General features: G+C 59.1%; 55 protein-coding genes (2 of these 55 only partly in view). 5 read left to right on the top strand and 50 right to left on the bottom strand.

Annotated elements, in window-relative coordinates:
* The 11 genes from ACM6IR_RS01620 to flhA all read right to left on the bottom strand — a co-directional run.
* A protein-coding gene (locus tag ACM6IR_RS01620) for a ParA family protein (protein WP_414906077.1) crosses the window boundary here: on the bottom strand, nt 1-561 show its 5' portion. The gene continues 228 nt to the left of window position 1, outside the view; only the first 561 of its 789 coding nucleotides appear in the window; it begins with the start codon at nt 559-561; its stop codon lies beyond the left edge, outside the window.
* Nucleotides 562-604: 43 nt separating this feature from the next.
* Nucleotides 605-1498, bottom strand: a complete 894-nt coding sequence (gene motD / locus ACM6IR_RS01625; protein WP_414906078.1) for a flagellar motor protein MotD — start codon at nt 1496-1498, stop codon at nt 605-607.
* Nucleotides 1499-1513: 15 nt separating this feature from the next.
* Nucleotides 1514-2254: a flagellar motor protein gene (locus tag ACM6IR_RS01630; RefSeq protein ID WP_414906079.1), complete on the bottom strand. Its 741-nt coding sequence runs from the start codon at nt 2252-2254 to the stop codon at nt 1514-1516.
* On the bottom strand, nt 2254-3387 hold the full coding sequence (locus ACM6IR_RS01635) for a protein-glutamate methylesterase/protein-glutamine glutaminase (RefSeq protein WP_414906080.1): 1134 nt from the start codon (nt 3385-3387) through the stop codon (nt 2254-2256). The genes ACM6IR_RS01630 and ACM6IR_RS01635 overlap by 1 nt, the downstream gene beginning before the upstream one ends.
* 49 nt (nt 3388-3436) lie before the next feature.
* The gene (locus ACM6IR_RS01640) at nt 3437-5695 is read right to left on the bottom strand and encodes a chemotaxis protein CheA (RefSeq protein ID WP_414906081.1); all 2259 of its coding nucleotides are present in this window, start codon (nt 5693-5695) and stop codon (nt 3437-3439) included.
* Between the two features lie 30 nt (nt 5696-5725).
* Complete coding sequence (locus ACM6IR_RS01645; RefSeq protein WP_414906082.1) at nt 5726-6514, bottom strand: protein phosphatase CheZ; 789 nt, start codon at nt 6512-6514, stop codon at nt 5726-5728.
* 22 nt (nt 6515-6536) lie between these two features.
* Nucleotides 6537-6908, bottom strand: a complete 372-nt coding sequence (locus ACM6IR_RS01650) for a chemotaxis response regulator CheY (protein ID WP_003183998.1) — start codon at nt 6906-6908, stop codon at nt 6537-6539.
* 167 nt (nt 6909-7075) lie between these two features.
* Nucleotides 7076-7816, bottom strand: a complete 741-nt coding sequence (gene fliA / locus ACM6IR_RS01655; protein ID WP_414906083.1) for an RNA polymerase sigma factor FliA — start codon at nt 7814-7816, stop codon at nt 7076-7078.
* Nucleotides 7813-8643, bottom strand: a complete 831-nt coding sequence (fleN, locus tag ACM6IR_RS01660) for a flagellar synthesis regulator FleN (RefSeq protein WP_007975361.1) — start codon at nt 8641-8643, stop codon at nt 7813-7815. The genes fliA and fleN overlap by 4 nt, the downstream gene beginning before the upstream one ends.
* Nucleotides 8644-8759: 116 nt before the next feature.
* Nucleotides 8760-10088, bottom strand: coding sequence for a flagellar biosynthesis protein FlhF (flhF, locus tag ACM6IR_RS01665; RefSeq protein ID WP_414906084.1), 1329 nt, complete (start codon nt 10086-10088; stop codon nt 8760-8762).
* A gap of 11 nt (nt 10089-10099) precedes the next feature.
* Complete coding sequence (gene flhA, locus ACM6IR_RS01670) at nt 10100-12229, bottom strand: flagellar biosynthesis protein FlhA (RefSeq protein ID WP_414906085.1); 2130 nt, start codon at nt 12227-12229, stop codon at nt 10100-10102.
* A gap of 398 nt (nt 12230-12627) precedes the next feature.
* Between flhA and ACM6IR_RS01675 the strand changes: the two genes are divergently transcribed.
* Together ACM6IR_RS01675 and ACM6IR_RS01680 are read left to right on the top strand one after the other, a co-directional pair.
* Complete coding sequence (locus tag ACM6IR_RS01675) at nt 12628-13695, top strand: RHS repeat-associated core domain-containing protein (RefSeq protein WP_414906086.1); 1068 nt, start codon at nt 12628-12630, stop codon at nt 13693-13695.
* Nucleotides 13696-14251: 556 nt separating this feature from the next.
* Nucleotides 14252-14611 (top strand): DUF6124 family protein, encoded by a 360-nt coding sequence (locus ACM6IR_RS01680; protein WP_414906087.1) that lies wholly within the window; start codon nt 14252-14254, stop codon nt 14609-14611.
* A gap of 125 nt (nt 14612-14736) precedes the next feature.
* Here ACM6IR_RS01680 and flhB read toward each other — a convergent pair whose 3' ends face one another.
* The 18 genes from flhB to fliE all read right to left on the bottom strand — a co-directional run bounded on the left by flhB (nt 14737) and on the right by fliE (nt 30147).
* Nucleotides 14737-15876 carry a flagellar biosynthesis protein FlhB gene (gene flhB / locus ACM6IR_RS01685; protein WP_414906088.1) on the bottom strand — a complete coding sequence of 380 codons (1140 nt, stop codon included), beginning with the start codon at nt 15874-15876 and terminating at the stop codon, nt 14737-14739.
* A gap of 3 nt (nt 15877-15879) precedes the next feature.
* A complete protein-coding gene (gene fliR, locus ACM6IR_RS01690) occupies nt 15880-16656 on the bottom strand; it encodes a flagellar biosynthetic protein FliR (RefSeq protein WP_414906141.1) in 777 nt (258 codons plus the stop codon).
* A gap of 9 nt (nt 16657-16665) precedes the next feature.
* On the bottom strand, nt 16666-16935 hold the full coding sequence (gene fliQ / locus ACM6IR_RS01695; RefSeq protein ID WP_007948918.1) for a flagellar biosynthesis protein FliQ: 270 nt from the start codon (nt 16933-16935) through the stop codon (nt 16666-16668).
* Entirely contained in the window at nt 16932-17690 is a 759-nt protein-coding gene (gene fliP / locus ACM6IR_RS01700) for a flagellar type III secretion system pore protein FliP (RefSeq protein WP_414906089.1), read from the bottom strand. The genes fliQ and fliP overlap by 4 nt, the downstream gene beginning before the upstream one ends.
* Nucleotides 17690-18151 carry a flagellar biosynthetic protein FliO gene (gene fliO, locus ACM6IR_RS01705; protein WP_414906090.1) on the bottom strand — a complete coding sequence of 154 codons (462 nt, stop codon included), beginning with the start codon at nt 18149-18151 and terminating at the stop codon, nt 17690-17692. The genes fliP and fliO overlap by 1 nt, the downstream gene beginning before the upstream one ends.
* Entirely contained in the window at nt 18152-18610 is a 459-nt protein-coding gene (gene fliN, locus ACM6IR_RS01710; RefSeq protein ID WP_414906091.1) for a flagellar motor switch protein FliN, read from the bottom strand.
* 65 nt (nt 18611-18675) lie between these two features.
* Nucleotides 18676-19644 carry a flagellar motor switch protein FliM gene (gene fliM, locus ACM6IR_RS01715; RefSeq protein ID WP_414906092.1) on the bottom strand — a complete coding sequence of 323 codons (969 nt, stop codon included), beginning with the start codon at nt 19642-19644 and terminating at the stop codon, nt 18676-18678.
* Nucleotides 19645-19653: 9 nt separating this feature from the next.
* The gene (gene fliL / locus ACM6IR_RS01720) at nt 19654-20154 is read right to left on the bottom strand and encodes a flagellar basal body-associated protein FliL (RefSeq protein ID WP_414906093.1); all 501 of its coding nucleotides are present in this window, start codon (nt 20152-20154) and stop codon (nt 19654-19656) included.
* A gap of 177 nt (nt 20155-20331) precedes the next feature.
* Nucleotides 20332-21702, bottom strand: coding sequence for a flagellar hook-length control protein FliK (locus tag ACM6IR_RS01725; RefSeq protein WP_414906094.1), 1371 nt, complete (start codon nt 21700-21702; stop codon nt 20332-20334).
* Between the two features lie 83 nt (nt 21703-21785).
* Complete coding sequence (locus ACM6IR_RS01730; protein ID WP_414906095.1) at nt 21786-22154, bottom strand: Hpt domain-containing protein; 369 nt, start codon at nt 22152-22154, stop codon at nt 21786-21788.
* Between the two features lie 30 nt (nt 22155-22184).
* Nucleotides 22185-23891: an ATP-binding SpoIIE family protein phosphatase gene (locus ACM6IR_RS01735; RefSeq protein WP_414906096.1), complete on the bottom strand. Its 1707-nt coding sequence runs from the start codon at nt 23889-23891 to the stop codon at nt 22185-22187.
* Between the two features lie 5 nt (nt 23892-23896).
* Complete coding sequence (locus ACM6IR_RS01740) at nt 23897-24202, bottom strand: STAS domain-containing protein (RefSeq protein WP_414906097.1); 306 nt, start codon at nt 24200-24202, stop codon at nt 23897-23899.
* Nucleotides 24203-24390: 188 nt separating this feature from the next.
* A complete protein-coding gene (gene fliJ / locus ACM6IR_RS01745) occupies nt 24391-24840 on the bottom strand; it encodes a flagellar export protein FliJ (protein WP_414906098.1) in 450 nt (149 codons plus the stop codon).
* Between the two features lie 6 nt (nt 24841-24846).
* Nucleotides 24847-26205: a flagellar protein export ATPase FliI gene (gene fliI / locus ACM6IR_RS01750; RefSeq protein ID WP_414906099.1), complete on the bottom strand. Its 1359-nt coding sequence runs from the start codon at nt 26203-26205 to the stop codon at nt 24847-24849.
* Nucleotides 26195-26995: a flagellar assembly protein FliH gene (fliH, locus tag ACM6IR_RS01755; RefSeq protein ID WP_414906100.1), complete on the bottom strand. Its 801-nt coding sequence runs from the start codon at nt 26993-26995 to the stop codon at nt 26195-26197. The genes fliI and fliH overlap by 11 nt, the downstream gene beginning before the upstream one ends.
* A 7-nt stretch (nt 26996-27002) precedes the next feature.
* The gene (fliG, locus tag ACM6IR_RS01760) at nt 27003-28022 is read right to left on the bottom strand and encodes a flagellar motor switch protein FliG (RefSeq protein ID WP_201118868.1); all 1020 of its coding nucleotides are present in this window, start codon (nt 28020-28022) and stop codon (nt 27003-27005) included.
* Nucleotides 28015-29802, bottom strand: a complete 1788-nt coding sequence (gene fliF / locus ACM6IR_RS01765) for a flagellar basal-body MS-ring/collar protein FliF (protein WP_414906101.1) — start codon at nt 29800-29802, stop codon at nt 28015-28017. The genes fliG and fliF overlap by 8 nt, the downstream gene beginning before the upstream one ends.
* Nucleotides 29803-29817: 15 nt before the next feature.
* Entirely contained in the window at nt 29818-30147 is a 330-nt protein-coding gene (gene fliE / locus ACM6IR_RS01770) for a flagellar hook-basal body complex protein FliE (RefSeq protein ID WP_140670752.1), read from the bottom strand.
* An 82-nt stretch (nt 30148-30229) separates the two neighbouring features.
* On the opposite strand from fliE, the gene ACM6IR_RS01775 reads away from it, so the two are divergent.
* On the top strand, nt 30230-30454 hold the full coding sequence (locus ACM6IR_RS01775) for a hypothetical protein (protein WP_414906102.1): 225 nt from the start codon (nt 30230-30232) through the stop codon (nt 30452-30454).
* Here ACM6IR_RS01775 and ACM6IR_RS01780 read toward each other — a convergent pair.
* Both ACM6IR_RS01780 and ACM6IR_RS01785 read right to left on the bottom strand, forming a co-directional pair.
* Nucleotides 30436-31812 (bottom strand): sigma-54-dependent transcriptional regulator, encoded by a 1377-nt coding sequence (locus tag ACM6IR_RS01780; RefSeq protein ID WP_414906103.1) that lies wholly within the window; start codon nt 31810-31812, stop codon nt 30436-30438. The genes ACM6IR_RS01775 and ACM6IR_RS01780 overlap by 19 nt on opposite strands.
* Before the next feature lie 5 nt (nt 31813-31817).
* A complete protein-coding gene (locus tag ACM6IR_RS01785) occupies nt 31818-33041 on the bottom strand; it encodes a sensor histidine kinase (RefSeq protein WP_414906104.1) in 1224 nt (407 codons plus the stop codon).
* Between the two features lie 222 nt (nt 33042-33263).
* On the opposite strand from ACM6IR_RS01785, the gene ACM6IR_RS01790 reads away from it, so the two are divergent.
* Together ACM6IR_RS01790 and ACM6IR_RS01795 are read left to right on the top strand one after the other, a co-directional pair.
* Complete coding sequence (locus ACM6IR_RS01790; protein WP_414906105.1) at nt 33264-33752, top strand: hypothetical protein; 489 nt, start codon at nt 33264-33266, stop codon at nt 33750-33752.
* Nucleotides 33753-33754: 2 nt separating this feature from the next.
* On the top strand, nt 33755-37252 hold the full coding sequence (locus ACM6IR_RS01795; protein ID WP_414906106.1) for a rhamnan synthesis F family protein: 3498 nt from the start codon (nt 33755-33757) through the stop codon (nt 37250-37252).
* 334 nt (nt 37253-37586) lie between these two features.
* Here the strand turns inward: ACM6IR_RS01795 and ACM6IR_RS01800 are convergent, their stop codons facing one another.
* The 19 genes from ACM6IR_RS01800 to ACM6IR_RS01890 form a co-directional block, all read right to left on the bottom strand.
* A complete protein-coding gene (locus tag ACM6IR_RS01800; RefSeq protein ID WP_414906107.1) occupies nt 37587-39062 on the bottom strand; it encodes a sigma-54 dependent transcriptional regulator in 1476 nt (491 codons plus the stop codon).
* 168 nt (nt 39063-39230) lie between these two features.
* Nucleotides 39231-39527, bottom strand: a complete 297-nt coding sequence (locus ACM6IR_RS01805; RefSeq protein ID WP_414906108.1) for a flagellar protein FliT — start codon at nt 39525-39527, stop codon at nt 39231-39233.
* 10 nt (nt 39528-39537) lie between these two features.
* The gene (gene fliS / locus ACM6IR_RS01810; protein ID WP_414906109.1) at nt 39538-39933 is read right to left on the bottom strand and encodes a flagellar export chaperone FliS; all 396 of its coding nucleotides are present in this window, start codon (nt 39931-39933) and stop codon (nt 39538-39540) included.
* 128 nt (nt 39934-40061) lie between these two features.
* Complete coding sequence (gene fliD / locus ACM6IR_RS01815) at nt 40062-41471, bottom strand: flagellar filament capping protein FliD (protein ID WP_414906110.1); 1410 nt, start codon at nt 41469-41471, stop codon at nt 40062-40064.
* Nucleotides 41472-41553: 82 nt separating this feature from the next.
* Nucleotides 41554-41904, bottom strand: coding sequence for a flagellar protein FlaG (locus ACM6IR_RS01820; RefSeq protein WP_414906111.1), 351 nt, complete (start codon nt 41902-41904; stop codon nt 41554-41556).
* Nucleotides 41905-41974: 70 nt separating this feature from the next.
* Nucleotides 41975-42838 carry a flagellin domain-containing protein gene (locus ACM6IR_RS01825; RefSeq protein WP_414906112.1) on the bottom strand — a complete coding sequence of 288 codons (864 nt, stop codon included), beginning with the start codon at nt 42836-42838 and terminating at the stop codon, nt 41975-41977.
* A 245-nt stretch (nt 42839-43083) separates the two neighbouring features.
* A complete protein-coding gene (locus ACM6IR_RS01830; protein WP_414906113.1) occupies nt 43084-43350 on the bottom strand; it encodes a hypothetical protein in 267 nt (88 codons plus the stop codon).
* Nucleotides 43347-44636, bottom strand: a complete 1290-nt coding sequence (locus ACM6IR_RS01835) for a motility associated factor glycosyltransferase family protein (RefSeq protein ID WP_414906114.1) — start codon at nt 44634-44636, stop codon at nt 43347-43349. Before ACM6IR_RS01835 ends, ACM6IR_RS01830 begins: the two co-directional genes overlap by 4 nt.
* Nucleotides 44637-44753: 117 nt before the next feature.
* The gene (locus ACM6IR_RS01840) at nt 44754-45680 is read right to left on the bottom strand and encodes a ketoacyl-ACP synthase III (protein ID WP_414906115.1); all 927 of its coding nucleotides are present in this window, start codon (nt 45678-45680) and stop codon (nt 44754-44756) included.
* A 229-nt stretch (nt 45681-45909) separates the two neighbouring features.
* Nucleotides 45910-46962 (bottom strand): pseudaminic acid synthase, encoded by a 1053-nt coding sequence (gene pseI / locus ACM6IR_RS01845; RefSeq protein ID WP_414906116.1) that lies wholly within the window; start codon nt 46960-46962, stop codon nt 45910-45912.
* Nucleotides 46955-48460 carry a UDP-2,4-diacetamido-2,4,6-trideoxy-beta-L-altropyranose hydrolase gene (gene pseG, locus ACM6IR_RS01850; RefSeq protein WP_414906117.1) on the bottom strand — a complete coding sequence of 502 codons (1506 nt, stop codon included), beginning with the start codon at nt 48458-48460 and terminating at the stop codon, nt 46955-46957. Before pseG ends, pseI begins: the two co-directional genes overlap by 8 nt.
* Nucleotides 48457-49164 (bottom strand): pseudaminic acid cytidylyltransferase, encoded by a 708-nt coding sequence (gene pseF / locus ACM6IR_RS01855; protein WP_414906118.1) that lies wholly within the window; start codon nt 49162-49164, stop codon nt 48457-48459. Before pseF ends, pseG begins: the two co-directional genes overlap by 4 nt.
* Nucleotides 49161-49781: a pseudaminic acid biosynthesis-associated methylase gene (locus tag ACM6IR_RS01860; protein WP_414906119.1), complete on the bottom strand. Its 621-nt coding sequence runs from the start codon at nt 49779-49781 to the stop codon at nt 49161-49163. Before ACM6IR_RS01860 ends, pseF begins: the two co-directional genes overlap by 4 nt.
* Nucleotides 49782-49866: 85 nt before the next feature.
* Nucleotides 49867-51024, bottom strand: coding sequence for a UDP-4-amino-4,6-dideoxy-N-acetyl-beta-L-altrosamine transaminase (pseC, locus tag ACM6IR_RS01865; RefSeq protein ID WP_414906120.1), 1158 nt, complete (start codon nt 51022-51024; stop codon nt 49867-49869).
* A complete protein-coding gene (pseB, locus tag ACM6IR_RS01870) occupies nt 51021-52022 on the bottom strand; it encodes a UDP-N-acetylglucosamine 4,6-dehydratase (inverting) (RefSeq protein WP_414906121.1) in 1002 nt (333 codons plus the stop codon). The genes pseC and pseB overlap by 4 nt, the downstream gene beginning before the upstream one ends.
* 30 nt (nt 52023-52052) lie before the next feature.
* Nucleotides 52053-54971 carry a glycosyltransferase family 2 protein gene (locus ACM6IR_RS01875; protein ID WP_414906122.1) on the bottom strand — a complete coding sequence of 973 codons (2919 nt, stop codon included), beginning with the start codon at nt 54969-54971 and terminating at the stop codon, nt 52053-52055.
* Nucleotides 54972-55027: 56 nt separating this feature from the next.
* On the bottom strand, nt 55028-55765 hold the full coding sequence (locus ACM6IR_RS01880; protein WP_414906123.1) for a cephalosporin hydroxylase family protein: 738 nt from the start codon (nt 55763-55765) through the stop codon (nt 55028-55030).
* Between the two features lie 17 nt (nt 55766-55782).
* Nucleotides 55783-56853: a class I SAM-dependent methyltransferase gene (locus ACM6IR_RS01885; protein WP_414906124.1), complete on the bottom strand. Its 1071-nt coding sequence runs from the start codon at nt 56851-56853 to the stop codon at nt 55783-55785.
* Nucleotides 56843-57392, bottom strand: the 3' portion of a protein-coding gene (locus tag ACM6IR_RS01890) for an NAD-dependent epimerase/dehydratase family protein (RefSeq protein ID WP_414906125.1). 308 nt of this gene lie beyond the right edge of the window; the window shows 550 of its 858 coding nt (coding positions 309-858); its start codon lies beyond the right edge, outside the window — the gene reads right to left on this strand; the stop codon is at nt 56843-56845. The genes ACM6IR_RS01885 and ACM6IR_RS01890 overlap by 11 nt, the downstream gene beginning before the upstream one ends.

Here is a 57392-nt window from a genome sequence, read left to right on the forward strand (position 1 = left end):
GGTCGGCACGATACTGAAGGGCAGCGCCTGTTTGCGTGAGCGATTGATCATCGCCAGCGTATTGACCATCCGTTCCAGGCCTTTGACTGCCAGGTGTTCGGTCTGCACCGGGATCACCAATTGCTGGCTCGCCGCCAAGGCATTGACCATCAGCACGCCGAGCAACGGTGGGCTGTCGATAACGGCGTAATCGAAGTCCTGCCACAATTGCGCCAGGCTCTTGGCAATCACCAGGCCCAAACCGCTTTGGCCTGGCGACTGGCGTTCAAGGGTCGCCAGCGCGGTGCTCGACGGCAACAACGAAATACTGTCGTGACTGGTGGGCAACAACAACTGACCCGGCAAACCTTGCGGCACGCTGCCCTTGTGCAGAAACAGGTCGTAGCTGCTGTGTTCCAGGCTGTCGGGGTCGTAGCCGAAGTAGCTGGTCATGGAGCCGTGGGGGTCGAGATCGACTATGACCACGCGCTTGCCCGCCTCGGCCAGTAAACCGGCTAAAGCGATAGAGGAAGTGGTTTTACCGACACCACCCTTTTGATTGGCGACTGCCCAGACTCTCATTCAGATTGGTCCTCCCGGTCGAAATGGTCGACCGAGAAATAGCTCAGCGTTTTAATACGGGTGACGGAGAATTGACGGCACTCTCTCGTCCCGGCGACTTGACCGGGGTCGGTGCAGTTTGTGTGCCAGCACGCTTTAATGCCGCATCCGGTTTCGCATTCGCGGTGCCAGTACCGGTGAGGCTGCGACGGACATCCAGATTTCGTGACACCACCAGCACGACGCGACGGTTGCGCGCCCGGCCTTCGGCGGTGGCGTTGTTGGCCACAGGCTGGAATTCACCGTAACCCACCGACGCCAGACGACCCGGGTTCACACCCTGCATCGCCAGCATGCGCACGATACTGGCCGAACGGGCCGACGACAGCTCCCAGTTGGTGGGGTATTGCGAGGTCCGGATCGGTTGGTCGTCGGTGAAACCTTCGACGTGAATCGGGTTGTCGAACGGCTTCAGAATCCCGGCGACCTTGTCGATGATGTTGAACGCGATGTCGCTGGGCATGGCGTCACCGCTGCCGAACAACAGGCTGGAATTGAGTTCGATCTCGACCCACAGTTCGTTACCGCGCACCGTCATCTGGTTGGAGCTGATCAAGTCGCCGAACGCCGCGCTGATGTCATCGGCGATGCTTTTGAGCGGGTCATTGGCGGCCTGGGCGATGCCGGCATCGATCTGCTCGCTGTCCTTGACCAACGGCTTGGCCGGGGTCACGGTTTTCGGACGCTCGTCACCAATCGGGATCGGCTTGAGCGCATGGTCGGAGTCGGTAAAGACCCCGATCAATGCTTCCGAGATAACTTTGTACTTGCCTTCGTTGATCGAAGAGATCGAGTACATCACCACGAAAAAAGCGAACAGCAAGGTGATGAAGTCGGCGTAGGACACCAGCCAGCGCTCGTGGTTGACGTGTTCTTCAGGTTGACGACGGCGAGCCATAATCCATTACCCCCATCAATCCATGAAGCCCTGAAGCTTCAACTCAATAGAGCGAGGGTTTTCACCTTCGGCGATCGACAGGATGCCTTCAAGCAACATTTCGCGATAACGCGACTGGCGCAACGCTATGGACTTGAGTTTGGCGGCAATCGGCAGCAGCACCAGGTTGGCGCTGGCCACGCCGTAGATGGTGGCGACGAAGGCGACAGCGATGCCGTTGCCCAGTTGCGATGGATCACCCAGGTTGCCCATGACATGGATCAGGCCCATCACCGCACCGATAATACCGATGGTCGGCGCGTAGCCGCCCATGCTTTCGAAGACTTTGGCAGCTTCGATGTCGCGGCTTTCCTGAGTGTAGAAATCCACTTCCAGAATGCTGCGAATCGCTTCCGGCTCAGCCCCGTCCACCAGCAGTTGCAAGCCTTTGCGCGAGTAGCTGTCGGGTTCGGTATCGGCCATCCCTTCCAGGCCGAGCAAACCTTCCTTGCGCGCCGTCAGACTCCAGTTCACGACACGATCGATACCACCGGCCAGATCCACGCGAGGCGGAAACAGGATCCAGGCCAGTATCTGCATGGCGCGTTTGAAAGCGCTCATCGGTGATTGCAGCAGCGCTGCACCGATGGTCCCGCCAAGCACGATCAACGCCGCCGGGCCGTTGGCCAGCGCGCCGAGGTGCCCGCCCTCAAGGTAGTTGCCGCCAATAATGGCGACGAACGCCATGATGATCCCGATAAGGCTTAGAACATCCATCAGACACATGCCTCGACCAAGTGCTTGCCAATGTCGTCAAGGCTGTACACCGCATCGGCGAGTTCAGCTTTGACGATCGCCATCGGCATGCCGTAGATCACGCAACTGGCTTCGTCCTGAGCCCAGATCGAACTGCCGCCCTGCTTGAGCATACGCGCGCCTTCGCGACCGTCGGCGCCCATGCCGGTCAGCACCACCGCCAGAACTTTGTCACCGTAGGACTTGGCCGCCGAACCGAAGGTTATGTCCACGCACGGTTTGTAATTCAGGCGCTCGTCGCCCGGGAGGATTTTCACCGCACCACGGCCGTCGATCATCATTTGCTTGCCACCGGGTGCCAACAACGCCAGGCCCGGACGCAGGATGTCACCATCCTCGGCTTCCTTGACACTGATACGGCACAGCTTGTCCAGACGTTCGGCGAACGCCTTGGTGAAGGCGGCCGGCATGTGCTGGACCAATACGATCGGCGCCGGGAAATTGGCCGGCAACTGGGTCAGTACCCGCTGCAGCGCCACCGGGCCGCCGGTGGAGGTGCCAATGGCAACCAATTTGTAGGCTTTGCGTTTCGGCGCTGGCGACAACGGACCGGTTGATCCAGATGCGTGCGTACGCACAGGGATCGGTACCGGTGCCGGACGCGCCGGTACGCTGCGGCCATAACTGCTGACGCTCGAAGGCGTCGGTGTCGGTGTAGCGACGGGAGCCGGAGCGCTGTAGGTGCTGGCACGACGGTTACTGCGCGAGATGCTGAGAATCTTCTCGCACAGCAGTTGTTTGACCTTCTCGGGATTGCGCGAGATGTCTTCGAAATTTTTCGGCAGAAAATCCACCGCGCCAGCGTCCAGTGCGTCCAGAGTGACCCGGGCGCCTTCGTGCGTCAGCGAGGAAAACATCAATACGGGTGTCGGGCAGCGCTGCATGATGTGCCGCACTGCCGTGATGCCATCCATCATCGGCATCTCGTAGTCCATGGTGATCACATCGGGCTTGAGCGCCAGTGCCTGATCGATCGCCTCTTTTCCGTTGGTCGCCGTGCCGACGACCTGGATATTCGGATCCGCTGAAAGAATTTCCGAGACGCGGCGGCGGAAAAACCCCGAATCGTCCACCACCAGGACCTTGACTGCCATAAACACTCCGTTAGACGGAGCGAGGCTCAGTCGCCCCGCCCCACCAGAATCAAATACGCCGTGCGGCGTAACGCTTGAGCATGCTCGGAACATCGAGAATCAGAGCAATGCGGCCGTCACCGGTAATGGTGGCGCCGGACATGCCCGGAGTTCCCTGAAGCATTTTGCCCAATGGCTTGATGACCACTTCTTCCTGGCCCACCAACTGATCGACAACAAAGCCGATTCGCTGGGTGCCCACCGAAAGGATCACCACATGGCCTTCGCGCTGCTCTTCGTGAGCGGCGGAGCTGACCAGCCAGCGCTTGAGGTAAAACAGAGGCAGCGCCTTGTCCCGCACGATCACCACTTCCTGGCCGTCCACCACGTTGGTGCGCGACAGGTCGAGGTGGAAAATCTCGTTGACGTTTACCAGCGGGAACGCAAACGCCTGGTTGCCGAGCATGACCATCAGCGTCGGCATGATCGCCAGGGTCAACGGGACCTTGATGACGATCTTCGAGCCCTGCCCCTTGGCCGAGAAGATATTGATCGAACCGTTGAGCTGGGAAATCTTGGTTTTCACCACGTCCATGCCGACGCCACGGCCCGACACGTCGGAGATCTCGGTCTTGGTCGAGAACCCTGGCGCGAAAATCAGGTTGTAGCACTCGGTATCGCTCAAGCGATCGGCCGCGTCCTTGTCCATCACTCCGCGTTTTACCGCGATGGAACGCAAGACGTTCGGGTCCATGCCTTTGCCGTCATCGGAGATCGACAGCAGGATGTGGTCGCCTTCCTGCTCCGCCGCAAGGATCACCTTGCCACCGCGGGACTTGCCCGAGGCTTCGCGTTCTTCCGGCGACTCGATGCCGTGGTCGACCGCGTTGCGCACCAAGTGGACCAGTGGATCGGCCAGCGCCTCGACAAGGTTTTTGTCGAGGTCGGTTTCTTCGCCGACCAGTTCCAGGTTGATCTCTTTCTTGAGCTGGCGAGCCAGGTCGCGAACCAGACGCGGGAAGCGTCCGAAGACCTTCTTGATCGGTTGCATCCGGGTCTTCATGACCGCGGTTTGCAGGTCAGCCGTGACCACGTCGAGGTTCGACACGGCCTTGGACATGGCCTCATCGGCGCTGTTGGCGCCCAGGCGAACCAGACGGTTTCGCACCAGTACCAATTCGCCGACCATGTTCATGATTTCGTCGAGACGCGCCGTATCGACCCGAACCGTGGTCTCGGCTTCGCTGGCCGGCTTTTCGGCGGGCGGCGCGGACGCTGCACGGGCCGGAGCCGCTGCAGCAGGTTTCGCTGTTTCGGCTTGAGGCTCGGGCGCCTTGGCCACCGGTTTCGGTGCAGCCTTGGCAACAGAAGCCGGCACTGAAGCAACAACGGAGGCAGTCGCCGAAGCGGTACCGACTTCAGTGAACTTGCCTTTGCCATGCAATTCGTCGAGCAACGATTCGAACTCGTGATCGGAGATCAGATCGCCGCCCGCAGCGGCTGCGGCTGGCGCTGCCGGGGTCGGCACCGCGGCAATGGCCGACTCCAGCGCGTCGACTGCAAAGTTGCCCTTGCCGTGCAACTGGTCGAGCAGTGCCTCGAATTCGTCGTCGGTAATCTCGGAGCTGTCACCTGCCGCTTTCGGAGCCGCCGCGGGTGCGGCAGGTGCGGCTATCGCATCGACGGCGAACTGGCCTTTGCCGTGCAATTGATCGAGCAACGACTCGAACTCGGCATCGGTAATTTCGTCGCTGGCTGCTGCAGTGCCGGCAGGCAGCGAAGCAGGCTGCGCACCCACCACGGGAGCTTCGGCTTGTGCCTTGACGGCATTCAGCGAGTCCAACAGTTGTTCGAATTCGTTATCGGTGATGTCGCCCGACTCGCTTTCAGCGACAGGCGCTTGGAGCACCTCGGCAACCGGGGCCGACTCATCAGCGGTTTGCGGCTCGGCCAGACGGGCCAGAGCAGCAAGCAATTCAGGCGTTGCAGCCGTGATCGGGCTGCGTTCGCGGACTTCGGTAAACATGCTGTTCACCGCGTCCAGCGCTTCGAGAACCACGTCCATCAGTTCCGAGTCGACGCGACGCTCACCCTTGCGCAGGATGTCAAACACGTTCTCGGCGATGTGACAGCACTCCACCAGCTCGTTGAGCTGGAGGAAGCCGGCGCCCCCTTTTACAGTGTGAAAACCGCGAAAAATTGCATTGAGCAAGTCCGCATCATCAGGTCGACTTTCAAGCTCGACCAGCTGTTCGGACAGTTGCTCTAGAATCTCGCCGGCCTCAACCAGAAAATCCTGAAGGATCTCTTCATCGGCGCCGAAGCTCATGTATGGGGTGCTCCTAACAGGTCTAAAAACCTAAAATCCAAGACTGGATAGCAAATCGTCCACATCGTCCTGACCGGACACAACGTCTTCTCTTTTATCGGCATGAATCTGCGGACCTTCACCCTGAGAGAGATGTTTTTGTGGATCTTTTTCTGCAAGTATCGCTTCACGGTCATGTTCGATGCCCGCAAAGCGATCTACCTGACTGGCCATAAGCACGAGCTTGAGCAGGTTGCTTTCAACTTCGGTGACCAATTGGGTCACACGCTTGATCACCTGCCCGGTGAGGTCCTGGTAATCCTGGGCGAGCAGAATGTCGTTGAGGTTGCTCGACACAACGCGATTGTCTTCACGGCTGCGCGTCAGGAAACCGTCGACGCGCCGGGCCAGTTCGCGGAACTCTTGCGCCCCGACTTCGCGACGCATGAACCGCCCCCAGTCCGTGCTCAAGGCCTGGGCTTCTTCGCTCAGGCTGTTGACCAGCGGCGTAGAGTTTTCCACCAGATCCATGGTGCGGTTGGCCGCTGCCTCGGTCAGCTTGACCACGTAGCCCAGACGCTCCGTGGCATCGGTGATCTGCGAGACTTCCTCGGCTTGCGGCATGATCGGGTCAATCTGGAAATTGACGATCGCGCTATGCAGCTCCCGGGTGAGCTTGCCCACTTCCTGATACAGGCCGCGGTCACGGGTCTGATTGAGCTCATGGATCAATTGCACAGCGTCGCCGAATCTGCCTTTTTCAAGGCTCTCGACCAATTCGACCGCGTGTTTTTTCAGGGTCGATTCAAAATCGCCCTGTGAAAATTCTTTATGCTCCATAGCTCCCCCGTGGCGCAGTCCATCAACCGATGCGTTCGAAAATCTTCTCGATTTTTTCTTTCAACGCCTGGGCCGTGAAGGGTTTGACCACATAGCCGTTAACGCCGGCCTGGGCCGCTTCGATGATCTGCTCGCGCTTGGCTTCAGCGGTGACCATCAGCACCGGCAGGTGCTTGAGCTTTTCATCGGCGCGCACGTGACGCAGCAGATCGATACCGGTCATGCCAGGCATGTTCCAGTCCGTTACCAGAAAGTCGATGCTCCCGCTGTTGAGAACCGGAATGGCAGTGGTGCCATCGTCGGCCTCGACCGTGTTGGTGAACCCAAGGTCACGCAACAGGTTTTTTATGATCCGCCGCATCGTTGAGAAGTCATCAACGATGAGGATTTTCATGTTCTTGTCCAATTCGACCTCCAAGCAGTCTTAAACGCGCCCAGCACCTGGACGCGCCATTTCAATCAATCTGGCAAAGCACTCAATGACTGTCTGGAGCACAACAGATCGAGACCGGCGCAGTTCAACACCACACCAGCCACGTTCGCAGCGTCCCCACACTGCCTTCAGCGCGCTCGCCACTCCCCCAAACGCCCCCGCAAGCGGGCCGCGCACTGGCTATGTAACTGGCTGACCCGCGATTCACTGACCCCCAGGACCTCACCGATTTCCTTCAGGTTCAGCTCTTCGTCGTAGTACAGCGCCAACACCAGTCGCTCACGCTCCGGCAAATTGGCAATCGCGTCCGCCAGCGCCGCCTGGAAGCGTTCATCTTCCAGATCGCGTGACGGCTCGAGATGAGCACTTGCGCCATCCTCGTGCAGCCCTTCGTGTTCGCCGTCCTGCAACAGATCATCGAAACTGAATAAGCGGCTACCCAGGGTGTCGTTCAAAATCCCGTAATAATCGTCGAGACTCAATTGGAGTTCGGCCGCAACCTCGTGATCTTTAGCGTCACGACCGGTTTTAGCTTCAATCGAGCGAATTGCGTCGCTGACCATCCGGGTATTGCGGTGGACCGAACGTGGCGCCCAGTCCCCCTTGCGGACTTCATCGAGCATTGCGCCGCGGATTCGAATGCCCGCGTACGTCTCGAAACTCGCGCCTTTGCTGGCGTCGTATTTGTTCGATACTTCCAGCAGACCGATCATCCCGGCCTGGATCAGGTCTTCGACCTGGACACTGGCCGGCAGACGGGCCAACAAGTGGTAAGCAATGCGTTTAACCAGTGGCGCGTAACGCTCGATCAGCTCGTACTGCGCGTCACGTGCCGACTTCTTGTAGAAGTTGTAGCCACTGGCTGTCATAGAACCGGTCCTGCCGTTTGTTGCACGAGGCGCTCGACGAAAAACTCCAGGTGCCCACGGGGGTTGGCAGGCAGCGGCCAGGTATCGACCTTCTGCGCAATGGCCTTGAACGCCAGAGAGCACTTGGAACGCGGGAACGCTTCATAGACCGCACGTTGCTTCTGTACGGCCTTGCGCACGCTTTCGTCGTATGGCACCGCACCGACGTATTGTAAGGCGACGTCGAGGAAGCGATCCGTGACCTTGGTCAACTTGGCGAACAGGTTGCGACCTTCCTGCGGGCTCTGGGCCATGTTGGCCAGGACGCGAAAGCGGTTCATGCCGTAATCGCGGTTAAGCAATTTGATCAGTGCGTAAGCGTCCGTGATCGAGGTCGGTTCATCGCACACCACCAGCAGGACTTCCTGCGCGGCGCGGACGAAACTGACCACCGATTCACCAATGCCCGCGGCGGTGTCGATCACCAATACGTCGAGGTTGTCGCCGATATCGCTGAACGCCTGGATCAGGCCGGCGTGTTGAGCCGGGCTCAGATGAACCATGCTCTGGGTGCCGGACGCGGCCGGGACGATGCGGATGCCGCCAGGGCCCTGCAACAGAACGTCGCGCAGCTCACATCGGCCTTCGATCACGTCGGCCAGGGTGCGTTTGGGTGTCAGTCCCAGCAGGACGTCGACGTTCGCCAAACCCAGGTCGGCGTCCAACAGCATGACGCGACGGCCGAGTTCAGCCAGGGCCAGTGACAAATTCACTGACACGTTAGTCTTGCCGACGCCACCTTTGCCGCCGGTCACCGCGATCACCTGTACGGGATGCATGCTGCCCATGTTATTTCTTTACCTTGTCTTGCATAGACGGAGGCCACATTACTGGCTGCGCGTTCACAGATGGAACAATGCATGGCAGACCATCGATGTAGGTATAAAAACTGTTCATTACTACCTCAGCCGACCTGCTTGGTCGGGCTGTGGTAAATATCAGCGAACATGTCAGCCATGGCTTCTTCGCTGGGTTCTTCCTGCATTTGCACACTCACGGCGCGACTGACCAACTGATGACGGCGCGGCAGATGCAAATCATCCGGGATCCGCGGGCCATCGGTCAGGTACGCCACTGGCAATTCATGACTGATGGCCAGGCTCAACACCTCGCCCAGACTTGCCGTTTCATCCAGTTTAGTCAGGATGCACCCGGCCAGCCCGCAGCGCTTGTAACTGTGATAAGCGGCCGTTAGAACCTGTTTCTGGCTAGTGGTTGCCAGAACCAGGTAATTTTTCGATTTGATGCCACGACCCGCGAGGCTTTCCAGCTGCATGCGCAGTGCCGGATCGCTGGCCTGAAGGCCGGCGGTATCGATCAGGACCACGCGCTTGCGCAGCAATGGATCCAGCGCCTGAACCAGCGATTGGCCCGGGTCGACGTGTGTCACCGACACATTGAGGATCCGGCCGAGGGTCTTGAGCTGTTCCTGAGCACCGATACGGTAGCTGTCCATGCTCACCAGCGCGATGTTTTGCGCGCCGTACTTGAGCACGTAGCGGGCGGCCAGTTTGGCCAGGGTGGTGGTCTTGCCCATGCCGGCAGGACCGACCATGGCAATCACACCGCCCTCTTCCAGCGGCTCGATCTCCGGTGTGAGGATCATTCGCGCCAGGTACGCAAGCAACATGCGCCAGGCCTGACGGGGTTCTTCAATGTCGGTAATCATCGCCAGCAAATCGCGCGACAACGGGCCGGACAGGCCGATGCGTTGCAGACGACGCCAGAGGTTAGCCTGGGCCGGACGACTGCCTTGCAGCTGATTCCACGCCAAGGAGCCAAGCTGTACTTCCATCAATTCGCGCAGGCTGTTGAGCTCGAAACGCATCGAGTCGAACGCCCGAGGATCCACACCGGTCGAGGCCGCTGCAGGGGCTTGCGCAGGACGCCGGGGTTCGGTGTACGTCGGTTCGATCAATGGCTCGGCAGCGGTCAGCGGCAGGCCGGCGAACAACTGGCGGTTGGTGCTCTTGTCGCTCTCGCCGTCGCCTCGCAGGCTCAGTTCGGCCTGGGCGGTCACGATCCGCGACTGGGTCTTGCGCAGCTCGTCTTCGAGTTCCATGTTCGGAACACGTGGTGCCAGCGCCGACAACTTGTAATCCAGGGCAGCCGTCAACTCGACACCACCGGCGATCCGGCGGTTGCCAATGATAGCGGCGTCAGCGCCCAGCTCATCACGAACCAGTTTCATGGCCTGGCGCATATCGGCGGCGAAAAAACGCTTAACTTGCATAAACCACTACCTCAGCCGTTGGGCCCTACTGTCGCAACGATGGTCACTTGCTTGTTGTCAGGAATTTCCTGGTAAGCCAACACATGCAAACCCGGGACTGCCAATCGGCCGAATCGCGAAAGCATTGCGCGAACCGGACCGGCTACCAGCAGAATCACCGGTTGACCTTGCATTTCCTGACGCTGTGCCGCATCGATCAACGAGCGTTGCAGCTTCTCAGCCATGCTTGGTTCCAGCAGAACGCCTTCTTCCGAGCCTTGTCCTGCCTTCTGAAGACTATTGAGCAATATCTGTTCCAACCTTGGTTCCAAGGTGATAACTGGCAGCTCCGACTCAGTCCCTACAATGCTTTGGACGATAGCGCGCGAGACGCCAACGCGCACCGCGGCCACCAATGCGGCAGTATCTTGACTCTTGGCGGCGTTGTTCGCGATTGCTTCGGCAATGCTGCGAATGTCGCGTACCGGCACTTGCTCCGCCAACAGCGCTTGCAACACCTTGAGCAATTGCGACAGCGAAACCACGCCCGGCACCAGTTCTTCCGCCAGTTTCGGCGAGTTTTTCGCCAGCAACTGCATCAGTTGCTGCACTTCTTCGTGACCGATCAGCTCGCTGGAGTGCTTGTACAGAATCTGGTTCAAGTGCGTGGCCACCACCGTACTGGCATCGACCACCGTATAACCGAGGGATTGCGCCTGGGAACGCTGACTGACCTCGATCCAGACCGCCTCCAGGCCAAAAGCCGGATCTTTGGCGGTGATGCCATTGAGCGAACCGTAGACTTGCCCAGGGTTGATCGCCAGTTCACGATCCGGGTAAATCTCCGCTTCGGCCAGGATCACCCCCATCAGTGTCAGGCGATAAGCACTCGGCGCCAGGTCGAGGTTGTCCCGGATGTGCACGGTCGGCATCAGGAAGCCCAGATCCTGGGAAAGCTTCTTGCGCACGCCTTTGATCCGCGCCAGCAACTGGCCACCTTGGTTGCGGTCCACCAGAGGAATCAGGCGATAGCCGACTTCCAGGCCAATCATGTCGATCGGGGTGACGTCGTCCCAGCCAAGTTCCTTGGTTTCCTGAGCACGGGCCGGCGAAGGCAACAGTTCCTGCTGACGCTTGACCTCTTGCAGCGCTTGAACCTTGACAATGTTCTGCTTCTTCCAGAACAGGTACGCACCACCGGCCGCCAGGGCTGCCATGCTGAGGAAGGAGAAGTGCGGCATGCCGGGCACCAGGCCCATGACCGCCATCAAGCCAGCAGCCACTGCCAGCGCTTTGGGCGAGGCGAACATCTGGCGATTGATTTGCTTGCCCATGTCTTCCGAACCGGAAGCACGCGTCACCATGATCGCTGCAGCTGTCGATAAAAGCAGTGATGGCAATTGCGCCACCAAACCGTCACCGATGGTCAGCAGCGCGTAAACCTTGCCGGCATCGGCGAAGCCCATGCCGTGCTGGAAGATACCGACCGCCATGCCGCCGATCAGGTTGATAAACAGAATCAGCAGGCCGGCAATGGCGTCACCGCGCACGAATTTGCTGGCACCGTCCATGGAACCGTAGAACTCGGCTTCCTGAGCCACTTCCATCCGGCGCAATTTGGCCTGGTTCTGATCGATCAGGCCGGCGTTCAAGTCGGCGTCGATCGCCATTTGTTTGCCGGGCATCGCATCGAGGGTGAATCGTGCGCTCACCTCGGAAATCCGCCCGGCACCCTTGGTCACCACGACGAAGTTGATGATCATCAAAATCGCGAAGACCACGATACCGACCACGTAGTTACCGCCGATCACCACCTCGCCGAAGGCCTGAATCACCTTGCCGGCGGCGGCATGGCCGTCCTGCCCGTGCAGCATCACCACCCGCGTGGAGGCCACGTTCAGCGCCAGTCGCAACAGCGTTGCAATCAGCAGGATGGTCGGGAACACCGCGAAATCCAGCGGCCGCAAGGCGTAGACGCAGACCAGCAACACGACAATCGACAAGGCAATGTTGAACGTGAAAAACACGTCGAGCAGGAACGGCGGCACCGGCAACATCATCATCGCCAGCATGACCAGCAGCAACAACGGCACGCCCAGATTGCCTCGACTTAAGTCGGCAATGTTTGTGCGGGCACTGTTGAGTAACTGAGAGCGATCCACCGGTTTTCCCCGTTCCTTTAAAGCAATCTTTTGACGCCACAAGCAGGCGCAGAGCGGCTACTGCAAGAAGCTTTCCAACTTTAGGCGGGGTTTGAAATAGAGCTTTATCGGGGAAGGGGCGACGCTTGTAGCAGCTGTCGAGCTTGCGAGGCTGCGTCCGGCTGCGCAGCAGTCGTGAAATCCGGCGAGGACTTTGTCCTCGAACGCAGCCTCGCGGGCTCGGCAGCTGCTACAGGCGTCAGCTCGGGAATCGCGGCGTGTGTTCCATGGGTCACGTTCAGTGGAGATGTCATTCACACGGGCTAATACCGAGCTACCTATCAGTTCTGCTAGTACCCGATCTTTGCGAAACCGCCAATACTGGGTGCCAGTCCTTCGGACCTTTGGAGCACTCAATCATGCAATCGCTGCGCGAAACCTTGCACTGCCATTACCGCTACGACGCCCTTGACCGGCTGATTGCCAATGAGCGGCCAAGTGAGCCCGAGCGGCAGCGTTTTTATTGCAAAAGCCGGCTGGCCACCGAAATCCAGGGCGCGAACCGGTATTCGATGTTTCAGCACGGTGACCAGCTGCTGGCGCAACAGCAGAGAGAGGGCGATGTACTCGATGCCACGCTGCTGGCTACCGATCAACAGCGGTCGGTGTTGCATGCGCTCAAGGGCAATCATCCACGACGATCCATTGCGCATTCGCCCTATGGCCACCGTCCCGCTGAAAACGGGTTACTCAGTTTGCTCGGGTTTAACGGCGAACGACCGGACTCGGTGACTGGGCATTGTTTATTGGGGAATGGGTATCGGGCGTTTAATCCGGTATTGATGCGGTTTAATAGTCCGGATAGCTGGAGTCCGTTTGGAAAAGGTGGGTTGAATCCATATGCGTATTGCCTGAATGATCCAGTAAATCGAAGAGACCCCAACGCTCATGTTTCTTTCAAGGCAGTAGGAATACTGCTAAGAAGCATCTATCGCATGAAAAGACAAACAGCATCCCTCAAACGCACAATCACATCCAAAGCGGCGGATAGCTCTGTCTACCATGGAAGTAGGAATAATGGATTTTCGACGATCCGCTACAGTTCTGAACCTCCAAAAGAAACAATAAACTCCCCCACACTCCAACAATTAAGTTTTAGTGCTGCTACGGGAAAAGAACTACAAACACTCGCCAACAAAAGCATAGGCCACTCCCAGCTGATCAAAGACTTAGACCTCTCGATCGGCGATATTAATCTCGATAATTTTACTTGGAAAACCTACCGTAGAAATTTTGAGAAAAGCTCCGAAAATTTAAGCTCAAGGACAGAAAAAATAACGAACAGCTTTAACGCCATAAATTCCGCCTTAGCTGGAGAAATACCGGGAATACTTCCGTCAAGAGCAAAACTTCGGGAGATAAGAGACTTTAGTGACGACCCAGAAATACCTATTTTCAAGACAACCAATGAAAGAAGATACCTATAAAAGGTAAAAACAAGAAAAAGGGAACACCCATTAGCCGGTCTCAAGCCAAGGCTAATGGGCGCCCCCCCTTTCCCCCAATAAAAGGAGACTAAAAAGGGTTGGCGCTTCAAGACCAAAAGATCGCAGCCTTAGGCAGCTACGGGGTGTATGCAATCTGTGGAACTGCCGAAGGTTCGGGCCGCATTCGGACGATCTTTTGATTTTAAACATCTATGTTTAATCGACATCTCCAGACACCTACCGAGCCTACACATCCTTGCGCCGAAGCCTACGACTACGCCAGAATCCGCCGGCTTGTGCGCCTGAGGGCCGGGCTTTATCGTTTCCCGGTCGCTGAAAAACAGCGATCGGGTTTGGTAGCCCGGTTACCTGTCGCATAACGCAACGTAATGCAGATAGCTTTCGTCTTCTGTTTTTATGGTGGTCATGCGTAGGGCGTCCTCGGACGCGCCGGGCTTTTGCTCCAGGTAACCGGTCTACCAACCTGCGTATGGCCGCCACCCTTCGTTTGGTAGCGAGGGTGATGGCTCCCTATGTCTTACCTGGAGTTTCATCCATGTTCAAACCAACACCCAATCCACCGGAAGCTGACGACTCCCCAGTCCCCTCAATCGATCCACAAAAACTCCACGAAGCCGCCGACCGCGCGCTCGATGACTTCGTCAACCTGTCCGCCCGCATAAACGCCACCGCGCGAAAGCCCAGCACGATGTTCGTCATTGCGCCCGGCATCGATACCGAAAGCCTGCTGGCGCACGCCTGTGAATCCCTGGCTTCGGCGAGTGTGCTGGCCAGTGATTTCGCGGGGTGTCTGGAGGGGCCGCAGCGCAATACGATGCTGGCAATTCAGCAGATCATCATGCTGGGAGAATTGGCGGTGAATCGCGCGCTGGATAACATTGATCCGCAGGGCTAGCGACTGGCTTGAGCCGAGGCCATCCCCTGTGGGAGCGAGCTTGCTCGCGATGGTGTGTCAGCTGACATCAATGTGTCTGACACACCATCGCGAGCAAGCTCGCTCCTACAGGATTTATCGCTGTATCAGGAATCTCGGCGCAAATCCGGCGGAATCGGCAAATCATCCTTGAGCGGATCTGGCCGTTTACCCTTGCCAGCCCGGTGCTGTCGGATCTGGTAAACGTAAGCCAGCACCTGAGCAACGGCCAGATACAGCCCACCCGGAATTTCCTGCTCAAGCTCGGTGGAGTAGTAGATCGACCGCGCCAGCGCCGGTGACTCCAGTAACAACACTTCATTCGCCACGGCGATTTCGCGGATTTTAAGGGCCAGGAAATCACTGCCCTTGGCGATCAAGGTCGGTGCCCCGCCCTTGTCCGGGTCGTACTTGAGCGCCACGGCGTAGTGGGTCGGGTTGGTGATGACCACGTCAGCGCTGGGAATCGCCGCCATCATCCGGCGCTGGGACATTTCGCGCTGCAACTGGCGAATCCGCTGTTTGACCTCCGGCCGCCCTTCCTGGTCCTTGTGCTCATCGCGCACTTCCTGCTTGGTCATCAGCAGTTTATTGTGGCTCTCCCACAGCTGCACGGGCACGTCCACGACGGCGATGATGATCAGGCCGCAGGCCATCCACAAGGTGCTCCAGCCCACCACTTGCAGGCTGTGTGTGATCGCTTGATCCAGCGGTTCATGGGCAATGCGCAGCAGGTCGTCGATGTCTGAGGACAACACCGCCAGCGCCACGAACAACACGATGAAAAACTTCGCCAGGGCCTTGAGCAATTCCACCAGGGCCTTGGTCGAAAACATTCGCTTGATCCCCGGGCCGGGGTTCATGCGACTGAACTTCGGCGCCATGGAGCCCGCTGCGAACAGCCAGCCGCCAAGCGAGATCGGGCCAATCACCGCGGCCAGCAGCAAGGTGATCATCACCGGCTGAATGGCCACCAGCGCGATCTGCCCGGAGTGCAGCAGGAAGGTGCCCATGCTGCGCTGATCCAGTATGACTTCCCGCGAGAGCGAGAAGTTGATCCGCATCACCTCCATCATGTCCTGCGCCAGTGCGCCGCCGAAAATCAGCAGCGCGCCGGCACCGGCCAGCATGATCGCCAGAGTATTGAGTTCCTTGGAACGCGCGACCTCACCCTTTTCACGAGAGTCACTTTTGCGTTTATCCGTGGGGTCTTCTGTTTTGTCCTGACCGCTTTCACTCTCAGCCATGGCTCAGCTCGCCCGTGCCAGTTCGCGTAAAAACTGCAAGGCCTCGACAGCCAGCGGTTGATACTGATTGAGAATGTCCGCCAGCCCGACCCAGAGAATAACCAGCCCCAGCACCAGGATCAGCGGGAAGCCAATGGAGAAGATGTTCAGCTGCGGTGCCGCCCGGGTCATCACGCCAAAGGCAATGTTGACCACCAGCAGCGCGGTGATCGCCGGCAGCACCAGCATCAACGCAGCCCCGAGCACCCAGCCCAGTTTGCCGGCCAGTTCCCAGTAGTGATTGACCATCAAGCCGCTGCCGACGGGCAATGTAGTGAAGCTTTCGGTGAGGACCTCGAAGACCACCAGATGGCCATTCATCGACAGGAACATCAGCGTCACAAGCATGGTGAAAAACTGCCCGATCACCGCCACCGACACGCCGTTAGTGGGGTCGACCATGGACGCGAAGCCCATGCCCATCTGAATCGCGACGATTTGCCCGGCGACCACAAAGGCCTGGAAGAACAGCTGCAGGGAGAACCCCAATACCGCGCCGACGAGAATCTGTTCGGCAATCAGCAGCAGGCCGCTCAAGTCCAATGCATGGACCGGCGGCATCGGTGGCAGGCCGGGCGCAATCACCACGGTAATCGCCAGTGCAAGGTAAAGACGCACGCGCTTGGGCACCAGGGTCGTACCAAACACCGGCATGACCATCAACAGCGAGCCGACGCGAAACAGCGGCAACATGAACGATGCCACCCACGTGCTGATCTGGGTATCGGTCAGTTGCAGCAGCGACATGGCTTAGCCAATGACCTGAGGAATACTGCCGTACAACTGCAGGATGTACTCCATGAAGGTCTGCACCAGCCACGGGCCAGCCACGATCAGCGTCACCAGCATCACCAGCAAGCGCGGCAGAAAGCTCAGGGTCTGTTCGTTGATCTGGGTGGCGGCCTGGAACATCGCCACGAGCAAACCGACCAGCAAGCTCGGGATCACCAGCACCGCAACCATCATGGTGGTCAGCCACAGCGCTTCCCGGAAGATGTCTACCGCAACTTCCGGGGTCATGGCGAAACACCGCCGAAGCTGCTCGCCAGCGTGCCGATAATCAATGCCCAGCCATCCACCAGCACGAACAGCATGATTTTGAACGGCAGGGAAATGATCAGCGGCGAGAGCATCATCATACCCATGGCCATCAGCACACTGGCCACGACCAGGTCGATGATCAGGAATGGAATGAAGATCATGAAACCGATCTGGAACGCGGTTTTCAGCTCGGACGTGACGAATGCCGGGACCAGAATGGTCAACGGCGCCTGATCCGGCGAGGCGATATCGGTACGCTTGGACAAGCGCATAAATAACTCCAGATCGCTGCTGCGCGTCTGGGCGAGCATGAAGTTCTTGATCGGCACCTGCGCCTTGGCCACGGCATCCTGAGCGGTCATTTTTTCCGCGAGATAGGGCTGCAAGGCGTCCTGATTCACCCGGTCAAACACCGGCGCCATGATGAACAGGGTCAGGAACAGCGCCATGCCCGTGAGGATCTGGTTCGATGGCGTCTGCTGCAGGCCCAGGGCCTGACGCAAAATCGAGAAGACGATGATGATCCGGGTAAAACTGGTCATCAGCATGACGAACGCTGGAATGAAACTCAGCGCGGTCATGATCAGCAGGATTTGCAGGTTGACCGAGTATTCCTGAGCACCATTGGCGTTGGTGCCCAGGGTGATCGCCGGAATCGACAACGGATCGGCGGCGAACGCCAGCGGCGCGACCACCATCAGGGCCAGCGTCAAGACGATGCGTAGCGCACCCATTACTTCTTATCCTTCTGATCCTTGCCGAGCATCTCCAATAGACGCTGGGCAAACTCCGGAGTCGCTTTTTCAGCACCGCTCGGCACTTGCACCGGTTCCTTGAGCACATGCAACGCGGTGATGGTGCCGGGGCTCAGGCCGAGCAGAATCTGCTCGTTGCCCACTTGCACCAGCACCAAACGGTCACGAGGGCCGAGCGCACGTGAACCGATCAACTCGATCACCTGCCCTTTGCCGGCGGGCCCGGCCTGCTGAACCCGGCGCAACAGCCAGGCGAGGAAGAAGATCAACCCCAGCACCAGCAGCAAGCCGAATACCAACTGCGTCAACTGCCCGGCCACACCGCTGCTGACCGCTGGCGCAGCCGCCGTGGCGGCCGCAGTGGCCACCGGCTCGGCACCCAGAACGTTGAACGGCAAGGCGAGCGCTAACCCCAGCAAAGAACCCAGAACTTTTTTCACTTAGCGCAGCTTCTTGATGCGTTCGCTTGGGCTGATCACGTCGGTCAGGCGGATGCCGAACTTCTCGTTGACCACGACCACTTCGCCATGAGCGATGAGTGTGCCATTGACCAGTACGTCGAGCGGCTCACCAGCCAGACGATCAAGCTCAATCACCGAACCCTGGTTGAGCTGCAGCAGGTTGCGGATGTTGATTTCGGTGCTGCCGACTTCCATGGAAATCGACACTGGAATGTCGAGAATCACATCCAGGTTCGGGCCTTCGAGGCTGACCGGATCGTTGTTCTTCGGCACGCTGCCGAACTCTTCCATCGGCAGACGGTTGGACCGTGAACCGGCGGCGTCGGCGGCCAGTAACGCATCGATGTCGTCCTGGCCGGCATCGCCTGTTTCTTCCAGGGCCGCAGCCCATTCATCGGCCAGCGCCTGGTCGTCCTGGGTATTCATATTGTCAGCCATCATTTGTCCTCGGCGGGCAAAAATTCAATAAGGTGCGGTCAGTTAAAGCGAATCGGGGGCGCCGCTCAGCGGCGCTCGATCGGCTCGATCACTTGCAACGCGAGGTTGCCTTTGTGCGAGCCCATCTTGACCTTGAACGCAGGAACGCCATTGGCGCGCATGATCATTTCTTCCGGCATTTCGACCGGGATAATGTCCCCCGGCTGCATGTGCAGGATGTCCCGCAGACGCAACTGGCGACGAGCGACTGTGGCGCCGATTGGCACGTCGACGTCCAGCACGTCCTGGCGCAAGGCGTTGACCCAGCGCTCGTCCTGATCGTCGAGGTCAGACTGGAAGCCGGCGTCGAGCATTTCGCGCACCGGCTCGATCATCGAGTACGGCATCGTTACGTGCAGATCACCGCCACCACCATCGAGCTCAATGTGGAATGTCGACACGACAACCGCTTCGCTTGGACCGACGATGTTGGCCATGGCCGGGTTCACTTCCGAGTTGATGTACTCGAAGTTCACTTCCATGATCGCCTGCCAGGCTTCCTTCAAATCGACGAAGGCCTGTTCCAGCACCATCCGCACCACGCGCAGCTCGGTCGGGGTGAATTCACGCCCTTCGATCTTCGCGTGACGGCCGTCGCCGCCGAAGAAGTTGTCCACCAGTTTGAACACCAGTTTGGCGTCGAGGATGAACAACGCAGTGCCGCGCAACGGTTTGATCTTGACCAGGTTGAGGCTGGTCGGCACATACAGCGAGTGCACGTACTCGCCGAATTTCATCACCTGCACACCACCGACGGCAACGTCCGCCGAGCGGCGCAGCATGTTGAACATGCTGATGCGGGTGTAGCGGGCGAAACGCTCGTTGATCATTTCCAGGGTCGGCATGCGTCCACGGACGATGCGATCCTGGCTGGTCAGGTCGTAGCTTTTAACGGTGCCGGGTTCGGCAGCGATATCGGTCTGAACCAGACCATCGTCGACGCCATGCAACAGCGCATCGATCTCATCCTGGGACAGCAGGTCCTGCACGGCCATGTCGTGTTCCTACTGCAGTACGAAATTAGTGAAAAGCAGCTGTTCGATCACCACTTTGCCGAGTTCTTTCTGCGCCACTTCCTGGACGCTGGCCGTGGCTTTCTGACGCAACATTTCCTGACCGACCGGCGACGCCAGGGTGGCGAAGTCCTGGCCGGAGAACAGCATGACCAGGTTATTGCGGATCACCGGCATGTGGACTTTGAGCGCATCCAGATCAGCCTGATTGCGCCCCTGCAGGGTGATGCTCACCTGCATGTAACGCTGACGACCGTTCTGGTTGTAGTTGGCCACGAAGGCCGGGGCCATGGGCTCGAAAATCGCGGGTTGCTTGCCAACAGGCGCTGTATCGGCCACGACGACCGGCTTGCTCTGGGCACTGTGCATAAAGAACCAGGTCGCCCCCACGGACAAGCCGATCGCCAGCAGCAGGGCCACCACGATCACTATGATCAGCTTGAGTTTGCCTTTGGTTGCGGGATCTTTTACTGCTGCGTCGCTCTTCGCCATGCCAATAATCCGTCACTATTCGGGTTTTCACAGTCGCACGGCAAGGCAAGAGCAAGTGTTATGCCATGTAGGAGCGAGCTTGCTCGCGAAAAGCCCGAGGCCGCCGCGGGGCGTCAGGCTTGGCGGGTTATCGTTTGGCGACCATCGCGAGCAGGCTCGCTCCTACAGGGGCGGGGATCAGGCGTAGTAGTCGACGGCGCTGGAGCCGATCACGCTGGTCGCCGTTGCTGTTACTTCACCAACGCTCGACGCGACCTCTTCATCCATGGAATCAATTCGACCACCACTGGCGCTGGTACGCCCGCCCTGGCCTTGGCCCTGCTGCGCCTGATCCCGTCCCTGTCCCTGCCAGCCACGGGACTGATCGGAAACGTTGACGTTGACCTGACCCATGCCTTGCTGCTCAAACATGTCACGCAAGCGGTGCATCTGGCCGTCCAGCGCTTCACGAACGCCTGCATGTGCACTCATGAACGTCACTTGGGTCTGCTGGTCCGGAATCATGTTCACCCGAATATCGAGGCGCCCCAGCTCGGCCGGTTGTAACTGGATGTCGGCCGCCTTGAGATTAGCGCTGGACAGGTACATGACCCGGTTCACCACTTCTTCGGTCCAGCCGCTCTGATGCATGGCGATCGGCTGGTTCACCGGCACCGCATTGGCGGTTTTCGGCGTGGCTGCCTGTGTCAGCGCCGCCAGACGGTTGGCAAAATCGTCGACACGGGTATCGCTACTGGCCGACTTCAGGTCCTTGAGACCGTCATCAATCAGCCCGCTGAACGCTTTGTCGCCGCCCTGGCTGGTGCTGTCTTTGTCGGCTTTCACATCGAGCATGGTCGCCATGCCCGCAGCAAAGTTTTGCGCCGAGGTCAGCTCACCGTCGGCCTGGGTCTGGGCCGAGGTCGGTGGCGCTTTAGGCTGTGCCTGGCTGGAGGCGGAAACGTGCCCGCTCTGCTCCATGGCCATGCGCACGGCCGGCAGCGCGTCGAGGGGATCGGCTTCGGGATCGAAATCGGTATCAGTGGCGGCACCGGTCATTGGCGAGGATGCAGGGGGGAGCGTTGCAGCCGCAACAACCGGCGGTTGCTCGGTGGCTGCCACGGGTGCAGCGGTCGTCACTGGCGCTGCAACCGCCGACTGTACTACCTGCATCAACGCAGGATCGAGCGCCGGGTCAACAGGCGCGGCATCGGTCACCGGCGTCTCTGGCGTATTCGACGCATCATTGCTGGCGGTCTGGCCGTCGGCCGGTGCTGGCTTATCGGCGGGCAAAGTATTGCCGCTATCGGCAACCGCCGGTTCCGGGGCGGCAGACTTGTCGTGGCTGATGTCTTTTTTACCGCTACTGTCCGAAGCTTGATCACGTACCGGTTTCGCTGGCGCGCTGTTCACGGCAGAGGGTTTGACCTGGGCTTGATTGGCGTAGACCTTGGCGAAGCTGGGGGCCTTGTTCGCAGGCTCCGCGGCCAGCGCCGGGGGATTGGCGGAGGCGGCCTGAGTCTTGGCCTGCGCGGCTGCCTGAAGAAGGGAATTGGGGGTAACGGGCATGACACGGGCTCCGCTGCACTGGGATCGTAGGTACAGTTGACGGAGTAAGCTGCAAAGGTCGAGCCAGCTTTTGCCAATTGGCGCTAATAGCGCCGGACGGCGGGTTTGGTGGCCAGAGCGCGTTGGCGCTCCGCCTCATAGAGGTGTCGGACGATGGCAAATTCACGGTCGATTTCACCGACGAGCTGTTTGATATCAACGAGACTTTTGTTTTTGGCCTGTTGCTCAAGCCTATGACACAGCTCGGCCAAGCGAATGGCGCCCATATTACTGCTGCTGCCCTTGAAACTATGGGCAGTTTCCATGAGCTGCGCGGCATCGTCAGTGTTACGCAACAGATTCAAACGCTCTTCGGAATCGGCGAGAAAGGTATCCAGCAACGTCGGATACTCATCCTCCATGACTTCCTGCAACGCGCTCAGTACGTTTCGGTCCAGATGTGGGTCAACCACTTGCTCACTCCTTGATCAAGAATGCGTGGATTATGCCAGAGCCTCCCAGAAAAACTCCACGCGGGCACTTCGACCATCGTCGGACCAGCTCGCATTGCGGCCCAACTGACGGATCAGACTGACGCCACGTCCCGACAGACGGACAGCGTCAACGGGCCGCTCCATCACCCGCGCGACATCGAAACCTTTACCACTGTCTTCAACCCGAACCGTCAGGCAACCGCCATCGCCCTTGGGTGTCACCTGCAAATGCACCCGCACGAAGCCGTCCTGCAACTCATCCAGGCGAGTATTGCGCTGCTGATAATAGCGGGTAAAACCCGAAGCATCGCGCTTGAGCGCCGAATCCAGCCCCAGCACTCCATGCTCCAGGGCATTGGAATACAGTTCGGCCAGCACACTGTAGAGCGCCCCGCTCTGAGCCCGCAGACCGTGGACCTCAAGCAGCAATTGCAGAAGATACGGCAGCGGATTGAAGCGTTTGAGCGTGGCGGCGCGAAATTCGAAACTCACCGACCAGTCCAGTGGGCAGGACTGACCACTGTCGGAATACACCAGCGCCGGCGGGCTCAGCTGTGCGGCCTCCAGCAAACTGACCTCGACCATGCTCACGTCATCACGAGCCTCGCCGCGAAAGTCCCGCAACGCCTGCTCGATCTCTTCGAACAACTCATCAGGCTGACGATTGGCCGCAAATACCTGCTGCAATCGCTCCACACCAAACAACTGCTCATTGGCATCGCAAGTATCGATCACCCCGTCGGACAACAGGAAGACCCGATCCCCGACCGCCATCGGAAACACCTCGGTGCGGTCATCAAAGGATTGCGGGCTCAGCACGCCGAGCGGCAAATGCCGAGCCGTCAGCGGCGTTCGCTCACCGCTGGCGATGCTGTGCAGGTAACCGTCCGGCATCCCACCGTTCCAGACCTCCACCGAGCGTCGCTGAAAACTCAGGCACAGCAGCGTTGCACAACAGAACATGTCCACCGGCAGGATGCGCTTGAGCTTGGCATTCATCTCGCGCAGGGTTTCGGACAGGCCGTAACCCTTGGCGGTCATGCCATAGAAGACTTCGGCCAGGGGCATGGCACCCACAGCGGCCGGCAAACCATGGCCGGTAAAATCGCCGAGCAGCACGTGCATGTCGCCAGCCGGAGTGAACGCGGCCAGCAGAAGATCGCCGTTGAACAACGCATAAGGCGATTGCAGGTAGCGGATATTGGGTGCATTCAGGCAGCCGGAGTGGGCCACCTTGTCGAACACAGCCTTGGCCACCCGTTGTTCGTTGAGCAGGTAGTCGTGGTGCCTGGCGATCTGGTCACGCTGTTGCAACACAGTGGCCTGCAACCGCCGCAAGCGGTCCATGGCCTTGATCTTGGCGGCGAGGATCACCTGGTTGTAGGGTTTCGCCAGGAAGTCGTCGCCCCCGGCCTCCAGACAGCGGGCCAGCGCTTCGCTTTCAGTCAGCGAGGTGAGGAAAATGATCGGCACCAGGGTTTCCCCTGCCAACACCTTGATCTGCCGCGCCGCCTCGAAACCGTCCATCACTGGCATCATCGCGTCCATGAGCACCAGTTGCGGTCGCTGCTGGCGAAACGCGTCAACTGCTTCGGCACCGTTGGCGGCCGTCAGCACCTCATGCCCTTGGCGACGGACGATGGTCGCCAGCAGCATGCGATCGGCCGCGCTGTCTTCGGCGATCAGGATCGTCAGCGGCTCGAACAAAGACTGCATGACGGTCACGCCACGTCGAAGATTTGTTCGAAGTTGGAGATGGCGAGAATCTTGCGCACATCTGCATTAGCGTTGGTCAACGTGATCTCGGCATTCTCGCCGCCAGCGTGATCACGCAATAGCAACAGCATGCCAAGCGCTGAACTGTCGAGGTAGGTGGCGTCTTTCAGGTTCACTTCGAAGGATTCGGGTTTTGGCTGAAGATTTTCGTAGGACTCACGAAATTCCTGATGTTTGGCGAAGTCGAATCGTCCCTTGATCGATATCGTCAGCTTTTGCCCATCCTGGGAGACTTCGGTAACAACTGACATTGAACGGCTTCCTTGTCATTGGGGAACATACGTATACAAGGTTTAGCATTTGGCGAAGATCGGGGCAAGGTCGTTAAGCGGTGTCACCCTGGAGTACGCCTTCGCGAGCAAGCTCGCTCCCACAGGTTGACCGCATCCCCCGTGGGAGCGAGCCTGCTCGCGAAGAACGATAACGCGGTCAACCTGATTCAATACGGATCCTGGCGCGGTAACCGCTGGGACAACTCATCCAGCAATTTCTGCTCGCGCCGGTCTTCGAGCTTGCGCGCCTCATCCATGTAGCGCGCAACCAGCTTGCGCAAGCCTTCGACCCGGGTAAACGCCTGTTGCCAGGATTCCCGCGCCTTGTTCAGATTGTTCTGATGCCAAACCAGGCTTTGTCGCTGCTGATCGATGGCGGTGCCCAGTTGCGCAAGGAAGCCTTGATATCCCAGCAGCCATTGCCCCGACACACCGCTGCTGCCGCGCACGATCCATTGTTCCTGATAATCGAGGCGAAACGCTTCAAGGTCGGCGAGTTTGCTTTCGGCCAGGCGCACTTGGCCCTGAAAATGCCCCAACCGCTGGACGGCCGTTTTTTCGGCCTTTTCGGCCATTTCGACCACCGGCGCCAGGCGCCCTGCCCGACTCTGGGCCATGATCGATTAGCCCCCGGCCGCAGGAGCGAAGATCGAGCCGAGATAGGCTTCGCTTTCACCCAGGCTGATGCTGTCGTTCAGGCCCTGGCGCAGGTATTTGACCAACTGCGGTTGCAGGGAAATCGCCAGGTCGGTCTCCCGGTCACCGCCAGCGACATAAGCACCGACGCTGATCAGGTCTCGACTCTGTTGATAGCGCGACCACAGTTGCTTGAAGTACTGGGCACGCATCATGTGCTCCGGCGACACCACCGACGGCATGACCCGGCTGATGGACGCCTCGATGTCGATGGCCGGGTAATGCCCTTCCTCGGCCAGGCGCCGGGACAGGACGATATGTCCGTCGAGCACGCCCCGCGCCGCATCGGCTATCGGATCCTGCTGGTCATCGCCTTCGGACAATACGGTGTAGAACGCGGTGATCGAGCCGCCGCCTTTCTCGGCGTTACCGGCCCGCTCCACCAGCTTGGGCAGCTTGGCGAACACCGACGGCGGATAACCCTTGGTCGCGGGTGGCTCGCCGATGGCCAGGGCAATTTCCCGCTGGGCCTGGGCGAAACGGGTCAGGGAGTCCATCAGCAACAGGACGTTCTTGCCCTTGTCGCGAAAATACTCGGCGATGCGCGTGCAATACATGGCAGCGCGCAAACGCATCAGCGGCGCATCGTCCGCCGGTGATGCAACCACCACCGAACGCTTGAGACCTTCTTCACCGAGGATGTGCTCGATGAACTCTTTAACTTCACGACCCCGCTCACCGATCAGGCCGACGACGATGATGTCGGCCTCGGTGAAGCGAGTCATCATGCCCAGCAGCACACTCTTGCCGACGCCCGTACCGGCGAACAGCCCGAGCCGTTGACCACGGCCGACCGTCAACAAACCGTTGATGGTGCGAATCCCCACGTCCAGCGGCTCACTGATCGGTTCGCGCTTGAGTGGATTGATGGTCGGGCCATCCATCGGCACCCAGTCTTCGGCCTTCATCCCGCCCTTGCCGTCCAGCGCACGACCGGCACCGTCCAACACCCGCCCGAGCATGCTCATGCCCATCGGCAAGCGACCGGTATCGGCCAACGGAACCACGCGGGCGCCGGGAGCGATGCCGGCGACGCTGCCCACCGGCATCAGAAAGACTTTGCTGCCAGAGAAGCCCATGACTTCGGCTTCGACTTGTACCGGGTGATAGCTGTCGTCGTTAATGACCATGCAGCGGCTGCCCATGGCGGCGCGCAAGCCTTCGGCTTCGAGGGTCAGGCCGACCATGCGCAACAAGCGGCCTTCGAGGATCGGTGCGCCGGCCAACTCCGTGGCCTCGGCGTAACTGCCGAGGCGCTTGGCGAAGCTGGTGCGATCAAGGCGCATCGGGAGCATCCGCCGCTGGCGCGACGGCCGGCTTGTCGTCGATCGGCAATTCCAGACTCAGGTCCGGCGCTGCCGGGTGCAGCGCCTGCTCGTGCAACTGATCGAACAGTTTGTCCATGACCCGCGTAACACGGGTTTCGACCGTGGCGTCGATACGGCTGTGCTCCGTCTCGACCCGACAACCGCCCGGCAACAGTGCCTCGTCCTCGACGATGCGCCAGGTTTCCTCATGGCGTTCGCGCAGGGCTTTGACCTGTTCGAAATCCTGTGGATTGATGTACAGCCGCACGTTGCCCACACCCAGCGGCAAGAGTTTGAGCGCTTCACGCATGACGTGCTCGATCTGGGTCGAGTCGATGGCCAGTTCGCGCTGAATCACCTGTTTGGTAATGTGCTGCACGAGGTCGACCAACGTCTTTTCAATCTGGGTATCCTGCTCGGCGATGGGCTCGAACAGGTGGCCCATCAACTGCTCCAGGCTGGAAATCTTGGCCGCCAACGCCACTTCGGCTTCCTGACGGACCTTGAGCGTGGAGCTGTGAAAGCCTTCTCTTTCGCCAGTGGCGAAGCCTTCGTTGTAGGCTTCCTGGCGAATGCTTTCGAGTTCTTCAAGGGTCAGTGGCTGGACTTCGTCCAGCGGCACTTCTTCCATTTCCGGAGGCTCGGGCTCAGGTTCAGGCTCGGGCACCGGCACAAACGGGTCGAAACTGGGCAACGACCAGACATCGAAACCACCGACGTCCTTGGCACGGATCAGGTCGGTCTGGGACTCATCATGTTTGGACGACATAGTGACCTTAGATCATCTCTTCGCCGCCCTTCCCGCCGAGAACGATTTCTCCGGCTTCGGCCATACGGCGGGCAATGGTGAGGATTTCTTTCTGCGCCGTTTCCACGTCGCTGACGCGCACCGGGCCTTTGGCCTCGAGGTCGTCGCGCAACAGTTCGGCGGCCCGTTTGGACATGTTCTTGAAGATCTTCTCTTTGACGCCTTCGTCCGAGCCTTTGAGGGCCAGTACCAGCACGTCGGAAGACACTTCGCGCAACAGGGCCTGAATGCCGCGGTCGTCGACATCGGACAGGTTGTTGAACACGAACATGAGGTCTTCGATCTGACCGGACAGGTCTTCGTCGACTTCGCGGATCGAGTCCATCAACTGACCTTCGATCGAGCTGTCGAGGAAGTTCATGATGTCGGCCGCCCGCTTGATGCCACCCAGGGTGGTGCGCGAAGCATTCGAGTTGCCCGAGAACTGTTTCTCGAGAATCTGGTTGAGTTCTTTCAGCGCCGCTGGCTGCACGGTATTGAGTGAGGAAACCCGCAGAATGATGTCCAGTCGCACCTTATGGTCGAAGTTGCCCAGCACTTCGCCGGCCTGGTCGGGGTCGAGATACGCCACGACGATCGCCTGGATCTGCGGGTGCTCGTAACGGATCACGTCGGCAACCGCGCGCGGCTCCATCCACTTCAGGCTGTCGAGCCCGCTGGTGTTGCCGCCGAGCAGGATCCGGTCGATCAGGCCGTTGGCCTTGTCTTCGCCAAGGGCCTGGGTGAGCATTTTGCGCACGTAGTCGTCGGAGCCGACGCCCAGGCTGGTCTGGTCGCCGACGATCTCGACGAACTCGCTCATGACCTGTTCGACTTGCTCACGGTGCACGTTGCCCATCTGGGCCATCGCCACACCCACACGCTGGACCTCTTTAGGCCCCATGTGGCGCAACACTTGGGCAGCATCGGTGGAACCGAGGGACAGCAGCAGAATCGCAGCTTTGTCGACCTTGGTCAGTTTGGCGGCAACGGCTCGGTTATCACTCATCTGCGTTAATCCACTCTTTCACGACCTGGGCCACACGACCCGGATCTTCGGCCACCAGGCTCTTGATTGCATTTAACTGCGCGTCATAGCCTTCGCTCGGGCTCGGCAGCAGGATGCTTTGCGGGCCACCGAGGCTGACGCGGTCGTTGGCGAGTTCGCCGTCCAGGCCGCCCATGCCACCCAACTCGACGTCGCTGCCGATGCCTGCCAGCTGTTTGCCTTTGCCACCACCGGTGATGTTGTTGAGTACCGGGCGTAGCACACCGAACACCAGCACCAGGATGAACAAGACACCCAGCACTTGCTTGACGATGTCCCAAAACCAACGCTGGGAGTAGAACGGAATATCGGCAATCACTTCACCGCGCTCGGCGGAGAACGGCATGTTGATTACGCTGACGCTGTCGCCTCGGCTGGCGTCGAAGCCGACGGCGTCCTGCACCAGACGTGTGAAGCGCGCCAATTCGTCGGAGCTCCACGGCGCGCGGGTGGTTTCACCGGTGGCGGCGTTGATCTTGACCTGGTCATCCACCACCACCGACACCGACAGGCGATTCAAACGGCCCTGCTGTTGTTTGGTATGGCTGATGGAGCGATCGAGTTCGAAGTTCTTGGTAGATTGTTGACGCTTGTCGGCCGGGTAAGGTGCAAGCATCGGCTGCCCCGTGGCCGGGTCCATGACTTGCTGGCCGTTGGCGTCAAGCAGTGGCTGGCCTGGCTGTACCATGCCGGCCGACGCGGCAGAGCCACCGGTGGTTTGCGGCGCGGAGGCTGGCGCTGGTGGCTGGTTGCTCAAAGCGCCCGGCACACCTTGCGGACCATTGCTGGCGGTGCGTTGTTCATTCACCGACTGCTCGCTGCGCAACGCCGGTTGATCCGGGTTGAATTGCTCGGAGGTGGACTCGACGGCACTGAAGTCCACGTCGGCCGAGACTTCGGCCTTATAGCGGTCGTTTCCCAGCACCGGTTGCAGAATGTTGTGCACACGCTGGGTGAGCATGCTTTCCATGCGACGGCTGTAATCGAATTGCTTGCCGGCCATGGTCAGTTCAGAGTTTTCCGCCTGATCCGAGAGCAGCGTGCCCTTCTGGTCGACAACGGTGATCTGGGATTTGCTGAGTTCCGGAACACTGGTCGCGACCAGGTTGATGATCGCCACCACCTGGCCTGGCTCCAGCGAACGGCCGGAATACAGTTCCACCAGCACCGAAGCGCTTGGCTTGCGCTCGTCGCGCACAAACACCGAACTTTTCGGAATCGCCAGGTGCACGCGAGCACCCTTGACGTTGTTCAGGCTGGAGATGGTCCGGGCCAGTTCACCTTCGAGGCCGCGACGATAACGGGTGGCTTCCATGAACTGGCTGGTCCCCAGGCCCTGGTCCTTGTCGAGGATTTCAAAACCGATGTTGCCGTCGCTGGGAGTGACACCAGCGGCCGCGAGCTTGAGCCGCGCACGGGACAGGTCATCAGCCTTGACCAGCAAGGCTCCGGAATTGGGTTCAACGGTATAAGGGATATCAGCGGAGGCCAGGGTATCCATGACCTGTTTGGCGTCCATACCGGCAAGGCTGCCGTACAGAGGCCGGTAGTCCGGCTGCTGGGACCACAACACCACGGCAAAGCCAATCGCCACGCTCGCAGCCAGGCCAACCAACAGGCCCACCTGACGCAACATGGTCATCTCGGAGAGGTTTTCCAGGAAGGACAAGCCGAACAGCGGCGGTTTGCCGTCTATCGGGGAGGCCTTGGCCGGAACATTATCGGCGACTGCTTCTGCCATGACTCAATCTCGTCCTTAAACCGGCATCTGCATGATGTCTTGGTAGGCTTGAACCAGTTTGTTACGCACTTGGGTCAACGCCTGGAAGGACACGCTGGCCTTCTGCGAGGAAATCATCACGTCCGTCAGGTCGACGCCGCTCTTGCCGATCTCGAAGGCACTGGCCAACTGATTGGACGCCTGTTGAGTGTCGTTCACTTTATTGACGGCCTGACCGAGCATGTCGGAAAAGCTGCTGCCACCCAGTTCAGGGACTGCGGCAGTCGATTTCGACGCAGACATGGCATCCATTTGCATGGAGCGCATATCCAGCATCAACCGATTAAATTCAATACCTTGGCTCATGGTCTACTCTCATTGGCGACCCGCAATTTTTTGACACTCACTCGGCGGGCAGTGAGGTGTTAGCAACAAGGGTGCCAGCTCCATGGCCACTCTAAACAAAAGCCCGCCCCAGGCTCTCATTCGAATCTTTCAGGCTGTAATGCAATCTGTAGCAGCTGGCGAAGCCTGCGTTCGGCTGCGCAGCAGTCGTGAAATCGTCAACGCGGTGTTTCAGAAAGACCAGATGCTCAGGTTTTACGACTGCTACGCAGCCGAACGCAGGCTTCGCCAGCTGCTACAAAAATCAGATCAGGTGGCGAACAAATAGGCTTCCACGTCCATTCCGGCGTCACGCATTTGCGCCAGCTTGTAGCGCAGCGTGCGCGGACTGATACCCAAACGCTCGGCAGCTTCTTTGCGACGGCCGCGCTCGGAGCGCAAGGTGTCGATGATCATCTGGAACTCACGACGACGCAGGTCATCGCCCAACGCCCCCGCCGACTCGGACTCAACCTCCGCGGTTCGTACCGGCAATGCCGGCAATGGTGCACAAGCGACCGGCCCGGCCAGGCAAAAATCCTGAGGCTGGATCAAACCACCCTGCTGCAGAATCAGCGCGCGCTGAATGGCGTTGTCCAGCTCGCGTACATTGCCCGGCCATGGATAAGCGATCAGGCACGCCCGAGCCTCAGGCGACAGCCTCGCCACAGCATGCTTCATTTTATTGACGTGTTTGGCCAGCAGTCGCTCGGCCAGCGGCAGGATGTCCGCGGTACGCTCGCGCAATGGACGCCAGGCCAAAGGAAAGACTGACAGGCGATAGTAAAGATCTTCGCGAAAACGCCCCGCCGCCACTTCTCCGGCCAGATCACGGTTGGTGGTCGCGACGACTCGAATATCCAGTGCAATCGGCTTGCGGGCACCCACCCGCTCGACTTCGCGCTCTTGCAGTACACGCAGCAACTTGGCCTGGAGACCCAGGGGCATTTCGGAAATTTCGTCGAGCAGTATGGTCCCGCCGTCAGCCTGTTCGAACTTGCCGGCCTGTGCCGAGATGGCGCCGGTGAACGAACCCTTTTCATGACCGAACAGCGTCGCTTCAAGCATGTTGTCAGGAATGGCGGCGCAGTTGATCGCAATGAATGGCTGACTGGCGCGATGGGAGTGCTGATGGATGTAGCGCGCCAGCACTTCCTTACCGGTCCCGGACTCGCCGGAGATCAATACCGTGGAATCACTGCGCGCGACACGCGCGGCCAGCTCCAGCAATTGCGCACTGGCCGGCTCGAACGCCACCGGTCCCTCGCTCTCGGTCGCACCGATACTGCCCAGCGCATGCCGCGCCACCAGATCGAGCAACGCCTTGGGCTCAAATGGCTTGACCAGATAATCCGCCGCCCCCTGACGCATCGCATCGACTGCCCGCTCTACAGCGCCGTGAGCCGTCATTAGCAACACGGGCAATTGAGGTTGGCGAGCGCGCAGCAATCCGAGCAACTGATGGCCGTCCATGCCCGGCATGTTGACGTCGCTGACCACCAGATTAAAGGCCTCGACACCCACCGCCGCCAGCGCCTCTTCTGCCGAACCGACCGCCTTGTAATCGAGCCCGGCGAGCAACAGCGTATCCGCCAGCGCTTCCCGGAGTGCGCGATCATCCTCGACCAGTAGAACCTTGATCCCCATGCCCTTCACTCCGCTCCCCGAGCACTGCGCTTCTCATCGGAAAAAAGCGGCAGAATCACCTGCGCGCAAGTGCCACGACCCAGCCGCGACCGCAGGTGCAATTCTCCCTGATGGGCGCGAGCCACTGCCTTGACCACGGTCAAGCCGAGGCCGGTTCCGGTGGTTTTGGTGGTGAAAAACGGCTCACCCAAACGGGCCAGCACCTTGGCGTCGATGCCGCTGCCGCTGTCGCTGATACACAGACGCAGGTTGTTGCCTCGGGTATAGAGGTGGACCTTCAAACGAACATCGCCGGGACTGGCCTGGATAGCGTTCTCGATCAGATTCAGGATCGCCCCGACCAGCGTGTCACGATTGCACAGCAGCTCGCCGGAATGACTGTCGCACTGCCAGCGGATCGGCAAATCCTGTACATGCGTCAGTGCCGCCGCTTGCAGCGCCTGCATCAACAGCTTCGGAGTGACGCGATCGGTCAGCGGCAATTCGCCGCGCGCGAACACCAGCATGTCGCGAACCTGATGCTCCAGCTCATGCAGGCGCTCTTTAAGGCGTCCGGCAAATCGTTGCTGAGTGGCGACAGGCAGCTCTTGCTCAGTCAAATGACTGGCGTAAAGCAAAGCAGCGGACAACGGTGTACGAATCTGATGGGCCAGCGACGCAACCATCCGACCCAGGGACGACAGACGTTCGTGGCGGGCCAGTTGATCCTGCAGGTGTCGGGTTTCAGTCAGGTCGTTGAGCAGCACCAGCTGACCGGGCTCGGCATCCAGCGAGCGAGTGGCAATCGACAAGCGACGACCATCCTTGAGGGAGACTTCATGACCATCGTCTTCACGCGGCGCAAAGCAACGCGCAATGATCTGGCGCCACAACTCGCCTTCGAGGGGCAGGCCGAGCAATTCACAGGCGGCGGGGTTGGCTTCGCGCACGATGCCCTGGGCATCGATAACAATGACACCGCCGGGCAACAGATCCAGAAGGTTTTGCAGGCGGTTGGCCAGGCGTTCTTTTTCCGCCAGTTCCTGCATGCGTTGAGCACTGACAACCGCCAACTCACCCTTGAGCTCGGTGACACGGGCTTCGAGCATGCTGTAGGAGTCAGTCAACTGGCTCGACATCTGGCTGAACAGTGCGAATGCCTGCTCAAGGCCAAGCCGGCTTGCCTGCTCTACGGACGACGGTTGCCCCGAAACGTCAGGGACAGGAGACCTCTGGGCGGCTTGGGGCATTGTGCTCTCTCGCTAGGCTGACCGTCAGTTAAACGGAACGTTGCGAGGGATGTAGCAATACCCGTGCCTAAAAAGGCTCTTCATGGATTACCGGGAAAGATGCTCTTAATCCTCATGAAAAAGAACTCGCTATCCCGGTAACGGTGGCATGACGACGCCTGCAAAACGGCGATCAAGGGCTGGCGATCCGGGTGCAATCACCCCAGCCCTCCACTGGCGTCGATGCCCGAAATTGGAACGCTTCCTGCTTGGCCTCTTTTGGATAGCAAGGAGCAACATTTCATTGACGGTTGTGTGCAGGGACATTTTCACGTGCTGTTGTTCAATGTGCTGCACCACGCCGAAGTCGATTTCGATACAGCGCCGGTCCTCCGACAAACACGCGCTGAAAGGTTATATCCAGGGCTTCCTGAAAGCGCTTCGCCCTACAGACGACTGGCTCCTCACCAGTGGCTTCAATTGGGGGGTGATACCGCTCAACCCGTAGCGAGTCGCAACGTGCAGGCTGAAATACCCGTCTGCCTCGAGACGGCGCTGGCAAGTACCGGCTGCCAGGTCGAGCACATCGCGCGGGAGCTGGACCCGCAGACCCTGCAAATCGAGCTGATCGATGGGGCCGACGCCCTCGCTAAAGCGGACACCTGCAATCGCCTCGGCCGTGAAGGCGGCCTCAGCGAGCTCTACCTTCGCCCCCTATTCAAATTGGTGTGAACATGACAAATACCCCCTCAGCCCAAGGTGCTTACCTGGCGTCCGAAACCCAGCCCATCAACGCACACAGCAGCCCAGACCCGTTCGTGGAGGAGTGCGAAGTGCTGGTCGTGCAGCAGCCACCTCTCGAAGACGGCGAGCCGCCAGTCGGCGTGGTCATCCATGCGTATTACCCCAATGTGCTGCGAGACATTTTGGTCCGTTTGATTAAGCTGCCTGAACGCCTGCATCTCTACGTAACCTGCGTGGCCGGCCGTGACGATACGGTACATGCTCAGCTGGCGGCCAGCGGGCTGAGTTATTCGCTGTACCGGGTGCCCAACCACGGGAGGGATGTTTTACCATTCCTGCGGGTACTGCCGTTTTTACGTGCCGATAACATCCACACGCTGGTCAAGCTGCACACCAAGCGCTCGTGGCACCTGGGCGTGGAGAACTCCTGGGGCCGTGAACTTTTCGATGACCTGCTAAGCCCTGTACGCTTTCGCCGAGCGGTAGAATACCTTGCCGACCCGGTGCACCTTCCACTGCTTGGTACCGAGAAATACTTGCTGCCGGTCACCAAAAACCTTGATGAAAGCAACCGCACGTACCTGGTCACCCTGGCCGAGCGTGCCGGCATTGACCCACAAGGAATCGACGAGGCGGAATTTATTGCCGGCACCATGTTCTTTGTGCGCACCGAAGCGTTGGCCCCCTTGGAACGGATGCACCTGACGGGCAAAGATTTCGAAACTGAACGCGGCCAGCTCGAAGGCACCCTGGCACACGCCTTGGAACGCTTTTTCGGCGTGCTAGCGAATGTCGGCCGACAGCAGCGCAATATCGACCTGTATCGGCGCTGGCTGGACACCCGGCAACTGGCTGCCGCCGAGTTTGAAGGTTTGCCGGCGCGACTTGCGAGCTGGCCGCGGCAACCGGACGTATTGTTGGTGTTGACTGATACCACCGGTGACATTGCGCTGTTGCGTTCCAGCCTGGAAAGCATCGACCGTCAGCTTTATGGGGCGGCGGCCATCGTGGTGCTGTCCAATGCCGAACCGGTAGGGGTGACGCCAGCCGACAATCTGGTCTGGCTACCGCTGGCTGAATCCTGGCCGAGCCAGCTCAATGAGCTGCTGCAGGGCATCCAGGTCGACTGGTGCTACCTGCTGCGGGGCGGCGACCAACTCGATCCCCACGCGCTGCTATTGCTCGCCGAAGGCATCGCCCTGAACCCCGGCATCAGCGCTTGCTACAGCGATGAAGACTCGCTGTCCGCAATCGGCTGCCAAGACCCGGTATTCAAACCGGACCTGAACCTGGATCTGTTGCGCAGTTATCCGTATGTCGGCCGAGCCCTGGCCTTCAGTCGCGAGGCCGTGCTGGCTGCCAATGGATTCGATCCCGCCTTCACCGAACTGGCGCCCCATGACCTGCTCTATCGGCTGGTTGAAACTCATGGGCTGGGCACCGTCGGGCACCTCGCTGATGTGCTGGTGCACCAGGCAATCAACTTCGCCCAATGGCTCGGCGAACCCCAAGTCATCGCGCACTCCGCGGCCATAGTCGAGGCGCACTTGCAGCGCCTGGGCGTGGCTCATGAACTGTGCGCAGGACCTTTGCCAATGGCCAACCGCGTGGTTTACCAACACGCCGGGCAGCCGTTGGTGTCCATCCTTATTCCCACCAAGGACTGCCTGCCGATGCTGCTCCGTTGCATCGAAAGCATAATGGAGAAAACCCGCTATACGAATTACGAACTGATCATCATCGACAACAACAGTGAAACAGCCGAAGCCCGGGATTGGTTCAGCGGTATGGAGCGCTTGAACAACGCCAAGGTGCGCATCCTGCGTTACGCTCACCCTTTCAACTATTCGGCGATTAACAATTTTGCCGCCAGCCAGGCCCGTGGCGAATACCTGGTGCTGCTCAACAATGACACCGCGGTCATTGATGGGGACTGGCTTGGCGCACTGCTTCATCACGCCCAGCGGCCGGAAGTAGGGATAGTCGGCGCCAAATTATTATTCCTCGACGGGACTATTCAGCATGCAGGCGTGGTACTCGGCTTGCTCGGCGTCGCAGACCACCCATTCGTCGGCGACCCAATGCAGTCCAACGGCTACCTTCACCGTTTGCAGGTTGATCAGAACTACAGCGCGGTGACCGCCGCCTGCCTGATGATCCGCACTGAGCTGTACCGTCAAGTGGGCGGAATGGACGAGGCCGGCCTGGCAGTTTCGTTTAACGACGTAGATCTGTGCCTGAAAGTCGGCCAGGCCGGGCGACTGATTGTCTGGACGCCTTATGCGGTGCTCATTCACGAAGCCAACGTGAGCCAGAACAAGGTCGACACGACCAAGCTGGAAGCCAAGCGCGAACGCTTCAAGCGCGAACAATCGGTGATGTACCAGCGTTGGCTGCCGCTGCTCGCCAACGACCCGGCCTACAACCGCAACCTGACCCTGGAAGGCAGCGGCTTCGCCTCCGAATGCCGCAACGAGGTCAGCTGGCAACCGTTCGCCAGTCGCGCGCTGCCTTACGCGCTGTGCTACCCCGGCGACGCTTCCGGCTGCGGACATTATCGGGTGCGCCAGCCCTTCGCCGCCATGAAAGCCGCGCAGCTGGTCGAGGGCGCGGTGAGCGACTGGGCGCTTCAACCGGTAGAATTGGAGCGACTAGCGCCGGACACAATTATTTTCCAGCGGCAATACACGACGCCTCAGCTGGAATTCATGCAGAACACCAAGGCATTCTCCAAGGCCTTCAAGGTTTACGAGCTGGATGACTACATTCTCGAGGTGGCCCCCGGCTCAAGCCGCGAACTGCCGCCCAAAGACATCGCCAAGCGCTTGAAGAAAGCCGTGGGTCTGTGCGACCGGCTGGTGGTATCGACGCAGCCGCTGGCCAATGCACTGAAAGGTTTGAACGCCGACATTCGCGTGGTAGAGAACCGCCTGCCAAGCCAGTGGTGGAGCGGCCTGAACAGCCATCGCCAACAAGGCCGCAAGCCCCGGGTCGGCTGGGCAGGCGGCTCGGGCCATGGCGCAGACTTGCAAGTCATTGCCGAAGTGGTTCGTGCACTGGCAGAGGAAGTGGAATGGGTGTTTATGGGCATGTGCCCGCCGGCACTGCGTCCCTATGTCCACGAGTTCCATAGCGGCGTGAATATCGAGAAATACCCGGCACGCCTGGCCAGCTTAAACCTGGACCTGGCTTTGGCACCTCTGAAAGACAATATTTTCAATGCCTGCAAAAGCAATTTAAGGCTATTGGAATACGGCGCCTGTGGCTTCCCGGTGATCTGCTCGGACATCCTCTGTTATCGCGGTGACTTCCCGGTGACCAGGGTCAGGAACAAGCCGAAAGACTGGATTGCCGCTATTCGCGAACATCTCGCTGAACCCCACGCCAACGCCGGGGCCGGAGATGCCCTGCGCAGCGTGGTACTCGATAACTGGATGCTAAGGGACGAACACCTGTTGGCATGGCGAAACGCCTGGCTGGCGGATTGAATAAGAGGCCAGCGTTCCGCGCTGGCCCTAGCTCTTCGAAAAAAGGCCTGGTTGAACAAGGCTTCTGGCAGCCGCCACAGGAAGGGAAATCGGGTGGCGTGGAGGAGTCAGTTCGATCTGTAGGTCGTCGCCATCAGGCCTGATCGTAACGACAGAAAAGCCCTCCCAAAAAGGAAGGAAAGTATCAATATCGCGCACAAAAACGCCGATTTGTTAGATGTGTTTGCTCGCGCGAACATCATCAATCAAATCGGCGTTGTTGTTTCTGTGCTTCCCGGGATTGCGTGAATAATCTAAAAAACCGCCCTTAAATGAATGGCTTGTAAAACGGGCGTCAATCATCCGCCTGTTCATCACCCTCGCGACGACTCATGCCGTACTTGCGCATCTTTTCCACCAGGGTGGTGCGACGAATGCGCAGCCGCTCTGCCGCTCGCGCCACGATGCCATTGGCATCATCCAGCGCTTGCTGAATCAGGCCTTGCTCCAGACCGCCGAGGTAGTCCTTCAGGTCCAGGCCTTCGGGCGGCAGCAGGGCACCCGCCGTAAAGTCCGGCGTGTGACCATTGATGGCTACCCGTTCTTCAAGATCGCTGCGCAGGCTGTCGACCAGTTGCTCGTCTTCGTCATCGACATAACGGAATTTCTTTGGCAACTCGACTACACCGATCACCCCATAGGGATGCATGATCGCCATGCGCTCCACCAGGTTGGCGAGTTCGCGGACGTTGCCTGGCCAGCCATGGCGGCACAGCGACATGATCGCTGCGGAATTGAAACGGATCGAACCGCGCTTTTCGTGCTCCATGCGCGAGATCAACTCATTCATCAGCAACGGGATGTCTTCGACACGCTCGCGCAATGGCGCCATTTCGATAGGGAACACGTTCAGGCGGTAGTACAAGTCTTCGCGGAAGGTGCCGATCTCGATCATGCTTTCAAGATTCTTGTGGGTCGCCGCGATGATCCGCACATCGACGCTCTGGGTCTTGTTGCTCCCCACGCGCTCGAAGGTGCGCTCCTGCAACACGCGCAGCAACTTGACCTGCATCGGCAGCGGCATGTCGCCGATTTCGTCGAGGAACAGGGTACCGCCATTGGCCAGCTCGAAACGTCCGGCACGGCTGGTGATAGCCCCGGTGAAGGCTCCCTTCTCGTGGCCGAACAATTCGCTTTCCAGCAACTCGGCCGGGATCGCCCCGCAGTTGACCGGTACGAACGGCGCGTCGCGTCGCTTGGAGTGATAGTGCAGGTTACGCGCAACCACTTCCTTGCCGGTCCCGGACTCACCAAGGATCAGCACACTGGCATCGGTGTCGGCGACTTGCTGCATCATCTGGCGGACGTGTTGAATCGCCCGGCTGGTGCCGACAAGACTGCGGAAAAGATTGGGTTCACGGTGACGACCGCGCTCGCGGGCCTGATCGTACATCTCGCGATAGACCTGGGCACGGTGCAGGGAGTCGAGCAATTTGCTGTAGCTGGGTGGCATTTCGAGGGTCGAAAGCACTCGGCGACGCTGGTCTTCCGGGAGGTCAACGGACGAATTATCGCCCATTAACAAAATCGGAAGGAACTCATCCCAGGTTGCGAGTGTCTTTAACAAGCCCGGAAGTGCACCAGGAGCATTGACCGTCCCGATAAGGACACAGATCACTTCACGACTTGACGACAAAGACCCGACAGCCTGCTGCCAGTCATGACTACCGCAGGGTAAATTTTCTTCACCGAGAAAATTTAAAATCACCGCCAAGTCGCGGCGGCGGACGCTATCGTCATCAATCAGCAGAATTTTGGTTTCACGCCACATGCAATAGCAACTTCCCTAGTCAACTCAATGCCCAAATGCTGGGGCAAGCTAGACGCTTGCAGACACGTTACGCCTGTAGACGCCTGAATTCTGGAAACAGCCACTAGTTAAGTCAAAAAAACGTGCACAGTCAAATTTATGGCGCACTATGTTTGGATTAACAGAGGGTTAACCAAACAGATGGTAAACCTTTGCGGCGTTCTGTGCTTGGTGGATCTGAGACATCTCGTCAACAATCGCCTGCCTCTCCCCCATTGCCACTTCGAGAAGTTCCTTGTAAACCCCCAGCAACTCCTCCAGATTGGCGCGCAACGCCACCTCGTCCAGCGAAGGCTCACTCAATACATCTTCCATGCAGGAACGGCAATCAAGGTCCAATTGACCGATAGCTTGCCAGTTGCGCTCGGCCAATGCCCCGACCAGGGCTTCACGGGTATGTTCGATACGCTGCAGTACAAGACTCATGGTGATCTCCTTAAAACTGCGGACCCGGTGCAGCAATGGCATCCCAGCCTTCCTTCACCGTGCGAAGCAAACCTGCGACTTCGTCGAGAATCCTGGGATCACTCTGAATATTGGCCTCAGCCAGACGTTTCATCATGTAGGAGTAGAGTTTGTCCAACTCCCCCACACTCTCAGCTGCGTTTTCCAGGTCCAGGCCTTCACGCAAGCCACCGACAATACCGATAGCCTTGCTGATCGACACGCCCTTGCCGGGAATATCGTTGCGCTCCAGAGCGCCTTTGGCCTGAGCGATACGGTCCAGGCCACCCTCCATCAACATTTGCACCAGCCGGTGCGGGCTTGCTTCGGAAGTCTGGGCTTGCGCCCCCACCTTCTGATATTGCCGAAGGGCTAACATCGGATTCATGCTCTACCTCATAACAACGCAATGACTCATTAACAACTGTATCGCTCGCGAGTCAAAAAACTTTAAATTAAAAGACAAAAACCCGGCACGCCTGAAAGCGTAGCCGGGTTTTGGGTGTCAACTCACAATCAGCCTGACTTCTGCGCGTTCAACGTTGTGAAGAACGACGTAATGTTAGAGGCTGTGGCCTTCATTTGTCCGACCAACAAGTCCATGGCGTTGTACTTGGCGGTCAGCGAAGCGGTCAGGTTGCTGACGCGTAAATCCAGTGCCGACTGCTGATTGGTCAAGTCTCGCTGTGTGTTGCTCAGCGTGGAAGTGCGCTGATCCAGAATACCGCCGGTCTGGGAGTAAGGCGCGATCGCGGCGCTCATGCGCGATATCAGACCCGTGCTGCCGCTGAAGAGCGACTGCACCTGACCACTCATCCCGCCCGCCATCGCCGCGGCAAACTTGGTGCTGTCGATGCTCAGGGTGCCCGCTTTCTGGTCCGTCTGGATCCCCAGCTGCGCCAGCACGGCCAACTGACCATTACCACCCGAACCGGAAGGGACATTGACCAGTTCGTTGCGCACCGCCGAAATCAGGTTGCGGGGCAACGAGTCACCGGTCATCGCTTTGGAAACGGTCGGCTTGCCATCAGCATCCAGACTCGGCGTCGTATAGGCGGTCAGGGTAGTGATCACTTTGTTGTAAGCATCAACAAAGGCCTGAAGACTCGATTGCAAGCCGGTGGTGTTGGTACCGACCGTGACAACCGAAGACGCCCCACCTCCTGCAAGCAGATTCATGCTGATGCCGCCAACAGGACTGACCGTATTGCTCTTGCTGGTCACCGCCAGACCATCGACGGAGAAGGATGCATCGGCAGCCAAGGCACTGATATAGCCGGCACCCGTCGCAGTACCGTCCATCTTCGTGGTGCCATCGACCGCCAGCCCGGCAATACCACTCAGGGAAATATCCGAGCCTGCACCCGTCACGGTCGAACCCACCACCAGCCGCGAGCCATTGGCATCGGTGACGATGTTGGCAGTAATACCCTTGCCTTGCAGCGTGCTGTTGATGGCGTCACGCGTCGACTGCAAGGTCGCACCGGACGGAATATTGACGGCGTAATTAATGCCATTTTGACTGACTGTCAGGGTACCAGTCGGAATGGCACTGCTAGCACCGCCGGCAAATGCCGCGCTGGCAATTTTCGAACTGCTGGCCAAATTGTTGACTACAACGTTATAGCTACCGTTAACCGCTGTGTTATCGGAAGTTACGGTCAGCGTCGCTGGTGTGCCGGAAGTGGCAGCAAAACCCGAAAAAGCCGGGGCGTCAGCTTTATTGAGACCATCCATGGCTGTCTGGAAAGCCGCCAGGACCGACTTCAATGCACCCGTGGCGGAAATTTTTGCAGTCGTGATCGAAGTCTGCTTGGTGATCTGGCTCTGCTGTGCCGCTTTATCAGAGTTGACCAATGCCGTGACGATCGAACCGATGTCGAGGCCGGACCCCAGACCCGAACCCGGTAAAATTGGACTTGCCATGTGCATCTCCCTATCAGTGTGTCGCCGGTCTTTTGACCACTATCGGCGGCCAAGAGTCCTACAGACACGTTTCATGCCAGTGTCAGGCTTTGGCGTCGAACAATACGTTACTGGCTGTGTGCAAGCTGTCTGCCAGCTTGAGGGCCTCTTCCGAAGGAATCTGCCGCACCACTTCACCAGACTCGCTGGCAATCACTTTGACGACCACCTTGCCGGACGCCTCATCAATCGAAAACTCCAGGTTACGCTTGATCGATTGAACGAACGTCTCGATATCCTGCACTGCTTTCTTCAGCTTTTCAGAGTCAGAATCATTACTTCCAGTGACAGCCTTGACGCCCTCGACGCGAGGCGTTTCGGCCGGTTTGTCGGCAGCATTGCTGGCTGGCATCACCGCCGGGTAAGACAGATTCAGCTTCACGCTCATGTCCATGACCATCACCTTAAAAAGTAAAAAGCGGGAGAGCACGCAAGCGCACCCCCCCGCCAAAACTCATTCCGAATTACTGAAGCAGCTTCAGTACAGCGGAAGGCAGCTGGTTAGCCTGGGCCAGAACAGCGGTGGAAGCTTGTTGCAGAGTTTGCTGTTTGGTCAGGTTAGCGGTTTCTGCGGCGAAGTCGGTGTCTTGTACACGACCTTGAGCGGCAGTCACGTTTTGAGTGATGTTCTGCAAGTTGGAGATGGTGCTGGTCAGACGGTTTTGCGAAGCACCGAGGTTGGCACGAGTTGCACCAATGGAAGCGATTGCAGCGTCGATCGCGGTGATCGCGTTGTCAATGTTGGTTGCAGCGGAACCAGCACCCGAAACAGCGGTAGTACCGGTCAGAACAACAGTACCGCTACCAACCGACAGGCTGACGGCGTCAAACTTGGAGCTCAGAACCAGGTCGATGTGGTTGGCAGTACCCGTGTTGGAACCCACTTGCAGGGTCATGGTGCCAGCCGAACCGTCCAGCAGGTTTTTGCCGTTCAGGTTGGTCGAAGCCGAGATACGGGTCAATTCGTCCGACATCTGGGCGAATTCGGCGTTGGTTGCGGTCTGGTCAGCAGTGCCGTTGGTGCCGTTACGGGCTTGAACAGCCAGTTCACGCATACGCTGCAGAATGTTGGTAGATTCCTGCAGAGCGCCTTCAGCGGTCTGCGCCATGGAAATACCATCGTTGGCGTTTTTCACTGCAACGTTCTGGCCACGGATCTGGCTGCTCATACGAGTAGCGATCTGCAGGCCGGCGGCGTCGTCTTTAGCGCTGTTGATTTTCAGGCCGGAAGACAGGCGAGTCATCGAAGTCGACAGAGCATCAGCTGCGTTGTTCAGGTTCTTCTGAACGGCCAGCGATGTGACGTTAGTGTTTACTGTTAAAGCCATGACGAAATCCTCGTTGGTTGGGTACTGCGGCTTCCGGCCCTGGCAACCGCCGGGTGTGGCCTAGAGAACCTTCGTAGTAGTTATCGTCGCGATCGCAGGTTGCTTGAGGGCTTTTTAAAAAAATATTGCCATCACACTGCCACCCCCCTGGAAAACAAGGGCTTAGCCGCCCCTCACCACCCGAAAAATGACGCCATAAAACCGTCCGACACCCAAACATCCCAACCAGAGCCGTCGCCCGGCTGTTAAACCTGAACGCTTTCCAGCAAATCCACCAATTCGTACTCCATGAAATCAGCAAGCCCCAGCCAATCCTGGCGCTCCTGACAGGCCAGCATTTGCATGAGCACCTGCGCCCAGCTCAGCTGCACGTCTTGAGGCGCCGTGAGTAACAGTCGCTGCGCCTCGTCGAACAGGTCAACCATGGTTAACGCCGCCTCGACATCCCGGCCCAGGCGAAACAACCCGGCGCACTGCCGGCATTCGTTGATGCATTGTGAAAGCGCACTCACCGCACGAACTCCCGATTGAACTGGGTGCCGGCAATCATTGCGCCCGACCGACTGCTGTTAAAGAAACGCACCTTGGGGTGTCCGGCGATATATCGCTCCAGCTCACACAAGTAGCTGCGGAAATTCAGCTGCGTCCTGACCCGCTCACCATGCCCGTCGTGCACCCAGTGCCGAGCAAGATTCACCCCTGGCCCCAGATCGCCATCGCCCCAGCTGGCATGGGTCTTGTTCATCGGGAAGGCAAAGTCGGCGCCAAACAAGGTAATGCACTCGGCGCCCATCTTTACGGCCAGGTCCACGGCCGGATGAATCACGCTACCGCCCACGTACAGTTCCGCCCTGGCGTGCTGGCGACGTAACGTAGCGTAGATCGGGCTGGCCGAGTAACCGCCATAGCGCTTGCCCTTCCACGCTTTCAACACCTCAGGGTCGCTCATAGGCAGGTAGACCAGCGGAATGCCATCGGAGTCCTCGAAGGGCAAGTGCCGGAAGCTGATGCGCTGGTCAATGCTCACCACCAGGTCAGGCCTGATCCCATGTTCCCGCAACGGTCGATAGGCGGTGTCGACACAAATGAACAAAGGCCGTTGCGCCTGTTCGCGTATCGCCGCCAGCTGCTCAAAATGACTTTCAAGGCTTGGCCCGGTGGCGATCACATAGATTTCCTGGCCGGCGCAGGTACCGAACAACTGTGCGACATCGTCGTCGGCCAGCAGGACCTCGAGGCTGTCCTGCAAGCGCTGGAGAATCACCGGAGACTGCGGATCGAATTCACGATTGTTGAAACTCAGATGCACTTCGCTGACGAGCCGATCGCGAATCTTCGCGTTGAAGTCGTCCGCCAGCACCATCTCGGAGGGCAGCGCAAAAAACGGTGTATGGATATCCGTTTGATCACCGGCATACAACAGCTCTACGCGCGGATCCTCGAGCCATCGTCGCTGATCGAGCAACTTCAGCACCAAGGCAAACACAGCGCCGTTGAGGATATGCACATACAGCCGCTCAAGCTCGTCGCGCTCCAGCAGGACCGTCGGCAAATCGCCCAGACCGGTGCCATAAACATGCAACTGCGCCTTGCCGGTCGGCAGGCTGGCCGCCTGCACACGGGCTTCGTGGACGCGATCATGGCGACTGGTGAGTTGAATGCCGCCGATGCTTAGCGTCACCCCTCCTTCGGACAACTCGGCCTGGATCGCCGTACTGTCTTCCAGCGTCAATCTCGCGTACAGCGTCGGCCAGCGCTGTTCCAGCACCCGAGCATTGTCGTCAAAGCTTTCCCTCATGCGTCCCGCTCTTCCCACAGGCAAAAAAAAATAGCGCTTAAGGTTATACCTTGAACGCTATTTTTGTATTGGGCATTTTGATTTTTCAGAACCGCGAAACAAGCCTGCCGACGGCTCTTACGGACGATAGATAATCGCCGAGCCCCACGACAGCCCTACACCAAAACCGCTCAGCGCAACGCGCTTCCAGTCCGAATTCAGGACGTGCTTCTCGAGTAGCAACGGAATGCTCGACGACACGGTGTTTCCGGTCTCGACCATGTCCTTGATGAACTTTTCCGGCTCGCCTTCGAAACGACGGGCCACCGCGTCGACAATCGCCGCACTGCCCTGGTGAATGCAGAAGGCATCAATATCGTCAGCCGTCAGCTGCGCTTCAGCGAGCAGTTCATGCAAATGCGCCGGGACTTTGAGCAGCGCGAAGTTGAAGACCTGGCGACCGTTCATATAAAACACGCCATCGGTGACCTTCAAATGCGGCGCGCCGGAACCGTCGGTGCCGAACTTGGCTTTGCCCAACTGCCATGGCGCCGCCTCGCCCATCCACGTTGCGGTGGCGGCATCGCCAAACAGCATGGTGGTGTTGCGGTCTTCAGGGTCAACAATCTTGGAGTACGGATCGGCGGTCACCAGCAGGCCATTCTTCAGGCCTGTGGCTTCCATGAAGCCCTTGATCGCGTAGATGCCGTAGACGTAGCCCGAGCAGCCCAGGGAAATATCGAACGCTGCCACAGTGGTCGGCAGGCCCAGCTTGTCCTGAACGATGGCGGCGGTGTGTGGCAGGCCTTCTTCGTCACCGTTCTGGGTAACGACGATCAGCACGTCGATCGCTTCACGTTTCAAATCGGGATTGTTGGCGAACAGCGCGTTGACTGCTTCGACACACAGGTCCGAAGTTTCCTGCCCGGCATCTTTACGCGGCAGGAAGGCCGAACCGATTTTGCCCAGGATGAACTCTTCATCCTTTTCGAATTTTGCACCTTGTGCGTAATTGTCCACGCCGGCTACAGGAACGTAGCTCGCAATGCTTTTTATGCCAATCATTACGACTTCCCAATAATAAACAGCCCAAAACCACCGCTCGCAAGGAATTGAGGGGCGCCGACAAACAGAGAAAAACGTCACCTCGAAGAGGCGACAGCAAGAAGAATAAAAGGCTATCACTGGCCAAAAACACAGACCAGGCGCCACCTTCCCGATTTATACAATACAGTGAAGATGCGCGTTCTGACTCGCAGGTCACTCTATTTTGCCGAATCCGAGTGATTAGGCTTTATTCGACCAATGACCAATCCAGTGGTGTCCCGCGCTTGATAGCGTGGCGCGCGCGGCGCCCCAGAAGGGTTTGCGCGTGTTTGGGAGCCAGTCCCAACCCAGGACGAATGGCGCGTAAATTGGCGGCGGTGAAGGGCTCTCCGGCCATCATGTCCTCAGTGACGTAGAGCGAACGGCGGTACACCAGCGATTTTCGCTCGGCCTCGGTTACACCGTAATGCACTTGCCCCATGGCCTGCCAGGCGCGTTGGGTTTCAATCACCAGGCTGGCGAGCTCAGCCGGTTCGAGCGAAAAACTGGCGTCCACCCCCCCGGCGGCACGGTCGAGGGTGAAGTGTTTTTCCACCACCGTCGCCCCCAGCGCAACCGCCGCCACCGACACGCCGACGCCCATGGAGTGGTCGGACAGGCCCACTTCACAACCAAACAAGTCGCGCAGATGAGGAATCGTCCGCACGTTGCTGTTGGCTGGCGTCGCCGGGTAGGTGCTGGTGCACTTGAGTAACACCAAATCCTGGCAACCGGCCTCGCGGGCGGCACGTACGGTTTCGTCGAGTTCCGCGATGCTGGCCATGCCCGTGGAAATGATCAACGGTTTACCGGTCGCGGCAACCCGCCGAATCAGCGGCAGGTCGGTGTTCTCGAAACTGGCGATCTTGTACGCCGGCACGTCGAGGCTTTCCAGGAAGTCCACGGCCGAGTCATCGAACGGCGTGGAGAACGCCAGCATGCCCAGTTCCCTGGCACGGGCGAATATCGGTGCATGCCATTCCCAGGGTGTATGCGCCTTCTCGTATAACGCGTACAGCGAAGAACCCGCCCACAGGCTGTTCGGGTCCTTGATGAAGAACTCGCCTTCGGACAGGTCCAGCGTCATGGTGTCGGCGGTGTAGGTTTGCAGCTTCAAGGCATGCGCGCCGGCCCTGGCCGCGGCTTCGACGATCTGCAGCGCCACTTCCAGCGACTGGTTATGGTTGCCACTCATCTCGGCAATGATGAACGGCGGCGCATCGGCACCGATATAGCGGTGGCCAATCTTGAAACTAGTCATGGTGGTGGTCCTTCAATAGGCGCGTGAAGGCGCAAACACTCTGGGTGAAACCGGCTTCGTGAAACACCTTCAGCGATGCCTGATTCGCCGGCAAAACCTGCGCGGTAATGCTTTGCAGTTGCGGCCAATGCCGGGGCACGAACGTTTCGCCTCGCGCCAGCAACGCCCTGCCCCAGCCCAGGCCGAATCGCCCTTCGAACAGGTAAATCGAGACTTCAGCTTCGAAGCCGCGCAAGTCATAACGCAGCACCCCGACCGGGCCGTCATCGGCTTCGGCGATCAACAGCAAGCGCTTATCATTGCTCAAACTGGCAGTCAGCCAGTTTTGATGCTGCTGCCATCCAATCACGCCGGTTTCCAGTGACCAGCGCCGCACCGTCTCGGCATTGCGTCCTTCGTATAACAACTGTGCATCGTCTGATGTCGCCGGCCGGACCTGCAACACCGCACCGGCCAGTGCTGCCGCAACGCGCTGCGCTCCCCGCCCGTCGACCAGTTGCCGTGAGCGCTCGGCCAGGCTCTGGCGTAACCCCTGATTGCCGGCGACAAAACCGATGGCCTGACGTAACTGCTCGACGCTGACCTGCTCGCGGGTGCCCAGATACACATGAGCTCCCGACGTTGCCATCACCTCGCCGTTGGCTTGCTGATTATTGGAAACCGCAATACAGATCGTCGGCAGCCCCATAGCCGCCCTCTCCCAACTGGTCCCGCCGCCGGCACCGACAAACAGGTCGGCTTCGGTCATCAGTCGGTAGAAATCGTCGACAAACCGGTGCAAGCGCCAGTTCGGATGATTCGCCGCCAGCGCCAGCATTTCCTCCCACGCCGGGTTGTCGGCCCCTGCGACAAAATCGACTTCAATCTGATGAAAATCCGCCAGCGCCAGCATCGCGTGGTGAGTCTGCCTCGCGGCATCGAAACCGCCGAAGTTCACCAGCACCCGCTTCGCCCGGGGCTTGATTTCAATCGCCGGGCAGCAAAACTCATCCCGCAACAAGGCGAAGCGTGGGCCGAGCAAGGTCCGACAAGCGGGTGCAAGCAGTCCGGCATAAGCCTCAGGCGAGCCCGACAGATTCTGGTTCAGCAGCAAATCGACGCTGTAGATGCGCGTCGCCAGATCATCCACCGCCGCAATCCGGGGCGCCCAACGACGGGCGGCCGTCTGCCAGTGATGATCGAGGCCGTAGTGGTCGACGACGATCCAGTCGAAGGCCGGCTGGTGTTCCAGCGCTTGCCCCAGCGCGGCAATGTCCGCCTGCCACGGCAACATGGCTTCGATAGCTTGCTGCGGGTCTTCGTCGGGATAGCGATCCGGCAACGCAAAGGTTTCGAAACCTTCGGCGGCGAGGTTGTCGAGTCGATGGCCCGGCAACTGGCGGCAGGCAAATGCCACGTGGCCGCCCTTCTGGCGTAACACCCTGGCCAGAGTCAGGCAACGGGCAATGTGACCGCTGCCAATGGTTGGCGAGGCATCGGCACGGATCAGTACTCTCATTGCAGCTCCCCACCCGCCTTCAGCGCCGCGTAAAGGTACTCGGCGCGCTTCCAGTCTTCGAGGGTATCGATGTCCTGCACCAGATAGCGCGGCAGGATCACCGGCAGGCTTTGCGGTGAATACAATACCTCGCCCTGCCGCCAGGCACTGCTGCGGCCCCAATAGAACTGCCCGGCGTCCTGAAAAGCCGGCGGCAGGTCCTGGGAGCGGGTTTGACTAAATTGCGGGTACAGCGCGGTCAACGCCCCCTGGCTATCAACGGTCAGGGCTCGCTGTACCGGAAAGCCGAAATCACAGACCGAGAAGGCGAAGGACTTGTCCGGATGCCGCTCCAGCAGGTTTAAACCCTGCTGCAAAAATCGCGCTTGCAGCAATGGCGCCGTGGCATAGATGCAACAGGCGAAATCAACATCCTGGCCCTGTCGAGACAGTTCCTCCAAGGCATGCACAATCACCGCCGCCGTGCCGGTGAAATCATCAGCCAATGCCGCGGGGCGCATAAACGGCACCTGCGCACCGCAGGCCCGGGCCAGCTCGGCGATTTCTTCATCATCGGTGCTGACCACCACCTGGGCGAACAGCCCCGAATCGAGGGCAGTTTGAATCGAACGGGCAATCATCGGTACGCCGTCGAACGGCTTGAGGTTCTTGCGCGGTATACGTTTACTGCCACCGCGAGCAGGGATGATTGCGACGTTGTTCAAGGGCGTTTTTCCAACAGGAACCAAGTGATGTCGTCTACCGGGAACTGCGGGTCGCGGTGATAACCAAAACCGTAATCCAGCAGTTGCAGATCGTCGTAACGATCAAGCATTTCACCGGCAAAATCGCGTTTGAACAACTTGCCTTTGTTACCGCGATAGGACACTTCGACCGGTGCGGGATTGTAGTACTCGGCGATCAGGATATAACGCTGGCTCAACGCGTACAGCTGGTCATAGGCTGCGGCCAGCAGTTCTGGCGCCAGATGAATCAGCACGCCTTTGCTCAGGGTCAGGTCAAAGCTGCGCTCGCGGGGGAAATCGAACAACGAACCGTGCCAGATCTGCGCAATGTCCAGCGCCTGGGCCTGGGCACAGGCGCTGGCATTGATCTCCACGCCGAACAGTTCGCACCGGGGCAACAGCTGATGCAACGCCTGCAAATTGTTGCCGGCGTTGGTGCCCAGCTCAACCAGGCTTTCAATCCGCCCTGCTCGGGTCAGCGCCTTGGCAAACAACGCCAGGTTGGCCGCCACCAGAGGCTGCCCGACGTTGCGGTCGACGTACTGATTACCAAAGTCGCCCTGCCAGAATCTTTCCTGCTCACTTAATGCACGCATCGTACTTTCTCATTTAAAGCACAGAACCTGTGGGAGCGGCGGAGCAGCGATCCGACGTGGACTGAACCTGACCTGCTGGCAGTATTTATTCGGTCAGCCGGCGCAGTTGCTCGACCACGAAATCCTGTTGTTCATCGCTGAGCAATGGATACAGCGGCAGGCTGATGGCTTCGGCGTAGTAACGTTCAGCTTCCGGGAAATCGCCTTCAGCGAACCCCAGGTCACGATAGTAAGGCTGCAAATGCACCGGAATGTAGTGCAGATTCACACCGACCCCGGCATCCCGCAACCCTTCGAATACCTGTCGATGACCAAGACCGATACGATCGAGTTGCAAGCGCACCACATACAGATGCCACGCCGACTCGGCTTCAGGCTGAGGGCTGGGCAAGGTCAGCGGCAAGTACGCCAGCAAGCGATCATAACGTGCTGCCAGTTCACGACGGCGTTCGATGAAGTCATCCAGTTTGTTCAGTTGCGACAGCCCGAGGGCGGCTTGCAAATCGGTGATCCGGTAATTGAAACCCAGTTCCACTTGCTGGTAGTACCAGGGGCCATGGCTGGCCTCGGTCATCTGCTGCGGATCGCGAGTCATGCCGTGGTTGCGCAAGCGTTGCAGGCGCTCGGCGAGGTCCTGGCGATTGGTCAGGACCATCCCCCCCTCGGCGCTGGTGATGATTTTCACCGGGTGAAAACTGAACACCGTCATCGCCGCGAAATCACCACAGCCCACCGGTCGCCCGGCATAGGACGCGCCAACTGCGTGGGAGGCGTCTTCAATCACCGTGAAGCCATAACGCTCGGCCAGCCCGGCGATCATCCGCATGTCGCAGCTCTGCCCGGAGAACGCCACCGCCACCAGCACTTTGGGCAGCGTGCCGTTGCCCTCCGCGACTTCCAGCCTCGCTTTCAGGGCGTAGGCATCGAGGTTCCAGGTCAGCGGGTCGATGTCGACGAAATCCACCTCAGCGCCGCAATAACGAGCGCAATTGGCCGACGCCAGAAAGGTATTGGGCGTGGTCCACAAACGATCACCCGGCCCGAGCCCGGCCGCCAGGCAAGCGATGTGCAAAGCAGCCGTGGCGTTACACACCGCCACCGCATAATCGGCCTGGCAACGGTCGGCCATGGCCTGTTCGAATCGCTCGATGGTCGGCCCTTGAGTCAGCCAGTCGGACTGCAATACCGCGACCACCGCGTCGATGTCGGCCTGATCGAGGCTCTGCCGACCGTAGGGAATCATGCCGACAGCTCCGCGTGCAGATCGGCGATCTGCCCGACCGACAGGAACTGCGGGTTGGTATCGGAACGGTACTCGAAGTCTTCGCTCACCGGTTGGCCCTGCTCGCCCAATTTGTCCACGGCAAAATCCACGTCGACGCTGGTGAAGCGGATCGATGGCTGGATCGTATAGTGATCGTCGAACTCCAGGGTCATGCGCGCATCGTCCAGCGGCACCATCAGCTCATGGAGTTTTTCCCCCGGACGAATCCCTACGTGTTTGTGCGGCAGGTGCCCGGCCATGCCCCGCGCCAGATCGACAATGCGAATCGACGGGATTTTCGGCACGAAGACTTCACCACCGTGCATCCGGGCAAAGCTGTCGAGCACGAACTGCACGCCGTGATCGAGGGTAATCCAGAAGCGCGTCATGCGTTCGTCGGTGATCGGCAGTTCGGTTGCGCCTTCGTTGATCAGCTTGCTGAAGAACGGCACCACCGAGCCCCGCGAGCCGGCCACATTGCCGTAGCGCACCACAGCAAACCGGGTTGGCTGTTCGCCGGCAATGTTATTGGCGGCCACGAACAGTTTGTCCGACAGCAACTTGGTCGCGCCATACAGATTGATCGGGCTGGCCGCCTTGTCGGTAGACAGCGCAACAACTTGTCTGACGCCATTGTCGATGGCCGCTGCGATGATGTTTTCCGCGCCGTTGACGTTGGTCCGGATGCATTCGGTGGGATTGTACTCTGCAGCCGGCACTTGTTTCAGGGCGGCGGCATGTACCACGTAATCAATGCCGCGCATGGCCTGACGCAAGCGCTCGGCATCGCGCACATCACCAAGGAAGTAGCGCATGCACGGTGCGTTGAACGTCTGTTGCATCTCGTACTGCTTGAGCTCGTCGCGGGAGAACACCACCACTCGCTTGGGCTGGTATTGCTCCAGCAAGCGACGGATGAAGTTGCGCCCGAAGGAACCGGTGCCACCGGAGATGAAAATCGATTTACCGTTGAACATGCCTTGAGTCCTTTTGCCTGTCAGCCAGGTTTATGCGATCAACTGCGCCCAGCTCACCGGGGCGCTTTCACCCAGGGCAAACCCCTTGCCGGTCAGCGCCAGATTGGCGTTGTAGGCCTGGTCCTGCGCGAAGGCAGCGGACCATTTTTCACGCAGGGCGTCGAGCACCTCTGGCGCCTGCGACACCACGCCCGGATGAATGACCTGAACCAGCGGCGTCCACACCGTGAGGTAACCCGCCTGACCGGCCTTGAGGCACAGATCGACGTCACTCAAGCCGTGGGCAAATGTCTCTTCATCCAGACCTCCAAGGGCATCAAACAGTTCTTTGCGCACCATCAGGCACACCTGCGACACCGCCGAGTAATTCTGCTCCAGAACCAAGCGTTGCAAGTAGCTGTTGCTGGCGTCATACCGATCGCCGATAAAGGCCGAACCGACGCCGCCACGCATCCCCAGGATCAACCCGGCTTGCGTCACCTTACCTTCGCGATCGACGAGCTTGGCGCCGACGATGCCCACTTCAGGACGCTGGGCATGGTTGAGCAGCGACTCGATCCAGTTCGGATTGACCACTTCACCGTCCGCGGCCAGCAGCACCAGGTATTCGCCCTGCACTTCCTGACTGGCGGCGTTGAACAACGCCACACTGCTCAATGTCCGGTCGGCATACAGCACACGGACCTTGGTGTACTGCAACGTGCCCAGCCAATCATTGACCTCCGCCGACTGAGTCGGATTTGCCGCGATCAGCACTTCGTAGCGGGTATAGCGGGTACGCAGCAACACGCCTTGCAGGCATTGTTTCAGCAGGGCCAGGTCATCCCCGGCCGGAATGATGATCGAGACCAGCGGACGCTCGGTATGACGGTAATCGACCTGATAGGTGCCAGGGATCGCCGAGGTGATTTTGGCCTTGTAGCCACGGTTGCCCAGATGACGCAGCAACGCGAGGCGTTCGTGGTTATTCTCTTCCAGCACCGGTGCCTGGGTGATCAGCAATGGCTCATCCAGATGGGCCAGACCGCTCAGGCCACCCACCTCGATGATGCGCAGCAGCAAATCGAACTCCAGGGCCTTGCTGAAATCGGGCTGGTAACCACCGGCTTCAATGAACACATCGCGACGGATCAACCAGTGCCGCGCCATCAAGGCTGGCAGGCTTTGCAGCAGGTCGAAGTTGAAACCCGGACGGAACACATCCACCAGTGCGCCGTTATCAGTACGCTGGATTTCATCGGTGGCCACGGCGCGGCAGTCGGCGGCGGACAACAGCTCCAGACTGGCACGCAACAGACCGCTCGCGGTGAACTCATCACCGGCCTCGGCCAGCATCAGCCAGTCACATGGCGACTGACTGGCGCTCTGGTTCAGCTTGTCGACAAAGTTGCCTGGCGTAACCCGGACAAAGTGCAGCGTGTTTTGTGCTGTGGTCGCCGCCGGCGCTTCGCCGGTGGTAAAAACCACCACTTTGAATGCCTTGCTGTGGCCTTCCAGCAGGCTGTCGAGCGTGACCTGCAATTTGTCGACGTTGTTATCCAGGTCCAGCAAAAGGATGCCGAACCGCGGACCTCCGTCATTAGCTGCCAAATGCCGGTCAATCGCCTCGGCCTGTTCGACGTCCGGCGATCTTGATCCCAGCCACTTGAGCAGGCGTCCCGAGCGCATTTTGTCGAAGGTCGGGTGATGATCCTCGACCGACAGCGCATCAAGGCGCGCGATCCAGTCCCGCATCGACTGCGCCTCTTCGTCTTCACCCAGCAGTTCCAGTTGCGCCACCAGGCGCTTGACCACCGTGCGGTTGAACGCGTTGGCGTCGTAGGCCTGCCACAAACGGTCGACCACACTTTCCGGCGTGTCGTTGTTGCGCGGGCTCAGCAAGTGTTCCTGGCGAGTCCACACACCTTCCAGCTCTTCGAGCTGAAGACGACCGGCCGGCAGCGTGTGAAGCAGGAATTCGAACTGAGTCAACTGATCGAAAAAGGCCTGATTGTAGAAAGGCATCTCAACATATTGCTGCGGCCCGAAGCGACGCTTGGGCGCCTTCAGAGCATTATTCCAGGTGGACCCGAAAATCAACTCTGCGGTCAGCGCGCGGCCGGTTTGCAGGCTGTCGATCATGGCGTCAAAACTTTCCATGACGAACGCTTTGCCCTGCACCGGATCGAGTCCCTTGATCCCGGTTGGCAACGAGGCCAGGAACTCAGCAAAGGCGTCACGCTCGGCCACCGATTTGGCATCGGTGTAGGTCAGCGAGTGATACACCTCGGTGTTGTGCTCGGAATTGCCGTAGTTGATCTCACGCACCACATAAGCGGTCGGCAGAATCCGCGCCTTGGCGCACGCCAGCATGTAGAACACGTGACCGATTTCCTGCCATTGAAAACTGGTGCCCGGCGGCAACAGCGAATACCAGGATTTCATCAGCGAGGTACGGGTCACGGCGTAAAATGGTGGCAGGTACTGGCGCATGTACTCGACCACCCGATCCTGAGGTCGCTCGGACAAATAGTCCTCGCACACCTTCTTGTCGCGGCGGTAGTAGCTCACGCTGCCCGCGAGAGTCAGGTACATCAGGCAATAGCCGTGGCACATGCCGTAGTCGCGGTTTTCTTCCAGGAAGCCCACTGACTCTGATAACGCGTCGTGCACGATAAAATCATCGTCGGCCGCCAGCACCATGTACGGGGTGGTCACTTGTTCCACACCATAGGCGATTTTGGCCTGGAAGCCACTGTAGGCAAACTGCGGCACATGCCGATACTCGACGTCAGGCAGTTCGCCCTGGAAATGCTCGGTGGCGGAATCGAGCACCAGTACTTTGCAAGGCAGGGCACCGTAATACTTCATCGCCCTGCGCAAAAAAGCCGGACGGTTGTGGGAAATCAACACCACCGTCAGCAATTCATTGAGTGGCAACGTGTGCTCAGAAACAGACTTACCTTGCATAACCTCTCCCCACAACCGGCGAAACGCCTGATTAACGCTTAAATGATGATGCCGAATTAACGAACGCGACGCAGGTAGCCGTCCGGTGCAACGGTGAGCAGCAGTTTGTTTTGCATCTGTTGGTCAATCTCAAAGTCCTTGTTCTCTTCAAGGTACTTCCACACGGCGGTTTTCGGGTTATCTCCCGGGCCCCATGGACGATCCGGGAAGAAGTCAGCCGGCATGTCTTCCACCACGGTATCCATCACCACGCAGTAACTGCCCACCGACACCAGTGGCGCGTAGAGGCGCAGCTCTTCCAGTACGTGATCGTGAGTATGGTTGGAGTCCAGCACCAGGATGACTTTCTTGCCTTCGGCCGCAGCACGTACCTGAGCAGCGATCGCCGGGTCGATGCTAGAGCCTTCGATCATCTTGATGCGCTTGCTCATCGAATGGCTTTCGATGGCTTCGCGGTTGTGCGGGCGGATGTCCAGGTCGATGCCCAATACTTCGCCGTGGCCTTGCAGTTCCAGCAGGGATGCGTAGTAGATGATCGAACCGCCGTGGGCGATGCCGCATTCGATCACCAGGTCTGGTTTGACCTGCCAGATGATCTCTTGCATCGCCATCATGTCTTGCGGCAGCTGGATGATCGGACGGCCCATCCACGAAAAGTGGTAGCTGTACTTGTGTTTGGCCGATTCGTTGAAGAAATCCCGGGCCAGACCGGTCAGTTTCTGGTCATCGCCCTGACGTGCGATTTCTGCCTGGCACTCGGCTTCGAAGGCTTTATTGATGGTGTTGTCGGTCATTTTAAAAGTCTCAATAGTCACTGGAACGAAGCGCTGTCTACGGCGTGATAGACGTAGCGTCCACCGGTCATCCGCTTGATTTCTTCGAGGTAGTTGGAGTTCATCACAAACAGGTTGGCGCCTTCGGGCAAGGCGTCCATGGCTTCTTGCGGCGAGGACACACGCGCACCGCTCAGGGGCAGATAGCGGCCCTGTTTGGCCGGGTTGATATCCACCACGCGATCCACCGCCACCCCGGCCCGCTGCAGGAACAGCGAATAGATCACGCCTTTGGACGACGCGCCCCAGATCGCCGAGCCCTGCTCCGGGTTGGCCTTGATGATCTGCACCGCGCGCTCAAGGCTGCTGGTGAAATTTTCTGGCAGGTCCTGGCGTGGCACCGGTTGTTCCGGAGTCAGGCGCAAGGTCGACAGGTCGGCGACGATGTACAGGTATTGGCCACCAAACAGGTGACCGGCCTCGTGCACCGTGCCGAACATCCGGCGCAGGTCATCGAGACGGAAATAATTGACGTGCTCGTAGAACAGATCGAACCAGGCGCGGTGCTCCAGAATCCAGTCGAAGCACGGCACTTCGATGTAGATCTGCCCGCCCTGATTGGCCTCGGCCATTTCAGCCAGGAAGCTCACCGGGTCCTGAATGTGTTCCAGTACATGACGCAGCACGATGGCGTCCGCCGCCAGACCGAGGCCGCGTGTGAACGGAGCCTTGATGACATCGCAATTGCTGCCTTCGTAGGCCGGGTCAATGCCGGTGATGGTGTAGCCCAGACCTTTCAGGCGTTCGAGAAAATATCCTTTGCCGCAGCCGACTTCGATCAACTCCTGGCCCTTGAAGTGGCGGGCAATGATCCCTTCCACATCACTCAGGTGCTGCTGGAACTGGCCGGAGTGAGCCTGCTCGTTCTGGTAGTCAGCGTCGTAACTGAGCTTGTCGGCATCGAAGACCTGGTTGAAGATCAACCCGCTCTGTTCGTCCTGCACCAGGACCATATCGGCACGGGCAGAAGCCCGGGCCGATTCCGGATCGGCGAAGGTTCGGTTCTGCAACACCGGCAGGTCGGCGACCCGATATAACTCATGCTGCATGATTGCCTCCCAGTAGCTGTTGCAAACGGTCCGCCACGCCCCAGAACGCCATCGGTTCATGGCTCGGGTATGGGTAGTGACCCAAGTTCAGACTGATCGAGGCGCCGCGTTCCCGCCGTCGCTGTTCCACCAGTGCCCTGACCGATATCGGCCGGCCGCTGGAACAATTGACCACCCCATTGAACGTCCGCTGTTGCAGGATCGCCGCCAGGTAATCGGCGGCGACATCGATGGCCAGGTAGTCGCGCAGCTGCTCGCCGGCCGACATGTTGAAGGTGTCGTCGCCGGCATCGATTGCCCGGTCCAGCGCTGCCAGCAAACTGTTGGGGTTCTGGCCTTCGCCGTGCAGGTAAAACAGCCGCGCCCACTGCAGGGTGAACGGCTGAACCCGCTGCAAGTTTTCCAGAAACAGCCGCAGCGTATTTTTGGCCAACCCGTACGGATTGCCCGGCTGCGGTGCGGCCTGCTCGGTGAGCGGCCCGCTTTGCATGCCGTACTCGAAACACGTGCCGGTGACCAACACCTGCGACACGCCCGCC

It is taken from the genome of Pseudomonas sp. IT-P253 (assembly GCF_949768125.1).
Lineage (GTDB): Bacteria > Pseudomonadota > Gammaproteobacteria > Pseudomonadales > Pseudomonadaceae > Aquipseudomonas.

What these genes read in the sequence shown, in the direction of transcription:
- motD (WP_414906078.1), bottom strand. Translation starts at nt 1,498, where the DNA reads ATGGCTCGCCGTCGTCAACCTGAAGAACACGTCAACCACGAGCGCTGG.
- ACM6IR_RS01630 (WP_414906079.1), bottom strand. Translation starts at nt 2,254, where the DNA reads ATGGATGTTCTAAGCCTTATCGGGATCATCATGGCGTTCGTCGCCATT.
- ACM6IR_RS01635 (WP_414906080.1), bottom strand. Translation starts at nt 3,387, where the DNA reads ATGGCAGTCAAGGTCCTGGTGGTGGACGATTCGGGGTTTTTCCGCCGC.
- ACM6IR_RS01640 (WP_414906081.1), bottom strand. Translation starts at nt 5,695, where the DNA reads ATGAGCTTCGGCGCCGATGAAGAGATCCTTCAGGATTTTCTGGTTGAG.
- ACM6IR_RS01645 (WP_414906082.1), bottom strand. Translation starts at nt 6,514, where the DNA reads ATGGAGCATAAAGAATTTTCACAGGGCGATTTTGAATCGACCCTGAAA.
- ACM6IR_RS01650 (WP_003183998.1), bottom strand. Translation starts at nt 6,908, where the DNA reads ATGAAAATCCTCATCGTTGATGACTTCTCAACGATGCGGCGGATCATA.
- fliA (WP_414906083.1), bottom strand. Translation starts at nt 7,816, where the DNA reads ATGACAGCCAGTGGCTACAACTTCTACAAGAAGTCGGCACGTGACGCG.
- fleN (WP_007975361.1), bottom strand. Translation starts at nt 8,643, where the DNA reads ATGGGCAGCATGCATCCCGTACAGGTGATCGCGGTGACCGGCGGCAAA.
- flhF (WP_414906084.1), bottom strand. Translation starts at nt 10,088, where the DNA reads ATGCAAGTTAAGCGTTTTTTCGCCGCCGATATGCGCCAGGCCATGAAA.
- ACM6IR_RS01675 (WP_414906086.1), top strand. Translation starts at nt 12,628, where the DNA reads ATGCAATCGCTGCGCGAAACCTTGCACTGCCATTACCGCTACGACGCC.
- ACM6IR_RS01680 (WP_414906087.1), top strand. Translation starts at nt 14,252, where the DNA reads ATGTTCAAACCAACACCCAATCCACCGGAAGCTGACGACTCCCCAGTC.
- flhB (WP_414906088.1), bottom strand. Translation starts at nt 15,876, where the DNA reads ATGGCTGAGAGTGAAAGCGGTCAGGACAAAACAGAAGACCCCACGGAT.
- fliQ (WP_007948918.1), bottom strand. Translation starts at nt 16,935, where the DNA reads ATGACCCCGGAAGTTGCGGTAGACATCTTCCGGGAAGCGCTGTGGCTG.
- fliP (WP_414906089.1), bottom strand. Translation starts at nt 17,690, where the DNA reads ATGGGTGCGCTACGCATCGTCTTGACGCTGGCCCTGATGGTGGTCGCG.
- fliN (WP_414906091.1), bottom strand. Translation starts at nt 18,610, where the DNA reads ATGGCTGACAATATGAATACCCAGGACGACCAGGCGCTGGCCGATGAA.
- fliM (WP_414906092.1), bottom strand. Translation starts at nt 19,644, where the DNA reads ATGGCCGTGCAGGACCTGCTGTCCCAGGATGAGATCGATGCGCTGTTG.
- fliL (WP_414906093.1), bottom strand. Translation starts at nt 20,154, where the DNA reads ATGGCGAAGAGCGACGCAGCAGTAAAAGATCCCGCAACCAAAGGCAAA.
- ACM6IR_RS01725 (WP_414906094.1), bottom strand. Translation starts at nt 21,702, where the DNA reads ATGCCCGTTACCCCCAATTCCCTTCTTCAGGCAGCCGCGCAGGCCAAG.
- ACM6IR_RS01735 (WP_414906096.1), bottom strand. Translation starts at nt 23,891, where the DNA reads ATGCAGTCTTTGTTCGAGCCGCTGACGATCCTGATCGCCGAAGACAGC.
- ACM6IR_RS01740 (WP_414906097.1), bottom strand. Translation starts at nt 24,202, where the DNA reads ATGTCAGTTGTTACCGAAGTCTCCCAGGATGGGCAAAAGCTGACGATA.
- fliJ (WP_414906098.1), bottom strand. Translation starts at nt 24,840, where the DNA reads ATGGCCCAGAGTCGGGCAGGGCGCCTGGCGCCGGTGGTCGAAATGGCC.
- fliI (WP_414906099.1), bottom strand. Translation starts at nt 26,205, where the DNA reads ATGCGCCTTGATCGCACCAGCTTCGCCAAGCGCCTCGGCAGTTACGCC.
- fliH (WP_414906100.1), bottom strand. Translation starts at nt 26,995, where the DNA reads ATGTCGTCCAAACATGATGAGTCCCAGACCGACCTGATCCGTGCCAAG.
- fliG (WP_201118868.1), bottom strand. Translation starts at nt 28,022, where the DNA reads ATGAGTGATAACCGAGCCGTTGCCGCCAAACTGACCAAGGTCGACAAA.
- fliF (WP_414906101.1), bottom strand. Translation starts at nt 29,802, where the DNA reads ATGGCAGAAGCAGTCGCCGATAATGTTCCGGCCAAGGCCTCCCCGATA.
- fliE (WP_140670752.1), bottom strand. Translation starts at nt 30,147, where the DNA reads ATGAGCCAAGGTATTGAATTTAATCGGTTGATGCTGGATATGCGCTCC.
- ACM6IR_RS01775 (WP_414906102.1), top strand. Translation starts at nt 30,230, where the DNA reads ATGGCCACTCTAAACAAAAGCCCGCCCCAGGCTCTCATTCGAATCTTT.
- ACM6IR_RS01780 (WP_414906103.1), bottom strand. Translation starts at nt 31,812, where the DNA reads ATGGGGATCAAGGTTCTACTGGTCGAGGATGATCGCGCACTCCGGGAA.
- ACM6IR_RS01785 (WP_414906104.1), bottom strand. Translation starts at nt 33,041, where the DNA reads ATGCCCCAAGCCGCCCAGAGGTCTCCTGTCCCTGACGTTTCGGGGCAA.
- ACM6IR_RS01790 (WP_414906105.1), top strand. Translation starts at nt 33,264, where the DNA reads ATGCCCGAAATTGGAACGCTTCCTGCTTGGCCTCTTTTGGATAGCAAG.
- ACM6IR_RS01795 (WP_414906106.1), top strand. Translation starts at nt 33,755, where the DNA reads ATGACAAATACCCCCTCAGCCCAAGGTGCTTACCTGGCGTCCGAAACC.
- ACM6IR_RS01800 (WP_414906107.1), bottom strand. Translation starts at nt 39,062, where the DNA reads ATGTGGCGTGAAACCAAAATTCTGCTGATTGATGACGATAGCGTCCGC.
- ACM6IR_RS01805 (WP_414906108.1), bottom strand. Translation starts at nt 39,527, where the DNA reads ATGAGTCTTGTACTGCAGCGTATCGAACATACCCGTGAAGCCCTGGTC.
- fliS (WP_414906109.1), bottom strand. Translation starts at nt 39,933, where the DNA reads ATGAATCCGATGTTAGCCCTTCGGCAATATCAGAAGGTGGGGGCGCAA.
- fliD (WP_414906110.1), bottom strand. Translation starts at nt 41,471, where the DNA reads ATGGCAAGTCCAATTTTACCGGGTTCGGGTCTGGGGTCCGGCCTCGAC.
- ACM6IR_RS01820 (WP_414906111.1), bottom strand. Translation starts at nt 41,904, where the DNA reads ATGGACATGAGCGTGAAGCTGAATCTGTCTTACCCGGCGGTGATGCCA.
- ACM6IR_RS01825 (WP_414906112.1), bottom strand. Translation starts at nt 42,838, where the DNA reads ATGGCTTTAACAGTAAACACTAACGTCACATCGCTGGCCGTTCAGAAG.
- ACM6IR_RS01835 (WP_414906114.1), bottom strand. Translation starts at nt 44,636, where the DNA reads ATGAGGGAAAGCTTTGACGACAATGCTCGGGTGCTGGAACAGCGCTGG.
- ACM6IR_RS01840 (WP_414906115.1), bottom strand. Translation starts at nt 45,680, where the DNA reads ATGATTGGCATAAAAAGCATTGCGAGCTACGTTCCTGTAGCCGGCGTG.
- pseI (WP_414906116.1), bottom strand. Translation starts at nt 46,962, where the DNA reads ATGACTAGTTTCAAGATTGGCCACCGCTATATCGGTGCCGATGCGCCG.
- pseG (WP_414906117.1), bottom strand. Translation starts at nt 48,460, where the DNA reads ATGAGAGTACTGATCCGTGCCGATGCCTCGCCAACCATTGGCAGCGGT.
- ACM6IR_RS01860 (WP_414906119.1), bottom strand. Translation starts at nt 49,781, where the DNA reads ATGCGTGCATTAAGTGAGCAGGAAAGATTCTGGCAGGGCGACTTTGGT.
- pseC (WP_414906120.1), bottom strand. Translation starts at nt 51,024, where the DNA reads ATGATTCCCTACGGTCGGCAGAGCCTCGATCAGGCCGACATCGACGCG.
- pseB (WP_414906121.1), bottom strand. Translation starts at nt 52,022, where the DNA reads ATGTTCAACGGTAAATCGATTTTCATCTCCGGTGGCACCGGTTCCTTC.
- ACM6IR_RS01875 (WP_414906122.1), bottom strand. Translation starts at nt 54,971, where the DNA reads ATGCAAGGTAAGTCTGTTTCTGAGCACACGTTGCCACTCAATGAATTG.
- ACM6IR_RS01880 (WP_414906123.1), bottom strand. Translation starts at nt 55,765, where the DNA reads ATGACCGACAACACCATCAATAAAGCCTTCGAAGCCGAGTGCCAGGCA.
- ACM6IR_RS01885 (WP_414906124.1), bottom strand. Translation starts at nt 56,853, where the DNA reads ATGCAGCATGAGTTATATCGGGTCGCCGACCTGCCGGTGTTGCAGAAC.